The following is a 57,671-nucleotide window of genomic DNA, read 5'->3' as shown; positions in this document are numbered from 1 at the left end:
AATGCGGCGAACCGGATTGCGGTTGCGTTTTCTGCCGTCCTGTCTCCCGGTTACTTCATGAGTCCGTCTTTTCCGAAAGGCGAAGCGTCGTGATTCAGATTCTCTTCGATATTGCCTATGATACCATCCTTGATGTGGATGATTTTGTCTGTCTGATTGGATACGCCGCTTTCGTGGGTCACCACTACGATGGTCATGCCGGCTTTATGCAGGTCTTTCAGAATCTGCATCACTTCCACGGATGTCTTGCTGTCCAGCGCGCCGGTAGGTTCATCGGCCAAGATTATCTGCGGTTGGGTGATGAGGGCACGGGCAATGGCCACACGTTGCTTCTGTCCGCCGGACATTTCGTTCGGCATGTGGTGCGCCCACTCTTTCAGTCCCAAACGGTCCAGATATTCCATTGCCAACGCGTTGCGTTTGCGGCGGCTCACCCCTTGGTAGAAGAGAGGGAGGGCTACGTTTTCCATGGCATTCTTAAAAGAAATCAGGTTGAACGACTGGAAAATGAAACCGATCATTCGGTTCCTGTATTCGGCGGCTTTCGTCTCGCCGAGGTTTTTGATGAGTGTACCATTTAAATAATATTCTCCGGTGTCGTAGTTATCCAGAATGCCCAGAATGTTCAGTAATGTGGATTTTCCCGAACCGGATGCTCCCATGATGGAAACGAATTCTCCCTTTCCGATGTGGAGGTCGATGCCTTTGAGCACATGCAGAGGTGCTCCGTTGTTGTAGGTCTTGTTGATTTCTTTTAGCTGTATCACGGTTTCACTGTTTATTACTTGCTTTGGTTTTCGCTATTTTGACTATTAGACGCAAAGGGGGTGTCAAAAGTTGCAGTAGAGGAACACTTTTTTAAAAAAAGATTTTGCAGTGTCATTTTTCTTTGTGTAATTTGTAACCATAAATAATATTAACTAACCCTTTAAGCAAAGAAATATCATGAATTCAAGCATGGAAAAACCCTATGTGGTGGGTATTGACATAGGCGGTACAAATACTGTCTTTGGTATTGTAGATGCGCGCGGAACCATCATAACCAGTGGCTCTATCAAGACCGGAGCCTATGAGAAGGCCGAAGATTATGTAGATGAAGTATGCAAGAATCTGCTCCCTCTGATTATTGCCAATGGCGGTGTGGATAAAATAAAGGGAATCGGCATCGGTGCTCCCAACGGTAACTATTATAGCGGCACCATTGAATTTGCCCCGAATCTTCCTTGGAAGGGAGTGATTCCTTTGGCTGCCATGTTTGAGGAACGTTTGGGCATCCCTACCGCATTGACCAATGACGCTAATGCCGCCGGTATAGGCGAGATGACCTACGGTGCCGCACGCGGAATGAAAGATTTCATTATGATTACGCTTGGCACAGGTGTGGGTAGCGGTATCGTTATCAACGGCCAGATGGTTTACGGTCACGACGGTTTTGCCGGTGAATTGGGACATACCATTATCCGTCGCGAAAACGGCCGTCTTTGCGGATGCGGACGCCACGGCTGTTTGGAAACCTACTGTTCGGCCACGGGTGTAGCCCGTTCGGCACGCGAGTTTCTTGCCGCGCGTACCGAGCCCAGTTTGCTGCGCTCCATTCCCGCCGAGAACATCACCTCCAAAGATGTGTATGATGCGGCCGTCAAGGGCGATAAGCTGGCTCAAGACATTTTCGAGTTTACGGGAACCATTCTGGGCGAGGCTTTGGCCGACTTCATCGCTTTTTCCAGTCCGGAGGCCATCGTTCTCTTCGGCGGTCTGGCAAAGGCGGGCGATTATATCTTCAAACCTATCCAGAAAGCCATTGACGCCAATATCCTGAGCATCTATAAGGGTAAGACCAAGTTGCTGGCCTCCGAGTTGAAAGACTCTGACGCTGCCGTATTAGGTGCCAGTGCGTTGGGTTGGGAGCTGAAAGAAATCAGATAACATTTTTATCCTGCTAAATTTGATAAATGGAACGTGCGCTGAAAGCTGACGAGCTTGAAGCGCACGTTTTTTTTTCGCTGACATCGTTTGTCTTCTCGCATCTTATTTCGGGCTTGCATAGGATTGACTTCCGCTCGTAACCTTACACTTCGTCACCCGTAACTCCGCACTTCGTCGCCCTCAACCCCACACTTCACCGTCTGCAATCCCATACCTTGCACTCGTTGAGCTCTCACGTTATGGTGCATACGGTGTGGCGTTGAACTAGTCAACGTGTGGGAGGAGCTGTTCCGAAAATTGTCTTTCTCCCTCCTCCACCTTGAAGTGCACCCCAAAAGTTTTATGTCCAACTTTTGGGGTGCACTTCAACTTATATGGAGGAGGTATTTTCTATTCTTCTCTTCTCTATTCTTTTCTTCTCTCGCGCGCGAGGGAAAGTTTGTATGGTAACTCGTTAAGACACTGTCTGTTATTCCTGTTTTCGATGCTTTGCGGACTGCTTGCCGACTCCGAGTCGGCAGGCAGTTGGCTTGAAGCCGGCAAGCAGTTGGATACAGGTTCGTGCGGAGTTGCCGTGCAAACTTCGGACACTTTCAAAACGATGCGTCAGGAGATTTTTTGCCGGCCTCAACCGGCAAAAGCAATTTTAATTATTCTCCGGACGAAGTTTGCGTACAGTAACAGCAGTCTGCCACATTTCGCTTTCGCGCAAGGCTTTCAGCTCGGCATTCAGTTTTTCACGGTAGTCGGGCTTGGAGTTGCTATCGATGGAAATCTGAGCTTCGTTTCCGGACTTCACGCTTTCGTACAGCTTCTGCACGACGGGTTTGATGGCATCGTGGAACGGGGTCATCCAGTCGAGCGCACCCCGCTGAGCCGTAGTGGAGCAGTTGGCATACATCCAATCCATACCGTTCTTGGCAAACAAGGGCATCAAAGATTGGGTCAACTCTTCCACCGTTTCGTTGAAAGCCTCGGAGGGAGTATGCCCGTTTTCACGCAACACCTCGTACTGTGCCAGCAACAATCCCTGAATGGCACCCATCAATGAACCACGCTCACCGGTCAAATCGGAGGTAGCCTCGCGGATGAAAGTCGTCTCGAACAGATAGCCCGAACCAATGCCGATGCCCAATGCGATGGTCTTGTTGAAAGCTTGTCCGGTGGCATCCTGATAGATGGCATAAGACGAGTTCAAACCGCGACCTTCGAGAAACATGGTGCGAAGTGAAGTGCCGGAGCCTTTTGGGGCAACCATAATCACATCAATGTCTTTTGGAGGAACCACTCCCGTGCGGTCGTTCCAAGTGATGGCAAAGCCGTGGGAGAAATAAAGTGCCTTGCCGGGAGTGAGACAGGGCTTGATGACGGGCCATACGGACATTACAGCCGCATCGGATAGCAAACACATCACGACAGTACCCCTTTGGCAGGCTTCTTCGATGCTGAACAGCGTTTCGCCCGGCACCCATCCGTCGGCCACTGCCTTCTCGTAGGTCTTGCCCGGGCGCTGCCCCACAATGACATTGAAACCGTTATCGCGCAAATTGCAAGCCTGACCGGGCCCCTGCACGCCGTAACCGATGACTGCAATGGTTTCGTCTTTCAAAATCTCACGCGCTTTTTCCAAAGGAAACTCTTCGCGGGTCATCACATTCTCGATAACACCGCCAAAATTTAATTGTGCCATATCTGTTTAAGTTTTTATTTGCGGCTTACGCCAACGTTTATGATTCTGTTTATTTCTCCGTAAATATCACTTTGGAGCGGCAAACCACCTCTCCACTGTTCTTCTTCACTTCCACAGTGTAAATGCCGCCACCGTCATCGTCCATAAAGAAGGTAAGTTCATCCCCATAATAACTTTCGGCTACATAGGCCATCTCAAAACGACGGATGCGCTTTGCCCGATACATCTCCATAGGAAACAAGTCGAGGATATGCTCTATATAGCTGACGCTGTTGACGTGTCCGTTAATATCAATGTCGCTGTACTTGGCAACCAGTGCGGTCAGCGGCTCCGTGGAAGTTGTTTTGATGCGCGAAGGCTTCTCGATAGGGCAAGGCTCATCGCAAATATAATCCATAATGCCGCCTCCATGAAGAGCATGCAGATCGGCCGGCTTACGCGTATTCATACTGATCATGGCCCATACAGAGCGCGCATAACCTATTTTTCGTCCTACTTTGTCGATAAGGGCAAAGTTACGATCCGTAAAAAGGCGATAGACATTCTCCACCCACGTCTGAATGGAAAACTCCTCATACTGATAGGGCATCTCATCCAACTCGATGGCCAGACGGGACAACACCCAGGTATAATTATCCTCGTTCAAGGTAGCAATGCCGAAGCCGCGATCGGTGGCATGAAAACCGGCACAATTCAGCAAATGATTGCCCAATACGCCCAAGGTCAGTCTTCCGGTAAAATCAACATGAAACGGTTCGGCAACAAACTTATACGTTCCTATCTTGTTATTCTCACTCATTGCTGTTTTGTTTACTTTGAAGGTATTTTGTTTCACGCTCAGCCAAGTATTCGTTGACTCGCTCAAAACAACTGGTGGTAATGGCAACACGACCCGAACGAACAAACTGAAGCACACAACCTAACGCACTCAACTCTTCATTAAGACCAGTTATGTCTTCGCTCATGCCATTCTTCTCTACAATAGAAAATACTGCATTGACCTCCACAATACGCGCATTGTATTTTCGGATAACTTTAGAAACTTCCGGTTTCTCTTCCAATATGGAAGTGGTTATCTTATAAAGAGCTATTTCATGTTGGTAGATTTCATCGTCCGTAAAGTAATGGGCCTGCAACACATCTATTTTCTTGGTGATTTGCTTGGCCACCTTTTCAATGGTCTCTTTGTCCGTCCAAGCAGTGATGGTATATTTGTGTACCCCTTTGATGGAGGAGGCCGATACATTCAGGCTTTCGATATTGATTTGCCGGCGGGTAAAAACAGCCGTCACCTGATTGAGCAGACCGGCAAAGTTTTCCGAATGGACGATAATGGTATATAATGTTTTGTCACTCATATTTCTTTCGATTTTAAAAGTCAGCATTCCAGTAGCATCTGGTTCACCGAACCACCCGGTGGGGTCATCGGCATCACATTTCCTTCTTCTACCACGCAAGCTTCGAGCAGGAACGGGCCATCCGTGGCAATCATCTCATCAATCGCTGCTGCCAACTCTTCGCGCTTCATGACCCGACGAGCAGGAATGGCATAGGCCGACGCTATTTTCATATAGTCAGGGTTCATCATAGGGGTGAACGAATAACGGCGGTTGAAGAACATCGCCTGCCATTGCCGAACGTTGCCGAGGAAGTTATTGTTCAGCAGAATTATTTTCACCGGTGCCTTTTGCTCCATAACAGTGCCCAGCTCCTGTATGTTCATCTGTAATCCTCCATCGCCCATGAAAACGCATACTGTACGGTCGGGACTGCCAAAAGTGGCGCCTATGGCGGCCGGAAGCCCGAAACCCATAGTGCCCAAACCGCCTGAGGTGACAATGCTACGCTTCTTGCTATATTTGAAATATCGGGCGGCCATCATCTGATTTTGCCCCACGTCGGTGACCAATATAGCCTCATTGCCGGTAGCCTCGCTGACGGCACGCACCACTTCGCCCATGCTCAAAGCTTTGCCTGCCGGATGCAATTCCGGCCGAATGACTTTTTCCTCTTCTACCTTCTCATAAGGCAGAAAAGTTTCGAGCCATTCTTTATGTTCGGCAGGCTTCAGCAATTCGGTCACCGCAGCCAGCGTCTCCTTGCAGTCGCCCAACACGGCAACATCCACTTTAACGTTCTTATCTATCTCGGCCGGGTCTATATCGAAATGAATAATCTTTGCCTGTGTGGCATAAGTGGACAATTTGCCGGTGACACGGTCGTCGAAGCGCATGCCCACGGCAATCAGTACATCGCATTTGCCTGTATTGATATTGGGCCCCAAATTTCCGTGCATCCCCAGCATTCCCTTGTTCAAAGGATGTGCCGTAGGCAAAGCGGAAAGTCCCAGCAGGGTACATCCGGCAGGCATTCCGGCTTTCTCGATAAAAGTACGGAGTTCCTGTTGAGCTTCTCCCAACTCTACCCCTTGTCCCACCAATACCAAAGGACGCACCGCTCCGTTTATCAGCTCGGCTGCTTGTCTGATGGCTTCGGAATTCATTTCGGGAACCGGAAGATAACTGCGAATATAGTCCACTTTCGTGGGAACGTATTCGGTTTTATCTACTTGCGCATTCTTGGCAAAATCAAGCACCACCGGGCCGGGACGTCCGCTCTTTGCCACATAAAATGCACGAGCCACCGCCCACGCCACATCTTCGGCACGACGGATTTGATAACTCCATTTCGTTATTGGCTGTGTGATACCTACCAAATCGACTTCCTGAAAAGCATCTGTACCCAAAAAGTTTGTTCCTACCTGACCGGCTATAACAACAATCGGCGTGCTGTCTATCATGGCATCGGCAATGCCCGTAATCGTATTGGTGGCACCCGGGCCGCTGGTGACTAAACATACGCCGACTTCGCCAGAAACACGCGCAAAGCCTTGTGCGGCATGAGCCGCCCCCTGCTCATGCCGAACCAGAATATGGTTCAAAGTCTTACGATGGTCGTATAAGGCATCGAATACGGGCATGATACTCCCTCCCGGATAACCGAAGATGGTTTTTACTCCCTGATATTCCAAAGAGCGCATCAATGCTTCGGCACCTGTTATCTGAGCTTCACTGCAATCTGTTCCCGAAAAGGAAGAGGAGGCATTGTTTTTTGTATCACTATTTATCATATTCAATAAATCTTCTGATTTCTTTCCGTTAAAATGTTTTCTTAATTCTCCATGTTTCGCGAAGTCTATATCAACCTCACAGCTCCTTTATCCGCCGAACTTACCATGCCGGCATATGCTTTCAGTGCTTTGGATATTTCGCGAGTACGTGTGACCGGTGTCATGGGGCGGGCGTCCAATTCTTCATCCGTCAACCTCACGTTGATGCTACGTTCCGGAATATTGATTTCAATGATATCTCCATCTTGAATCTTGCCGATGTTTCCACCGGCTGCAGCTTCGGGAGAGATATGCCCTATGCTGAGTCCGGAGGTGCCTCCACTGAAACGTCCGTCGGTAATCAGTGCACACTCCTTACCCAAATGGCGTGACTTGATATAAGAGGTGGGATAAAGCATCTCCTGCATGCCCGGCCCTCCTTTAGGACCTTCGTGGGTGATGACAACGACGTCGCCACTGACCACCTTTCCTCCCAATATACCGTTGCAGGCAGCTTCCTGCGAATCGAAAACCTTGGCCGGACCGGTAAACTTCCAGATACTTTCATCCACTCCGGCCGTTTTTACGACACAGCCATCTTGGGCTATATTCCCTTTCAGAACAGCCAAGCCGCCATCCTTGCTGTAGGCATGCTCCAATCCGCGGATACACCCGGCAATGCGGTCTGCATCCAGTTCTTTGTAAAATACCGCTTGCGAACCAAGCACGAGATTGAACTTTCCGGCAGCGGCGCTGGAGAATTTCTCAATGGCTTCCTCGCATACATTAGGAGAAGTGATGCTATAGCGGTCTATTGCTTCCGCCAACGTCATTCCGTCCACACGAAGAACACCGGTGTCTACCAGTCCGCCTTTCGCCAGTTCGTCCATTATGGCAATGATGCCACCGGCACGATTCACATCTTGGATATGATATTTTTGAGTATTAGGAGCCACTTTGCACAAACAAGGGGTTTGACGGGAGAGCATATCGATGTCGTCCATCGTAAAGCGGGTTTCGGCTTCATGGGCTATTGCCAACAAATGAAGCACCGTATTGGTAGAGCCTCCCATTGCAATGTCCAGTGTCATGGCGTTCAGAAAAGCTTCGCGGGTGGCAATGCTGCGCGGGAGTACGCTGTCATCTCCTTCTTCATAGTATCTGAAAGCATTCTTTACGATTAATTTTGCGGCATCTTCAAACAGTTTCCTGCGGTTGGCATGAGTGGCCACAATCGTTCCGTTGCCGGGCAAGGCCAACCCCAGTGCCTCATTCAGACAGTTCATCGAATTGGCCGTAAACATGCCCGAACAACATCCGCATGTGGGACAGGCCCGTTGTTCTATTTGGGCAACTTCATTGTCGCCTACACTTTCATCGGCCGATTGTATCATGGCATCGATCAAGTCCAGATGTCTGCCATTCCATTCACCGGCTTCCATCGGACCACCCGAAACGAACACGGCAGGAATATTCAGCCGCATTGCCGCCATCAGCATGCCCGGAGTAATTTTGTCGCAATTGCTGATGCAAATCATGGCATCTGCTTTATGGGCATTCACCATATATTCCACGCTATCGGCAATGAGGTCTCGCGAGGGTAAGGAATAAAGCATGCCGTCATGTCCCATAGCGATGCCATCGTCAATGGCAATGGTGTTGAACTCTGCTGCAAAGCATCCCATTTTTTCAATCTCACCCTTTACAAACTGACCGATTTCATGCAGGTGGACGTGTCCGGGTACGAACTGTGTAAACGAATTGACTATAGCGATAATGGGCTTTCCCATTTGTTCTTGCTTCATGCCATTGGCCGTCCACAAAGCCCGGGCGCCTGCCATGCGGCGTCCCTGTGTGCTGAACGAACTACGTAACCGATGCTTCATCTTAATACTCCTTTCAATGAAAAAGCCTTTCTCACCGTTATGAGAAAGGCTTTTTAAAATTATCTTCTATCATACGAATACATACACAAACCTTTCTCACGCTCCCAATGTCACCACCACGACGCGAATAATATGCAGGACTGCCAGGTTAATAGATGTATGCAAGTTCATATCTCTTTTTATCTCTGTTAATTTGGTTGCAAAGGTAAGGGCTTTTTTATAATATCCAAACAAATTGAATGAAAAAAAGAGGATTGGGCAAGAAATCGTAAGAAAACCGTCTCCCTAAATACTTATTTTATTACATGAAAGAGGAACAAGTGACTCTTCGGACAAGTTTTAGCAAAGTTCCTAAGACGGATGAAGCTGCTTAATAATCTGAAAATTACTCCATTTGCTCGGTAGCTGAAATAAATTATTCGTATCTTTGCCCGGCGTAAAAGCCGAAGGCTGAAACGGACGATAAAGTTTATTTAATTTTTTACTTAAAGAAAAAAGAATCAATGGAAAAAATAGAAAACAAGTACATTACCGTAGCATACAAGCTGTACTCAATAGAAAACGGAGAAAAGGATTTCACTGAAGAAGCGCCTGCTGAACATCCTTTCCAATTCATATCCGGATTGGGAATGACACTGGAATCGTTTGAAGCCCGGCTTAAGGACTTGAATGCCGGCGACAAATTCGATTTCACCATTGCAGCCGCCGATGCTTATGGTGACTATGACGATGATCACGTGATCGAACTTCCCAAAGAAGTATTCTTCATAGAAGGAGAGTTTGATAATGAGCGTGTGGTAGAAGGTGCCGTACTCCCCTTGATGACTTCGGAGGGACAACGCGTCAACGGAAGCGTGGTAGAAGTGAAAAAAGACGTGGTTGTGATGGATATGAATCATCCGCTTGCCGGTTGTGATTTGAATTTTGTGGGCGAAGTTGTGGTAAGCCGTCAGGCTACAAACGACGAGATTGCAGAAGTGGTACGCATGATAAGCGGCGGTTGCGGATGTGGCGGTGATTGTGGAGACGGATGCGGTGATGGTTGCGGTGACGGATGTGGTGGATGTTGCCACTAAGCTGTCGGTAGGTATATCTTGATTGGGAAAGACTCTCCCTTAATATTGATAAAGGTTGTGCCACGGGCACCTTTATGATTTTCTTTTAGGCGCGGGTTTCGCTAATCTCACGGATTTATCAATAACACTGTGTGTTTCGCGAAATCCGCGCCTAACAAGTATGAGCATAGGCGCTCTTCATGCGCTGCATCAATGCTTGTGCGTCATGATTTCCAATACCAGCTTGTCTGTTTCGTTCATGCCTTTTGAACCTATCTTGGTCAAGTTGCGAATACTTTGGTCTACATTTTCATCGATAATACCTTCCACGGAAGTCACACAACGATTTTCCATGGCCATGATGGCAGAAAGCACTGCGGTTGAGACGCCGGTGGTTACCTTCAGTGCACAACTGGGCTTGGCGCCATCGCAAATCATACCGGTGAGATTGGCAATCATATTCTGCACGGCATAAGCCACCCGGTCATAGTCTCCTCCCATCAGCCATGTGATTCCGCAACTGGAGCCGGTGGCTGCCACGACACAACCGCAAAGAGCGGATAACCTTCCTAAACTCTGCTTGATATAAATCACCGTCAGATGGCTCAACATCAAGGCACGGATGATTTCTTCTTCCGATTTTCCGTTTTCCTCGGCATAGACCAGAACCGGTAAAGTGGCCGATATGCCTTGATTTCCGCTGCCTGAATTGCTCATCACCGGAATCATGGCACCTGCCATACGTGCGTCGCATGCTCCGGAGGTATAAGAAAGAATGTGGGAAAATACGCTGTCGCCCATCACTTGGTGTTTATACGTGCCGCGAAGAATCTTACCCAAACCGTGGCCGTAGTTTCCTTCGAAAGAGCGTTCGGCTGCTGCTTTGTTCAGCCGCGCTGTCTCCAGAATGAAGCGGATTTCATCCAACGGGGCCGTCAGCGCAAAGTCATAGACTTTGCGCAAACTCAAGTTCGGCACACTGTTCTCTTTTTCTTCATCGGCAGTGGCTTGCTTGCTCAGTAGCACCTCTTGGTTGCGTGCCACAGATATAAAAGTTGTGTGTCCGCCGGCAATGACGGCGGTAGACTTATCTTCTCCTGCCTCGCAGCGCACTTCTATATACAGTTTTTCTTCAATGTCTTCTTTCAGTGCTATGTGAATGCGCTTCTCGTCGATAAACCGTTTTCCTTGCTCCACCGCATCGGGTGTACAATCTTTCAATACTTCCAACAGATATTCCGACTTGCCGATTAACACGCCCAACGCCACTGCGATAGGCAATCCGATCATACCGGTTCCGGGTATGCCTACCCCCATTGCGTTTTTCAAGATATTGGCGCTTAAAAGCACGGTAACCTTTTCCGGACATTTGTCTAATATTTCGGCTGCCTTTGCTGCACACAATGCCACAGCAATAGGTTCCGTACACCCTATAGCCGGTATCACTTCCGATTTGACCAGAGCTATAATCTGTTGCCTTTCTGTTTCTGTCATAATGTTTTATAGTATAGATGCCTCGAAGCACAAATGTACATTATTATTTTCATAAACCAAGCAACATTTACGTAAAGCTGAAGAAGATTTTCTCTGGCATGATGCATCCTGCAAAAAGAGAACTGAAAACAAGCACGAAGCCTCCGGCCGGCCATAAATCAAGTCGGTGGAATCTTACTGAAAAGCTGTAGCGTTATTCTGTGAAAACCGGGGAACTCTTTTTTTTGAAAAATCTCATCAAATTCATCGCTTAAAGAGGAGAAAAAAAGAAGAGATGGAGTCTGTTCCATACTGAGGGTACATCAGTCGTATACTGATGTGGCTTCAGTCGTATACTGATGGTACATCAGTCGTATACTGATCTACCCCCTCGTCAGAATGCATTCTGGCAAGGGTCTGCCGATTTCGGAGCTTTCTTTGAGGTTTAAGTGAATAATGTTTACATAAACGGCGTATTTCCAAACTGTTTGCGCAAATCATCCCTTTATACAGAGGCGTAGCCATCCTAAGCATTAAGACGGAGCATCGGGCTGTTGCCCTCGCAAACTGCTTCCTTGGGATTTATTAAAAGGCAGTGGGGAATCCGACATCAAGGTCGGGCTAAATAAGGAAAAATCAAGCGGAAACTAAACGTTATATCGTTTTTTTTGTTATCTTTATATTCTCAAACTTCGTTGGAGAAAGAAAATGAAAGTACATCTACCTCATATATAAACCTTTAAAGCTATTGATATGTTCAACTCATTTGGAAATATTTTTCGCCTTACCAGCTTCGGAGAATCGCACGGTAAAGGCATCGGGGGCGTAATAGATGGATTTCCGTCGGGAATCGCCATCGACATGGATTTTGTACAATCTGAACTCGACCGCCGTCGCCCCGGACAATCGCGCATAACGACCGCAAGAAAAGAAGGAGATAAAGTGGAATTTCTTTCCGGAATCTTCGAAGGTAAATCAACGGGTTGTCCCATAGGTTTTATTGTATGGAATGAAAATCAGCATTCCGACGATTATAACAACTTAAAGGAAGTATACCGCCCTTCGCATGCCGACTATACTTACAATGTGAAATATGGTATTCGCGACCATCGGGGAGGAGGACGTTCTTCGGCACGCGAGACCATTTCGCGTGTTGTGGCCGGAGCGTTGGCCAAATTGGCACTGAAACAATTGGGTATACAGATCACAGCATATACCTCGCAAGTAGGTCCCATCCGGTTGGAAGAAAATTATACTGCCTATGACCTCGACCTGATAGATACCAATCCGGTGCGCTGCCCCGATCCGGAGAAGGCTAAAGAGATGGAAGAACTCATCTTCAAGATAAAAGGAGAAGGAGATACCATCGGGGGTGTCATCACTTGCGTCATCAAAGGCTGTCCTATCGGACTGGGGCAACCGGTGTACGGCAAACTGCATGCTGCCCTTGGCGGTGCCATGCTTAGCATCAATGCCGCCAAAGCCTTTGAATATGGTGATGGCTTCAAAGGTCTGAAGCAGAAAGGTTCGGAGCAGAACGATGTGTTCTACAACAATAACGGACGTATTGAAACACGCACCAATCATTCAGGAGGCATACAAGGCGGTATCAGCAACGGGCAAGACATTTACTTCCGCGTAGCTTTCAAGCCCGTAGCCACTGTATTGATGGAACAACACACGGTAAATATTGACGGCATAGACACCACGTTGAAAGCCCGAGGCCGTCATGACCCGTGCGTGCTGCCACGTGCCGTGCCCATTGTAGAAGCAATGGCTGCCATCACTCTGCTGGACTTCTACCTGATAGATAGGACGACACAGTTATAGAGTTATTAATGGTGAGCGTTAACCCTTATCCCCTAACTTACGTATGGAAATAAAAAAGTATATTGCAGAAAATGAGCCGCGAATGCTCGAAGAGTTATTCAGCCTTATCCGTATTCCGAGTATAAGTGCCAAACCGGAACATCATGACGACATGTTGGCTTGCGCCGAACGTTGGGCGCAACTGTTGTTACAAGCCGGGGCAGACGAAGCCTTGGTGATGCCCTCGAAAGGCAATCCCATCGTCTTCGGACAAAAAATAGCAGACCCGAATGCCAAAACCGTGTTGGTATACGCCCACTATGACGTAATGCCGGCAGAGCCGTTGGAACTTTGGAAAAGCAACCCCTTCGAGCCGGAAGTGCGTGACGGGCACATCTGGGCACGCGGTGCCGACGATGACAAGGGGCAATCTTTCATTCAAGTGAAGGCTTTTGAATATCTCGTTAAGAACGACTTGTTGCGGACCAATGTAAAATTCATTTTCGAGGGTGAAGAAGAAATCGGTTCGCCAAGTCTGGAAAGTTTCTGTCAGGAACATAAAGAGCTATTGAAAGCAGACGTCATATTAGTGTCGGATACCAGCATGCTCGGTGCCGACCTGCCTTCATTGACCACCGGCCTTCGCGGATTGGCCTATTGGGAGATAGAGGTTACAGGTCCTAACCGCGACCTTCATTCGGGACATTTCGGAGGTGCCGTGGCCAATCCGATCAATGTATTATGCCAAATGATCGGCAAAGTGACGGATGCTGACGGGCGCATTACCGTTCCCGGATTCTATGACGATGTAGAGGAAGTTCCGCAAGCAGAACGCAATATGATAGCTCACATCCCCTTCGATGAAGAAAAGTATAAGAAAGCCATCGGCGTGCAGGTACTCTTCGGCGAGAAAGGCTACAGCACACTGGAGCGTAATAGTTGCCGTCCGTCATTCGATGTGTGCGGCATTTGGGGAGGATATACAGGCGAAGGTTCCAAGACCGTACTTCCGTCCAAGGCTTACGCCAAAGTGTCCTGTCGACTTGTTCCACACCAAGACCACCATAAAATCTCCCAACTGTTTGCCGACTATATTCTGAGCATTGCACCCGACACTGTGCAGGTAAAGGTCACTCCTATGCATGGCGGACAAGGCTATGTATGTCCCATCTCATTACCGGCTTATCAGGCTGCCGAGAAAGGCTTTGAAAAAGCATTCGGCAAGAAGCCCCTGGCCGTACGCCGTGGCGGAAGCATTCCTATCATATCTACATTCGAGCAGGTATTGGGACTGAAAACGGTATTGATGGGTTTCGGACTTGAGTCCAATGCCATCCACTCTCCCAACGAAAATATGTCACTTGACATTTTCCGCAAGGGAATAGAAGCCGTGACGGAATTTTATCAGAACTACAAATAATCATCTCAGGGCCTGTTTTCTTCTGTAAACAGGCTCTTCAATATATCCATCAACATGAAAGATTTTCAAATCAGAGCCATCGGACTTATGTCCGGCACTTCCCTCGATGGACTGGACGTTTGCTGTTGCACCTTCCTGAGACAATCAGGAAAATGGAGTTTCCGAATAGATTGCGCTAAAGGCTACGACTATCCGGAAGAAATGAAACAGATACTCGGCACCGGCGCACAGCAGATGAGTGCTTTGGACTTTATCACCTTTCATAGCGCTTACGGCAAGTTCCTCGGTGAACGGGTAAACGACTTCATGCGGGAATTCAACGTGCGTCCGGACATAATAGCCTCTCATGGGCACACCATCTTCCACGAGCCGAAAAAGAAAATCATGTATCAAATAGGAGACGGAGCCGCCATTGCAGCCGAGACCCGGATTCCCACTGTGTCGGATTTTCGTCGGTTGGACATCATGTTGGGCGGTCAAGGCGCTCCGCTTGTACCGATAGGAGACCGCTTGCTTTTCAGCGAATATGATTATTGCCTGAACATAGGCGGCTTCTCCAACATCTCGTTCGAGCAAGAGGGGAAGCGCATCGCTTTCGATATCAGTCCGGTGAATTATGTAATTAACCATTACTGCCGACAAATAGGATTGGAATTTGACCGTGACGGAGACATCGCCCGCCAAGGCACTATCTGCCAAAGTCTATTAGACGAATTGAACGGCATGGATTTCTATCGCCAATCAGGTCCGAAGTCATTGGGGCGCGAGTGGGTAGAAACGCTTGTCTATCCGATGTTGGAACGTTATGAGTTAAGCATGGAGGACAGATTGCGTACGTTTTATGAGCATGCCGCCCATCAAGTGCAACGTGTCATCACGGCGCATCCGCTTTCAGGAGGCAGCGACAAGCTACTGATTACCGGTGGAGGCGCTTTCAACAAATTCCTGATAGAACGGATCGGTGCGCTCTGCCCATGCGAGATTGTTATTCCCGACCGACAGATTATTGAATACAAAGAAGCTTTGATTTTTGCTTTCCTCGGTGCGCTCTACATGGCTGATGAACCCGGCTGCCTTGCTTCCGTAACAGGAGCACCGATAGATAATATAGGAGGGATGTTGTTCAAAATATAAACGAACCGACAAAAACAGGATACAGAACTGGTTATATGATCTATTCGAACGGCTTGCGGAAAGCGCAGCCACTCCTCCACTCGGAACACCCGTAAGCCGTTCTTCCTTTGATAATGGTGCCTTTGCCACAAAGAGGACAAGGAGTGCCGATCAAGAGGTCTGTTGCTTGTTGGGGCGACGTTGTGATGCTTGCCGCATCTTTCTTTTCCCCCCCTCTCTTCTGCGGTGCTCTCTTCTTGGGTTCTTGTTTGGGCCTGTCGCTTTTCCCCGTTTTCTTGGCAGGCGACTGTTCTTTTTTTACCTCCGTAGCCTGTATGGTGATGCGGCGATTGCTATTATCGGAAAGTACATTCATCACCACCTCAGACACCATTTGCTTTAATTCCTCCAGAAATTGCCCGGCATTATAAGTGCGTTTTTCTATCTCACGGAGTTTCTTTTCCCATATGCCGGTCAGCTCTGCCGACTTCAACAGCTCTTCATGGATAATCTGTATCAATTCCACACCTGTGGGGGTTGCTATCAGGTTCTTTTTCTCCTTACGGATATAATTTCGTTTGAATAACGTCTCGATGATTGCCGCACGCGTAGACGGTCGGCCGATGCCGTTTTCCTTCAAAGCATCGCGAAGTTCATCGTTGTCCACCAGTTTCCCGGCAGTCTCCATGGCACGAAGCAGGGTTGCTTCGGTATAAGGGCGGGGCGGCTGTGTCCATTTCTCCATCAATTCAGGTAAGTGAGGGCCGCTTTCGCCTTTCATAAAGGCAGGCAACAACTTGTCGGCCGAAGATTCTTTTTCCTCTTTTTCCTCTTCAACAGCTTCATTAGGCGATTGTTGCGAAGCGGCAAACACGACTCTCCACCCCGGAACCAGTATCTGCCGGCCGGTGGCTTTGAACAATATCTGCTCCACTTCCCCCAGCACAGTGGTGGTGGCAAACTGGCAATCGGGATAAAACGCGGCAATGAATCGGCGGGCGATAAGGTCGTAGACCTGCTTCTCCATGTTGCTCAATGCTTGCGGATATTGCCCGGTAGGAATAATGGCATGGTGGTCGGTCACTTTGGAGTTGTCGAACACTTTTTTCGACTTGGGCAACGGCTTCTCTTCCAATGGGGCAGTGAGGGAAGCATAATCACGCAGCCCTTTCAAGATGCCGGGGCATTTGGGGTAGATATCATCACTGAGAAAAGTGGTGTCTACACGTGGATAAGTTACCACTTTTTTCTCATACAGAGATTGAATGGTCTTCAACGTATCGTCAGCAGAGAAAGCAAACTTCTTGTTACACTCTACCTGAAGCGATGTAAGATCGAAAAGCCGGGGAGGAGCTTCCTTACCGTTCTTCTTTACTACCGAAGTAATCGTGAATGGATCATGCTTTATCTGCTCCAGTAGAGCAACGCCACGGTCATAGTCCGTAATGGGGTCTATGCCGGGGTTATCATCGGTTGTCTTGTTCAAGGCCGAAACAGCATTGTCTTTCTTGCCATCGCTCTGCTTCTCGGCTTCCAGAACCAGTTCCTCCTCGCTTTTACGGATAAGAGCTGTGAACGTGGTTTCGCGATAGATGGTGCTCAGTACCCAATATTGCTTGGGCACAAAATTCTGTATCTCCAACTGACGGTTCACGATCAAAGCCAATGTCGGTGTCTGTACACGTCCTATGGAAAGCACCTGCCTGTTTTGCCCATACTTCATCGTATAAAGACGGGTGGCATTCATGCCAAGCAACCAATCACCGATGGCACGAGACAGTCCTGCCTCATATAAAGGCTGGAAGTCTGAAGCGTCACGTAGTTTGGCGAACCCCTCACGAATGGCTTCTTCCGTCAACGAGGAGATCCATAGACGCTTCACCGGACAATGCGCACCGGCTTTTTGCATCACCCAGCGTTGAATCAATTCTCCTTCCTGTCCGGCATCGCCGCAATTTATAATCATGTCGGCATGCTGCATGAGGTTTTCTATGGTATGAAACTGGCGTTCGTAGGTAGGATTGCTGATGAGTTTGATGCCGAAGCGAGGGGGAATCATGGGTAAGCTTCCCAAACTCCATGATTTCCAGTTGGGCGTATATTCGTGCGGTTCCTTCAGTGTACAAAGGTGGCCGAATGTCCAAGTGACCTGATACCCGTTTCCCTCGATGTATCCGTCTTTCTTGTCTTTCGCTCCCAACACATCGGCTATGTCACGTGCCACAGAGGGCTTTTCGGCAATACAAACTATCATTCGTTATTCTTCATTTTTATTCGTGGAGCAAAGGTACAAAAAGAGGAGGAATGAGAAAAATAATCTCCCAATAAGTCAAAAGATACTATTTTGAGAGGAGGCTGAAAAGAATGTTGCGAAATGGGGAAACGTATAGGCATAAAAAAAGGAGTACCGCTGTACTCCAACCTTTGTTAACCTTAAATCTAATACTATGAAAAACACATTGCAAAGATACGGACTTTGAGATAATCTGCAAACTTTCCAAGAAAAAAAGCATGTTCTATAACACAGATTAAGAAAAAGGAGTGGAAATGCAAAGACTTTCCACCCCTTTTTAACATTTAAAACCAATACTATTCTTTTATCGAAGTGTACTCTTTGTCTATCAGAGAACGATTTCCCAAAGAATAGCCGGTTCTCTTATTCTTCATCCAACAAGATATCGAGAATCTGGCAAGCAGCCTTTGCTACCGGAGTACCGGGGCCGAAGATAGCGGCTACACCTGCTTTGTAAAGGAAATCGTAGTCTTGTGCGGGGATTACACCACCGGCTATTACTATAATATCCTCACGTCCCAACTTCTTAAGCTCTTCGATGATCTGCGGAACCAACGTCTTATGGCCGGCAGCCAGTGAAGAAACACCTACTACATGCACATCGTTTTCCACTGCTTCGCGGGCTGCTTCGGCCGGAGTTTGGAACAACGGCCCCATATCCACATCGAAACCACAGTCGGCATATCCGGTCGCTACCACTTTAGCGCCACGATCGTGACCGTCCTGTCCCATCTTGGCTATCATAATACGGGGCTGACGTCCCTCTTTCTTAGCAAACTTCTCGGCCAATTCGCAGGCACGTTGGAAGTCGCTGTCATTCTTACTTTCTGATGAATACACGCCTGAAATAGTTCTGATTACTGCTTTATAACGTCCTACAATCTTTTCGCAAGCATAAGAGATTTCGCCCAAAGTGGCGCGAACACGAGCTGCTTCTACCGCCAGTTCAAGCAAGTTGCCCTTACCGCTTTCCACGCACTCGGTGATGGCTGCTAATGCTTTATCCACCTCGGCTTGGTTGCGTCCTTCTTTCAGGCGTTTCAGATTTTCAATCTGCTCTTGGCGAACAGCTGTATTGTCAATCTCAAGGATATCAATCGGAGCTTCTTTCTCCAAACGATATTTATTCACACCTACGATGGTCTGTGAACCGCTGTCGATACGCGCCTGCGTGCGTGCGGCCGCTTCTTCGATACGCATCTTAGGAATACCGGTCTCGATGGCCTTTGCCATACCGCCGAGTTTCTCCACTTCCTGCAAAAGTTCCCAAGCCTTATGAGCAAGTTCGTTAGTCAGAGACTCTACATAATAAGAACCGCCCCACGGGTCGACATTCTTGCAGATGTAAGTTTCTTCCTGAATATAAATCTGAGTATTACGTGCAATACGTGCAGAAAAATCGGTAGGCAAGGCTATCGCCTCGTCAAGCGCATTGGTGTGCAGCGATTGCGTATGTCCCAATGCAGCGGCCATAGCCTCGATACAAGTACGCCCCACATTATTGAACGGGTCTTGCTCGGTCAGCGACCAGCCGGAAGTCTGGGAGTGTGTACGCAAAGCCAAAGATTTAGGATTCTTCGGGTTGAATTGCTTCACAATCTTTGCCCATAGCATACGGGCTGCACGCATCTTGGCTATTTCCATGAAGTGGTTGGTACCGATGGCCCAGAAGAAAGAAAGCCGCGGGGCAAATGCATCGATGTCGATACCGGCAGCAGTTCCGGCACGCAAATATTCCAGACCGTCGGCCAGCGTATAAGCCAACTCTATATCTGCCGTAGCACCGGCCTCCTGCATATGATAGCCGGAGATAGAGATAGAATTGAACTTAGGCATCTTCTGCGAAGTATATTCAAAGATGTCGGAAATAATCTTCATGGAGAATGCAGGCGGATAAATATAGGTGTTACGCACCATGAACTCTTTCAGAATATCATTCTGGATTGTACCCGCCATTTCTTCCAGTTTGGCTCCTTGTTCCAGACCGGCATTGATATAGAACGCCATAACGGGAAGCACAGCGCCGTTCATGGTCATGGAAACGGACATTTTGCTCAAGGGAATGCCGTCGAAAAGCACCTTCATGTTCTCTAACGAACAGATGGATACACCGGCTTTACCCACGTCGCCCACCACACGTTCGTGGTCGGGGTCGTAGCCACGGTGGGTAGCCAAGTCGAACGCTACGGACAAACCTTTCTGCCCGGAAGCCAAATTACGACGATAGAAAGCATTGGACTCTTCGGCCGTAGAGAAACCTGCATACTGACGGATAGTCCAGGGACGCAACGTGTACATCACAGAGTATGGTCCGCGTAAATAAGGAGGAAGGCCGGCGGCATAACTCAAATGCTCCATCCCTTCGAGGTCTTCTTTTGTATAAACAGGCTTCACTTCAATATGTTCCGGCGTCTTCCAGTCAGCACGGATATCATTAGCCTTTTGCCACTCGGCTCCATTAACGGGTCGGAAAGCGGCATATATATCTAAGTTCTTAAAATCTTTTCTCATCTTACTTCAAAAGTTTAGCGTTGTATTCCTTTAATGTTTCCAGCACGTTGACACGAACATGGATAAAGTTTTCGATGCCGGCAGCCTTCAGTTCGTCCATGCAGGCGGGGGCACCGGCCACGATGAACATGGCACGGCCATTCAGAGCCTTGAAAGCCGGAACGGCATACTCCACATATTCATCATCGCTTGAACAAAGCACTACGATGTCGGCCTTGGCAGCCATGGCAGCTTCTACACCCTCTTCTACTGTTGGGAAGCCAAGATTGTCAACAACCTCATATCCGGCACAAGCCAGGAAGTTACATGAGAATTGCGCACGCGCCTGACGCATGGCAAGGTTACCGATAGTAAGCATAAATGCTTTCGGACGTTTTCCCGAAGCCTCTGTTTCAAGGCGTAAAGCTTCAAACTCACTGGCTGCACGGTCGAAGTTCAATGTAGGCACATCCTTTTCGCATGTATCATGACCGCCACAGCAACTGGTTGCCTTGAGCGGTTGCTTTTCGCCTGCCTTTTCATTGAAGTTGGGGAACTGATTGGTACCCAGCAACACTTCCTTGCGCTTGGCAATGTCAGCATGACGGGCTTTATTGCTTTCGTTCACCGCAGCCTGCACCTTACCGGCTTTGACTGCGTTGTAGAATCCACCTTCCTCTTCTACGGCGAGGAACAAGTCCCAAGCCTGTTTGGCTATGGAGACGGTCAGATTTTCAATGTAGTAAGAACCGGCAGCAGGGTCGATAACCTTATCGAAGTGGGATTCTTCCTTCAGCAACAATTGCTGGTTGCGAGCCATACGTTCAGAAAACTCATTGGGCGCATCGTAAGCCTTGTCGAACGGAGCAACGGTCATAGAGTCTACGCCGGCAATAGCAGCACTCATGGCCTCGGTCTGCGTACGCAACAAATTCACGTATGCATCGAACAAAGTAAGATTAAAAGTGGAAGTTTCCGCATGGATTCTCATCTTGGCTGCACAACGGCATTCGTTATGTTCACCCTTGTTCTTGCGGTGGTCGCGCAGACATTCAGGTTCATAAGCAGCTACGATATTTGCCCAAAGCATACGTGCCGCACGGAATTTAGCTATCTCAAGAAAATAATTGGAGCTGATACCGAAGTTGAACTTTATCTTTTTGGCCACTACGGCGGCAGGAAGTCCCGCCTCGGTCAATCGGTTCATGTATTCATTTCCCCAAGCCAACGCATAGCCCAATTCTTGATAAATATAGGCACCTGCATTGTTCAAGCTCAGGGCACTCACATTCAGTACACGATATTTGGGAAGTTCGGCAGTGGCTTCGATCAAGGCCTTGGCTGTTGCCTGTACATCTCCCTTTTCCTTGCCTTTGGTCAGCATTTTGTTGAAGAAGTCATAGTTTATGGAACCTTGCAACTTCGACAAATCATAATCTTTCTTCCGGAAGTAAGCCACAAGAAGCTCGGCAAGCTCTACCACATGTCCCTGGCAAGTAGAGAAGTTGAGTTCTACACATTCGGCACAAATGTCTTTCAGCAAAGTTTCAATGTACGCTGCGCTCAGTTCCTTGGCTTTTACATGAAAAGAAAGCGAATCAATACCCTTATTCAAAATATCCAGTGCCTTGGCATTGGCTTCTTGGGGAGATTCTACCCTGATTTCCTGACGAACAAGCCACTCGTTGTTATCTTTCTTGGTACCTCTGAGATAAGGAAATTCACCGGGAAGGGCATCTGTGGTCTTCAATCCCTCAAGATCTTCCATCCGGTAGAAAGGTTTCACCTTAAATCCTTCGTTTGTCTTCCAAACGAGTTTCTTCTCATAATCCGCGCCTTTCAAATCGGCGATAACCTTCTCCATCCACTGTTCGGTGGAAACGGGAGAAAAGTCCGAGAAGAGTTTTTCTTTACTGTCTGCCATAGTTTATTTAAAATTAAAAATAGATGAATACTATTCATTCTGTCGTCTAAGAGACTTGCAAATATACTGAATTACTTAGAAGAACAAAGCGTTTTAGTGAAAAATAGCATGCTTATGCAACCATCTGTCAATCACCGGAAGGGGAAGTTCGCCACCTTCGTTGCAGGTTTTGCAAAGCCCACATGACAAAAAGAACAACAAAGCCTTTGCCACCTCCTCATTATTGACTACTTTTGCGCAAAATTTATAAAACAAGTATATTTTAAGGTAACTATGGATTGGTTAGAAACTTTGCTATGGGATCCCTCATCCGTGGCACACATCGTTTGCTTATATGCATTCGTTATCTCTGTGGGCGTATTATTAGGTAAAATTAAAATCTTCGGCGTATCATTGGGAGTGACATTTGTGCTCTTCGCCGGTATCCTGATGGGGCATTTCGGCTTCACGGGAGAGACCCACATTCTGCACTTCATCCGCGAATTCGGTTTGATTTTATTCGTATTCTGCATCGGTTTGCAAGTAGGACCGGCCTTCTTTTCTTCTTTCAAGAAAGGAGGCATGACGCTGAACATGCTTGCCGTAGGCGTTGTGGCACTGAACATCGCAGTGGCACTGAGCATTTATTTCATTGACGGAAACATAGAATTGCCCATGATTGTGGGTATCCTCTACGGTGCTGTAACAAACACTCCCGGTTTGGGTGCCGCCAACGAAGCGTTGAACCAGCTTCACTATACGGGCGACCCGATTGCCCTGGGATATGCCTGCGCCTATCCGCTCGGTGTGGTGGGTATCATAGGCTCAATCATTGCTGTGCGCTATATCTGCCGCGTCAATCTGAAAAAAGAAGAAGAGGAACTTCATACACAAGAGACGGACTCCAAGCATCAGCCCCACATGTTGCATCTGGAGGTGCGCAATGAGTCTATCAACGGCAAGAAGCTGCTTCAAATCAAGGAATTCTTGGGACGCCCGTTTGTCTGCTCGCGCATTCGGCACGAAGGACATGTCAGCATTCCCAATCAAGACACTGAGTTTCATATCGGCGACCAACTGTTTATTGTCTGCTCTGAAGAAGATGCCGAAGCCGTAACCGCTTTTATCGGCAAGGAGATAGAGATGGATTGGGAAAGACAAGACACTCCGTTGGTTTCACGACGCATTCTGGTCACCAAATCCGAAATCAACGGCAAGAAACTGGGAAGTCTGCACTTCCGCAGCATGTATGGAGTTAATGTAACCCGTGTCAACCGTTCGGGCGTGGATTTATTCGCCGACCCTAATCTGGTACTTCAGGTGGGCGACCGTGTGATGGTTGTGGGACAACAAGATGCCGTAGAACGTGTGGCGGGTGTATTGGGCAACCAATTGAAGCGTCTGGACACTCCGAACATCGTGACCATTTTCGTAGGTATCTTCCTTGGAATTCTGTTGGGAAGCCTTCCTATCGCATTTCCCGGTATGCCGACACCCGTAAAGCTTGGTTTGGCAGGCGGCCCGCTTGTGGTAGCCATTCTTATCGGCCGTTTCGGACACAAGATACGTCTCGTGACCTATACTACCATGAGCGCCAACCTGATGTTGCGTGAAATAGGTATCGTGCTTTTCCTTGCCAGCGTAGGCATAGAGGCGGGAGAACATTTCGTTCAGACAGTGGTGGAAGGTAACGGGTTGTCGTACGTGGGATACGGATTCCTGATAACCGTCGTTCCCCTACTCATTGTCGGCATCGTAGCTCGTCTTTATTTCAAAGTGAACTATTTCACTCTCATGGGGCTTATCGCCGGCAGCAACACCGATCCTCCTGCATTGGCCTATTCTAACCAGACAGCAGGTAACGACGCACCGGCAGTAGGCTATTCAACGGTTTATCCGTTAACCATGTTCCTGCGCATCTTGGCGGGACAGATGATTCTGTTGGCGATGATGTAGATTCTTAGGCAATAAAGCAAGAAAATCCTGATAGGTGGATTAAACTTTCTGTCAAGAATTAGCACCAATCGTTTCTCGATAGGTATCCCTTGCGAGAGATATCTGCAGACCGGCTTTGGTGGGGATATATCTCCACCATGCTGCATCTATATGCCGAGCGTGCTGCATCTATACTTACAGCCGAAGGCATCCATATAGCAAGCCGGAGCGAGAAGGAGAGTTCTCAAAGAGGTAAATGTTTTTCTTTTTCTGAAAGGGGTTCGGGGTTGGAAGTGCGTGGTGTTTCTTTCATCGTAATCGGCTTTAGGGGTAATGAAAGCAAATGGTATGTATGCCGACGGCTCGTTTAAGTTTTAGCATCCTCTCTTTGTGAGTGAGGAGCAGAAGTCCAGCAGCTTTTTATAGAAAACGTGACGGCTCAAGGTTTCCGCGTCTCCCAGTATCACCAGTTTCATTCTGGCACGGGTGATGGCTACGTTCATTCTTCTCAAGTCATTCAGGAATCCTATCTGTCCTTCGTTGTTGGCACGAACCAAGCTGATGAAGATGACATCGCGTTCTTGTCCCTGAAAACCATCTACCGTATGTACGGTGAACAAGCTGCGGTAAGGCTTTAAAGAGGCATCACCTTTTATCTTATTGCGAAGGTATTGCACTTGTGCTTTGTAGGGAGAGATGATACCGAAGTCAATCCTTTCTTCCAGAATACGGTTCCCGCCGATTCGCTCTATATAGGCCTTCAGTTGCGACAGAAGCAAATCGGCTTCCGCCTTATTGATGCGCCCGAAAGTTTCTCCTACAAACTCCTCCTTGAAATCCATTCGGGAGGTGTCTATCCAGCTAATAGGGATGTCCCAGTCAAGAATGCCTCGGTAGCACACTTCGGGAGCAGCTTCCAGTTCATTGTTATAGAACCATTGGGAAGAGAACCTCATGATGTCTTCGTGCATGCGATACTGCACTTTCAATAAAGAGACGACCGATGGCTTATTAGTTACGGTTTTCTCCATCAACGTTTGTTCCAGACCTCGACGGGCAGCCTCGTGGCACTTTATGGTAGGTGGCAGTTGGCAATGGTCGCCGGCCAATATTACGCGGTCTGCTTTGCGGATGGCTATCCAGCAGGCGGCTTCGAGGGCTTGGGCGGCTTCGTCGATAAACAGCGTGCCGAAGCGGCGTCCGTTGAGCAGGCGGTGGTTACTGCTCACCAAGGTGGATGCAATGACGTGTGCGCTGTCGAAAAGTTCGGCATTGATTTGTATTTCGAGTGCCGTGGCACGGTCGCGCAGGCGACTCATGCGGTTGCGCACGCTTTCGCGCTCGTCGTAGCTGCCCCGGCGGGCACGTCCGCCCAGCTCGCGCAGATTCTTTCGGATGCTCCATAATTCGGAATAGAGAGGGTGATTCTCAAAACGTCGTTCGTAGGTGAAGGAGAGCATTTTGTCGTTCACGCGGGTAGGGTTGCCGATGCGCAGCACATTAACGCCCCTGTCCACTAATTTCTCCGATATCCAGTCGACGGCCGTGTTGCTTTGGGCGCACACTAATACCTGAGGTTCGCGGTGCAGTGTCTCGTAGATGGCTTCTACAAGCGTAGTCGTTTTCCCCGTGCCCGGAGGGCCATGCACGATGGATACGTCGCGGGCGCACAACACCTTGTTCACTGCCGTTTCCTGCGTAGCGTTCAGCCACGGGAAGCGCACCGGATAGAGTTCCCTGAATCCGACTTTCGCACTGCCCAGCAAGATGTCTCGCAGTTCGGCCAGCCGGTTGCCTTTGGCACGAAGCGTGTCTTCCAATGCTTCGAACATGGTGCGGTAGGACGTTTCGTCGAAGTAGAGTTGCACGCCGAGGTTATCGGCGGCCTGCACCTCCATGATGGCGCCCGCTCCGGGCATCACTGCCACCATGCGCGTGTCGTCGGCATAGCTGACGGTAGCGGTGAAATTCATATAGATGATTTTCCCATCGGCCGATTGGCGGAAGAAACAGATGGGGCGTCCGAACTCGAAACTGTGTTCTATGTCGGTGTCTTCAGTGCGCGTAATCTCTATTACCAACTGATTCAACGAATTGTAGTAACTCCGTCCCGGAGTGGCGGGATGCCAGCAAAGTCCCCGTTTGACTTTTCGGGCAACACCCATGTTCTCTGTCTGCCTCTTGAATTCTTCCTTTTCGTATTCATACTCCATGCGCAGCAAGTTTTGTTGCCGTTGGAGGTGTATGATGGGGCTGTTCGTTTCTTGTTCTTTCATGCCTGCAAAGGTAGTTATTCTTAGAGCATGTTTTAAATTTTCCTCACAAGTTTTTCTGTCTCTTTTGAGCTTCTTTTCGGTCGGTTCCCTTCTTTTGGCTTGCGGGATAACTCTTTATGCTCCTACCTGGGTTCGGGATAAGAAGCAGGTCGATACCCTCACCGGCGGCTTGTGTTTTAAAGTCGAAGCGCATTGGTTATCAGACGTTTGCCCCTGTCCTGTCAGACACTTGCCTCTGACGGCTCAAACACTTGTGTCTGTCACGTCAAACACAAGTGTCTGTCGGATTGGACACTTGCCTCTGTCACGACAAAGGCTTGCAGCTGTCAAAACAGGGGGGGAGGAGGGCAGGTGGGCGTAAAAGCTCTCTTCTGCCCGGCCGCTGTAAACCGGTGCATTCAAGAAATATCTGCCCGATAGGATGCAGCCCCAATCTTCAGCAAAAGAAACCGTTTCTCCCTCAGGTACACTCCTCTTGCAAACAGAATAATATCCTTTAAAGATTTGCCGAATGATACTGAGCAAAAAACAGAAAGACTTTCCGTTTTTATGTCACAAAACAGCTTTTTTGGTTAAACTCTTTACCTTTTTGCTTTGTTAAACCTTTTAATTGTAATCTTTATAAAATTGGAATATTAAGAAAGTAAGGCTATGGTTTATGATTTAACGATGCTCAAGACGTTCTATGCAAGCTATGTAGGAAAGATTGAACATATCCGGAATATATTGCAACGTCCGATGACTTTAACAGAGAAAATATTATATGCCCATTTATATGATGAGCGTAAGGTAAAAGACTACGGACGGGGGGAAGAGTATGTAAATTTCCGTCCCGACCGCGTGGCCATGCAGGATGCCACGGCACAAATGGCTTTATTGCAATTCATGAATGCCGGTCGTGAACAGGTTGCCGTGCCCTCTACCGTTCATTGCGACCATCTGATTCAAGCCAACAAAGGGGCTGAAGAGGATATCGCTACCGCTACGAAAACGAATGAAGAAGTCTATGATTTTCTTTGCAATGTTTCTTCGCGCTACGGTATCGGCTTTTGGCAGCCCGGGGCAGGCATCATTCATCAGGTGGTGCTTGAAAACTATGCGTTTCCGGGCGGAATGATGGTAGGTACCGATTCTCATACGCCTAATGCCGGAGGCTTGGGCATGGTGGCCATCGGCGTGGGTGGAGCCGATGCCGTGGATGTGATGACCGGCATGGAATGGGAACTGAAGATGCCGCGCCTGATAGGAGTGCGCCTGACCGGGACATTGAGCGGTTGGGTTGCTCCTAAAGACGTTATACTGAAATTGGCAGGTATTCTTACCGTGAAAGGAGGGACGAATGCCATCATTGAATACTTCGGGCCGGGAACAGCGTCGCTGTCGGCCACCGGAAAGGCCACCATCTGCAACATGGGTGCGGAAGTAGGAGCCACTACCTCGCTTTTCCCTTACGATGAACGCATGGATATTTACTTAAAGGCCACCGGGCGTGCGGAAGTGGCGGCAATGGCGGCCGAAGTTGCGGCCGAGCTTCGCGCAGACGAGGAGGTGATGGCAAATCCGGAAAAGTACTACGACCGCATTATCGAAATAGACCTCTCGGCATTGGAGCCTTACGTCAACGGTCCGTTTACCCCCGATGCGGCAACGCCGATATCGAAGTTTGCCGAAGCGGTAGTGGCGAACAATTATCCGCGCAAGATGGAGGTGGGCCTGATTGGCTCGTGCACCAATTCGTCCTATCAGGATTTGAGCCGTGCAGCTTCCGTTGCCCGCCAAGTGAAGGAAAAGAATCTGAAAGTGGCCTCTCCGTTGATTGTCAATCCCGGTTCGGAGCAGATACGCGCAACGGCTGACCGAGACGGGATGATTGCCGCTTTTGAGGGGATTGGCGCAACGATTATGGCCAATGCCTGCGGCCCTTGCATCGGCCAGTGGAAACGCCACACCGATGACCCCGAACGCAAAAACTCCATTGTCACCTCCTTCAACCGTAATTTTGCGAAACGTGCCGACGGCAATCCGAATACGTTTGCCTTTGTGGCTTCTCCTGAGATGACCATGGCGCTGACCATTGCGGGCGATCTCTGCTTTAACCCTCTGCGCGACACATTGGCGAATGCCGACGGAGAACAGGTGAAACTATCCGAACCGGTCGGAGAGGAATTGCCCCGGAATGGCTTTATCGGTGGTCGCGAAGGCTATCTTGCACCCGGTGGAGCGAAGACGGAGATTGCGGTCGATGCCCGTTCGGAGCGTTTGCAGTTGCTTGCTCCGTTTCCGGCGTGGGACGGCGAAGAGTTGCCTGAGATGCCTTTACTGATTAAGGTAAAGGGAAAATGTACCACTGACCATATTTCGATGGCCGGGCCGTGGCTTCGTTTTCGCGGACATCTGGAGAATATCTCGGATAATATGCTGATGGGGGCTGTCAATGCCTTCAACGGAGAGACAAATAGTGTCTGGAACCGTTCCACCCATACGTACGAAACGGTATCGGGCACAGCCAAGATGTATAAGTCCGAAGGTATTCGCACCATTGTCGTGGCCGAAGAAAATTACGGTGAGGGTTCCAGTCGCGAACATGCTGCCATGGAGCCGCGTTTCCTGAACGTGCGTGTCATTCTGGCAAAAAGCTTTGCCCGCATCCACGAGACGAATTTGAAGAAACAAGGCATGTTGGCATTGACATTCATCGATAAGTCGGATTATGACCGGATTCGGGAGCGCGACCTGATTTCAGTCACCGACTTGAAAAAACTTGCTCCGGGAAGCCGGCTGACGGTTGCTCTTCATCACGAAGACGGCAGTAGCGAGAGTTTTGAAGTACAACATACATATAATGAACAGCAGATTGGTTGGTTCCGTGCCGGCTCTGCTCTTAATGCACGATAGATTATGGAAAAAATTACCGTACCGTTTATTACCGGAGATGGAGTGGGGAAGGAAGTGACCCCGTCCATGCAGATTGTTGTGAATGCTTCTGTCAAGAAAGCCTATGGCGACCGCAGAGGCATCGAATGGAAAGAAGTGCCGGCGGGCGAACAGGCTTTCAATGAAACCGGCTCGTGGCTGCCGGAAGAGACGATGGAAGCTTTCCGTACCTACAAAGTGGGTATCAAAGGGCCGTTGACTACGCCCGTCGGAGGCGGAATCCGTTCTTTGAATGTGGCGTTGCGCCAGACGCTCGATTTATACGTTTGTCAGCGTCCCGTGCGTTGGTATAAGGGCATCGTTTCGCCGGTGAAAGAGCCGCAGAAGGTGGATATGTGTGTGTTTCGCGAGAATACCGAAGATATTTATGCCGGCATAGAGTGGGAGGCCGGAACTCCTGAAGCCGAGAAGTTCTGCCGTTTCCTGCACGACGAAATGGGAGTGACGAAAGTCCGTTTCCCCGAATCGTCCTCGTTTGGCGTGAAACCGGTATCGAAAGAAGGCACGGAGCGTCTGGTGCGTGCCGCTTGCCGCTATGCCCTCGACCATCAGTTGCCTTCCGTGACATTGGTGCACAAGGGAAACATCATGAAGTTCACGGAGGGAGGTTTCAAGAAATGGGGCTACGAACTGGCCGAACGGGAATTCGGCAAAGAAATAGCGGAAGGGCGGCTGGTTATCAAGGATTGCATTGCCGATGCTTTCCTGCAAAACACCTTGCTTATTCCCGAAGAGTACTCCGTCATTGCTACGCTGAACCTGAACGGCGACTACATCTCCGACCAATTGGCCGCTATGGTGGGCGGAATAGGCATCGCTCCGGGAGCAAACATCAACTATCGGACAGGGCATGCCATTTTTGAGGCTACGCACGGAACGGCTCCGAACATTGCGGGCAAGGACATCGTGAATCCTTGTTCCATCATCTTGTCGGCAGTGATGATGCTTGATTTTTTAGGTTGGCAGGGAGCCGCCTCGTTGATAGAAAAGGCATTGGAGGACAGTTTCACGGAAGGCCGTGCAACAGCCGATTTGGCCCGTTTCATGCCCGGAGGCGTTTCGCTCGGCACTTCGGCCTTTACAGAAGAAATTGTGCAAAGAATAGCGAAACAGTAATAAAACAAGAATACTCCTCAGCCTCTCTCTTCTATCGGGGGTAGGAGAAAAGTTATAATAATAAGTAGATATCATGAAAAAGGAATATTTGATTTATAAGCTTTCCGAAGATCTGAAGGAAGCTGCCCGTATCGAGAACGAATTGTTCAGGAAGTTTGATGTGAAACGCGGTTTGCGTAATGAAGACGGTACGGGCGTATTGGTGGGCTTGACCAAAATTGGTAATGTGGTAGGTTACGAGCGCATTTCCGGCGGGGGACTGAAACCCATTCCCGGCAAGCTGTTCTACCGCGGTTATGATGTGGAAGATTTGGCGCATGCCGTTATCAAGGAGAAACGATTCGGCTTTGAAGAAGTGGCCTACTTGCTGCTTTCCGGCCGTCTGCCCGACAAGGAGGAGCTGGCTTCTTTCTGCGAACTGATTAATGACAATATGCCGTTGGAGCAGAAAACAAAGATGAATATCATCGAACTCGAAGGGAATAACATCATGAATATCCTCTCGCGCAGCGTGCTCGAGATGTATCGTTTCGACCCGTATGCCGACGATACCTCCCGCGACAACCTGATGCGGCAAAGCATCGAGCTTATCTCTAAGTTCCCAACCATTATTGCCTATGCCTACAATATGCTCCGCCATGCCACTCATGGACGCTCATTGCATATCCGTCATCCGCAGGAGAATCTTTCCATTGCCGAGAACTTCCTATATATGTTGAAAAAAGATTATACGGAACTGGATGCCCGCACGCTCGACCTGTTGCTGGTGCTTCAGGCCGAACATGGCGGTGGTAATAACTCGACCTTCACCGTGCGTGTCACCTCTTCTACCGGAACAGATACTTACTCGGCCATTGCGGCAGGTATCGGTTCTTTGAAAGGCCCGCTTCACGGTGGCGCCAATATTCAGGTGGCCGATATGTTCCACCATTTGCAGGCAAACATCCGGGATTGGACGAGTGTCGATGAGATTGACACCTATTTTACCCGGATGCTCAATAAAGAGGTGTACAATAAGACCGGATTGATTTATGGCATCGGCCATGCCGTCTATACCATTTCCGATCCGCGCGCCATTCTGCTGAAAGAGCTTGCCCGCGACCTTGCCCGCGAAAAAGGCAAAGAACGTGAGTTTGCGTTTCTGGAGCTGTTGGAAGAGCGTGCCATCGACGTCTTCGGTCGTGTGAAGAACAATGGAAAGACCGTTTCAAGCAACGTCGATTTCTATTCAGGATTTGTTTACGAACTGATTGGATTGCCGCAGGAAATCTTTACTCCGCTGTTTGCCATGGCGCGCATTGTGGGTTGGTGCGCCCATCGCAATGAAGAACTGAATTTTGAAGGGAAGCGCATCATTCGTCCTGCTTATAAAAATGTGTTGGACGACGTGACGTATATACCCATCAAGAAACGGTGAGGCATATCTCCCGTTTTTGGGGATAATCCGAAGATACGACAGGCGAACTCCTCCTGTTTGCATTCAACGTAATTCGGCACTTTGCACTTGTGCAATCCTAAGCCCGCACTTGGTCGGGCGTATGCCCACACTTTAATGAGGGTAAGCCCACACTTTAGGAGGCGTATGCCCGCACTTTAAGGGAGGTAAGCCCACACCTTGGGAAAGGTAAGTCCGCGCTTTGGGAAAGGTGATCCGGGCTATGGATAAAGATGACTTGAAAAAATACGGATTATGCAGGGGAGGATTTACGGAAAAATTATCCTTATCCGTGAAAGCTGCATAATCCGTACTGTTTTTATCTGCATACAAGGAAAGTCCGAATCTTCTCTGCATGCGTGTTTGGATTTCTATCAGATGGATAGTTCTCTCAAGACATTGACGAGTTCTTTTTTTATCGGCTTGTCATTCTTGATGGCTTTGGTGAAGGGAACATATACCACCTCGTCGTGCTCGATTCCAATCATGACATTGCGCTGTCCTTCCATGATGGCATCGATGGCTGCCGCACCCAAACGGCTGGCAAGGATACGGTCGTGTGCCGTGGGACTTCCGCCTCGCTGCAAATGTCCGAGAATGGTGACGCGCACGTCATATTGGGGATATTCGTTCTTTACGCGTTCTGCATAGTGCATGGCGCCGCCTGTCAGCTCGCTTTCAGCCACCAATACGATGCTGCTGTTCTTGGACTTCCGGAATCCGTTCTTGATAAATTCTTCCAATTGATCCACTTCCGTACTGAATTCCGGGATGATGGCCGCTTCTGCTCCGGAAGCAATGGCGCCGTTCAAGGCAAGGAAGCCGGCATCGCGCCCCATCACTTCCACAAAGAACAGACGTTCGTGCGAAGTGGCCGTATCGCGAATCTTGTCGACAGCATCCAGAATCGTATTCAATGCCGTGTCATACCCGATGGTGGTATCTGTTCCATACAAATCGTTGTCGATGGTTCCCGGCAATCCGATGCAAGGCACGTCGAACTCTTGAGCAAAGATGCGGGCGCCGGTCAGGGAGCCGTCTCCACCAATGATCACCAAAGCGTCGATACCTTCTTTCTTCATGTTTTCGTATGCAATCTGCCGCCCTTCGGGAGTGGTGAACTCTTTACAGCGTGCCGTCTTTAGGATAGTGCCTCCCAATTGGATGATGTTGCTGACATTCTGGCTTTTGAATTCTTTGATTTCGCCTGTCACCAAGCCTTTGTAACCTCTATATATGCCTTTCACTGATAGTCCGTTGTAAATAGCGGTACGTGTCACGGCCCGTATAGCCGCATTCATTCCCGGAGCATCGCCTCCCGATGTCAAGATGCCAATACACTTAACCATTCCCATAACAATCTTTTGTTTAGTGTTAATAATTGCCGCACATCCGTGTGCATGCCTGTTTTTTTTGATGGCGCAAAGATAATAAAAAGCTGAAGCTGTGGTTGATAATTTACGTTAATTTGCTGTTCCAAACGGATGACAAACAGACCTTAAAGTTTCGACTTTATTGCTTCGGAAATTTCCTCCATCAGCCACTTCGGGGTGGAAGTAGCTCCGCAAAGGCCGATGGAATTTGCGCCTGCAAGCAGAGATTGGTCTATCTCTTCGGCATTATCTACCAGATGCGAATTGGGGTTGACTTTCTTACACTCGCTGAAGAGCATTTTACCGTTGGAACTTTTCTTGCCGCTGACAAAAAAGATTAAGTCGTGCGAAGCTGCAAATCGCCGGATGTTGGGTATTCGGTTGGCCACTTGCCGGCAGATGGTGTCGTATGATTCGAATGTGACATCCGGGGATATATGTCCTTCGATGTATTTCACAATATCTCCGAACCCGTCTAAGGACTTGGTCGTTTGAGAATAGAGGCGGATATCTTTGCTGAAATCCAGTTTTTTTACTTCTGCCGGCTTCTCGATGACGATTGCTTCTCCTGAAGTTTGCCCTACCAGTCCCAAAACTTCGGCGTGTCCGTTCTTCCCATAGATAACAATCTGTTTGTCTTTGTTGTCATCCTTACTATGCTCCTGTCTTATTCTCTTTTGCAGACGGAGTACGACCGGGCAGGTGGCATCAATGATTTCAATATTGTTCTGCCGGGCTGTTTCATACGTCTCAGGTGGTTCTCCGTGGGCACGCAGCAACACTTTGGCATTGTGCAGGCGGTTGAATTCGTCGTGATTGATTGTTATTAAGCCCATTGCTTTCAGGCGCTCCACTTCGCGGCTGTTGTGCACGATGTCTCCCAGACAATACAGGGTTTCCCCTTTTGCCAGTTCCTCTTCGGCTTTATGTATTGCGGTGACAACTCCGAAACAAAAGCCTGACCCTTCGTCTATTTCCACTTTTGCCATAACAGATTCCGTTTTTTCTATGTGTAATGTCGGTGTCTGCTCCGTACCTTATAGATACGGAGTTGACACGGAGCGGATATGTTATCTCGCTTTATTTGCTTTCTGTAACCCGTTTGAACTGTTCGGCCAGCCATTCTTTTTGCTGGAGAATGGTCATGTGGCTGTTATCCAGCAGTAAGGCATCATCGGCCTTACGGAGTGGGCTTACTTCGCGGTTTTGATCGATATAATCCCTTTGTTTTACATTTTCAAGAATCTCGTCGAAGCAGGCTTCTTCTCCTTTGGCTTTCAGCTCATCGTAGCGACGCTGTGCTCGGATTTCGGGAGTAGCCGTTACGAAGATTTTCAGTTCGGCATCCGGAAATACGGTGGTGCCGATGTCTCGCCCATCCATGACAATGCCTTTGGCTTTTCCCATTTCCTGCTGTTGCGCTACCATGGCTTTACGTACAAAGTCCAGTGTGGCAATGGGACTGACACGTGATGAGACTTCCATTGTACGTATCTTATCTTCCACATTTACACCATTCAGATAAGTGTCCGGTCGTCCGGTTTCCGGATTCAAACGGAAAGAAATATGGATATCATCGATTAGCTTTTTCAGCTTTTCCGTATCTATACGGTCGTCCTGAAAAATGCCATTCTTTATGCTATATAGTGTAACTGCACGGTACATGGCGCCACTGTCTATATATATATAACCAATTTCATGGGCAAGGTCTTTGGCCATGGTGCTTTTCCCACAAGAGGAAAAACCATCGATTGCTATTGTTATCTTTTTCATAATTCTTTGTGCACTAAGTAATATAATAGGGTGATACCTACAAAAAGAAAATCTCAATGTTGCATTAAAAATCCTGCCAAAGATACGGCATTTTTAAAATATCTCGCTACATTTGTGCCACAAAAGCATGTGTAGGCTTTTGAAGGATTAAAAAAATGAAAATGAAAAGTCCTTTGTGTGAAAAAAGGCAACGGGATATGTGCATTTATAGGAAAAGTGCTATATTTGCCCCAAATGGGAAACACTAATTATATAACAATAGATTATGGAAATTAAGAAATCACCTAAGGCAGACTTGGAGAACAAAAAGTCGACTTGGCTGTTGGTCGGTTATGTAATTGTGCTCGCTTTCATGTTTGTAGCGTTTGAATGGACAAAACGCGATATCAAGATTGATACGAGCCAGGCTCTTACCGACTTAGTATTTGAAGAGGAAATCGTTCCTATTACGGAGCAACCGGAACAGGTTACTCCTCCACCTCCCGAAGCTCCTTCCATTGCGGAAACGTTGACCATTGTGGAGAATGAAGCTGACGTTCAGGAAACAGCAATTGTATCTTCCGAAGAATTGAACCAAGCTGTAACAATCAAATATGTTCCTGTGACTGTGGCAGAAGAAGAACCGGAAGAACAGACAATCTTCGAGGTTGTAGAGAATATGCCGGAATTCCCACAGGGTGGTATGGCAGGTTTGATGCAGTATTTGAGCAAAAACATTAAGTATCCCACTATTGCACAAGAAAACGGAACTCAAGGTCGTGTGACCGTACAGTTTGTGGTTAACAAAGACGGTGGTATCGTCGACGCTAAAGTGCTGAGAGGTGTTGACCCGTATTTGGACAAAGAGGCTGTCCGTGTGATTATGGGTATGCCGAAGTGGAAACCGGGTATGCAACGTGGTAAACCGGTACGTGTGAAATATACGGTACCTGTAACCTTTAGATTGCAGTAAAAGATATCTGAAATGGAAAGAGGCTGCCGGAATGCAGCCTTTTTTCTTTACCTCTGTTCCTTAAATTTTGAAAAGAAGAGAATGTTTGCAGCTTCTACGCTTTTAGAAAGAATCAATGCTCATATTTCGGCATTGCAGTTCACCCGTACCCCTCAGGGATTGTACACCCCTATTGCTTATGTCCTGTCAATGGGTGGAAAAAGAATTCGTCCGGTGCTGATGCTGATGGCCTACAATCTGTATCGCGAAGACATAACCCGTATATTTGCTCCGGCTACGGGCATCGAGGTATATCATAACTATACGCTTTTGCACGACGACTTGATGGATCGTGCTGACCGCCGTCGCGGAAAGGATACGGTACATCGAGTGTGGGGCGACAATACGGCTATCCTTTCGGGTGATGCAATGCTTGTGATGGCCTATCAATTCATGGCTCAATGTCCGGAAGAAAATCTGAAGGAGGTGATGGAGCTTTTCAGTCGGACAGCATTGGAGATCTGTGAAGGACAACAATTGGATATGGAGTTTGAACGACGGAAAGACGTGACAGAGGAGGAGTATCTGGAGATGATACGCCTGAAGACGTCAGTGTTGCTGGCTGCAAGTTTAAAGATCGGTGCTCTTTTAGGTGGTGCTTCTGTCGAAGATGCAGAATATTTGTATGATTTCGGTATGAATCTGGGTGTTGCTTTTCAATTGAAAGATGATTTTCTGGATGTTTATGGTGATGCAGCTGTTTTCGGAAAAAATATTGGAGGCGATATCTTGTGCAACAAGAAGACCTATATGTTGATAAAGGCGTTTGAACATGCGGATGATGAGCAATGTCGGCAACTGAATGCATGGGTGGATGCCATTTCGTTCTCTCCGGCGGAAAAAATAGCAGCGGTCACTGATTTGTACAATAAGATCGGTGTCAGAGAACTCTGTGAACAAAAAATGAAGGAGTATTCTGAATGTGCGATGAAGAGCCTTGCGGCTGTTAAAGTGACGGACGAAAAGAAAAAGGAACTCGAACTGTTGATGACTGAACTGATGCATAGAGAAGTATAATAATAAACCGGGATAAGCATGCCATATAGAAGATTGCCGAATACAGACCAAGCAAGGATACGGGCACTGAAAGCAGTGGTCGTCAAGGGAGAGGTGTGTAACGTCTATGATTTGGCCGTGTCTTTGAAAAGCCTGACCGAGGCCCGTAATTTTCTTACCAAGTTTGAGGCGGCGCAAGCTTATTACATGGAATGTTTTGAACGTCAGGCGCAAGCCGGACGTAAGCATCTGATGAATGTGAAGACAGCTCGTCTGTATCTTTCCCATTTTATTCAGGTCTTGCATTTGGCTGTCATACGCTCGGAAGTGCGCACGGCGCATTTGGCATATTATGGCTTGGAAGATAGTAAGAATAATGTGCCGGATTTGTCCACAGAGTCGGCATTGGTGGAATGGGGGCGCAAAATAGTGGATGGGGAGACACGGCGTATTTCTCAAGGGGGCATACCGATCTACAATCCCACAATAGCGAAAGTCAGGGTGCATTATGATATTTTCATGGATAGTTATGAGAAGCAACGGAATTATCAGTCTTTAACGGCACGTAGTCTGGAAACTTTAGCATCAATGCGCGCAGAGGCGGATGGGTTGATTCTGGATATTTGGAATCAGGTTGAAGAAAAGTATATAGAGGTTTCCCCCAATGAAGTACGGTTGGATTTGTGCCGCGATTACGGACTTGTGTATTATTACCGTTCCGGAGAGAAACGTTAGGAGCAAACTGAAAAATGAGATTAGTTGATTCACATTCCCATCTTTTTTTAGAAGAATTCAAGGAGGATTTACCGCAAGTGATGGCTCGTGCCCGTGCTGCGGGGGTCACGCATATCTTTATGCCTAATATTGACAGTACCACTATCGAACCGATGCTTCGAGTGTGCAGAGCGTATAAGGGATACTGTTATCCGATGATAGGCTTACATCCCACCTCTGTGAATGCAGATTATGTGCAGGAATTGGAAGTGATGGCCCGGGAACTGGACTCATCGAAGGAATATGTAGCGATTGGAGAGATCGGCATGGATTTATATTGGGACAAAACCTTTCTGAAAGAGCAGGAAATGGCGCTGAACAGGCAGATTGAATGGGCTTTGGAATATGACTTGCCGGTGGTGATTCATTGTCGGGAGGCGTTTGACTATATATATAATGTATTGAAACCTTATCAGGATACTACCCTCAGAGGTATTTTCCATAGTTTCACGGGAACATTGGAGGAAGCTTGCCGAATTATGGAGTTCCCTGATTTTGTGATTGGTATCAATGGGGTGGTTACTTTTAAAAAAACTACTTTACCCGAAGTTTTGAAAGAAATTCCGCTGGAACGCATTGTGTTAGAGACAGATTCGCCCTATCTGACGCCGGCTCCCAATCGAGGCAAGAGGAATGAGAGTGCATACCTCAAAGATACACTGCTGAAGGTGGCTCAAGTGTACGATTGCTCTCCGGAATACGTGGCACAGCTTACTTCTGACGCTGTATTTAAGGTGTTCAGAGTGCTTGAATAACCTCACGAAGATTTTAAAGTTTATTAATTTTGATATTTTATTCAATATAAAACGAAGAGAATAGGCTGGAACAACAAAAAAAAGAATACATTTGTAGCTGAAATCACTTGTGGTTCGCATTTTTTTTGTAATTTGCACCCGTTTTCAGAGAAGGCGTACGAGGAGAGATGCTCGAGTGGTTGAAGAGGCACGCCTGGAAAGCGTGTATACCCCTAAAGGGTATCCGGGGTTCGAATCCCCGTCTCTCCGCAATTGAAAAAAAGAATATAAGAGATAAATAAATTATAATAAACAAATCAATTAATTAATCTTAAAAATTAGACACACAATGAAAAAGTTATTTGCAATTGTTGCTGTGATGGGAGTCTTAACATTTGGCTCAACTCAACTTGCTCAGGCTCAAGAAGCTCCTGCTGCTGAACAAACGGAACAAGCTGAAGCTGCTGCTGTAGCATCCGCTGCTGACGAAGCTGCTGCTCCTGCTGTTGTTGAAGGTGAAGAAGGTGGTATTCATAAAGAACTCAAAACAAAGTTTATTGAAGGTACTGCTTCTTTCATGAGCTTGGTTGCCATCGCATTGGTTATCGGTCTTGCTTTCTGTATTGAACGTATTATTTACTTGAGCTTGGCTGAAATTAATACTAAGAAGTTTATGGCTGCTGTTGAGGCTGCTTTGGAAAAAGGTGACGTTGAAGCCGCTAAAGACATTGCACGCAACACAAGAGGTCCTATCGCTTCTATCTACTATCAGGGTCTGATGAGAATCGATCAAGGTATTGATGTAGTAGAAAAATCTGTAGTATCTTACGGTGGTGTACAAGCCGGTTATTTGGAAAAAGGTTGCTCTTGGATCACATTGTTCATTGCAATGGCTCCGTCTTTGGGATTCTTGGGTACTGTAATCGGTATGGTTCAGGCATTTGATAAAATCCAACAAGTAGGTGATATCTCTCCGACGGTTGTAGCAGGTGGTATGAAGGTTGCTTTGATCACTACTATCTTCGGTTTGATCGTTGCTTTGATTCTGCAGGTGTTCTATAACTACATCCTGTCTAAGATTGAAGCTCTGACAAGTGAAATGGAAGACTCTTCTATCTCTCTGTTGGATATGGTTATCAAATATGACTTGAAATACAAAAAATAATTAAGATGGCTAAGTTATCATATAAAGTATCATATTACATACTCTACGCCATGTTTGCTGTCATTTTGGCAGTGTTGGGCTTGTTCTATTTCGGTGGAGATGCTCAGGGCGATGCAGTATTGGCGAGCGTTGACGCAGAAATGTGGCAACCGGCTCAAACAGACAGTTTGATCTTCTTGATGTACGGTTTGCTCTTTTTGGCAGTGGTTGCTACGGTGGTTGCTTTCTTGTTCCAATTTGGTTCGGCCTTGAAAGATAACCCGGGAAAAGCATTGAAGTCTTTAGTCGGTGTAATAATATTAGCTGCAGTGGTTATTGTAGCTTGGGTTATGGGTAGTGAGCAACCGCTCAATATTCCGGGTTATGATGGTGCAGATAATGTTCCTTTCTGGTTGAAGATTACTGATATGTTCCTTTACTCTATCTACATATTGTTTGGTGCAACAGTGCTTGCTATCATCTTTAGTAGTGTTAAGAAGAGATTATCATAACTAATTGGGGCAATCCCGATCTAAAAGTAATTACAATGGCAAAAGGAAAAAGAAAAGTACCTGATATTAACTCCAGTTCTACAGCGGATATTGCGTTCCTGTTGCTGATCTTTTTCTTGATTACAACATCTATGGATACTGACCGTGGTTTGGCAAGACGTTTGCCACCTCCGCCAGAAAAAGAACAGAAAATGGATGATGTGAAGAAGAAAGAACGTAACGTATTGCAAGTCTTCCTGAATATGAACGACCAGTTAATGTGTGGTAATGAATATATCAGTGTAGACCAATTGCGTGCAAAAACGAAAGAGTTTATTGCTAACCCGTATAATGATGAAACAAAACCGGAAAAGATCTCTAAGAATGTTGCTTTCTTCGGTACTGTTCAAGTTACGGATGGGCATGTGATTTCTTTGCGTTGTGACCGTGGCTCTTCATATAAGGCGTATTTGGCCGTACAGAACGAGTTAGTGGCAGCTTATAATGAGTTGCGCGATGAACTGGCTCAGGAAAAATGGCAGAAGAAATATGCAGATTTGGATGCAGAGCAACAAGATGCAATTCGTGAAATATATTCTCAGAAGATTTCTGAGGCAGAACCTAAAAAGTACGGAGAAAAGAAGTAATGGGAAAATTTAATAAGACTGGTAAACGTGAGATGCCGGCGTTGAACACTTCTTCTCTGCCTGACCTTATCTTCACCTTGTTGTTCTTCTTCATGATTGTAACAACGATGCGTGAGGTAACATTAAAGGTTGAGTTTAAGGTTCCGCAAGCCACAGAATTGGAAAAACTTGAAAAGAAATCTTTGGTTACGTTTATCTACGTAGGAAAACCTACTGCTGAGTTTCGTAAGAAATTAGGTAATGAGAGCCGTATCCAATTGAACGACAGCTATGCTGAAGTTGCTGAAATTCAGGATTACATTATTGGTGAACGTGCCAGTATGAAAGAGGAAGATCAGCCGCAAATGACTGTTTCTTTAAAAGTAGACCAAGATACGAAGATGGGTATCGTGACAGATATCAAAGAAGCTCTTCGTAAAGCTTATGCATTGAAACTTAACTACTCTGCGCAACCGCGTCAGTAAGTAGTCTCGGTTTAATTATAATAAAGGTCGTTTGGAATGCCAAGCGACCTTTATTTTTTATGCACACTAATTATTGGAGTATCCTGGAAAGTCTGTTATGGGAGTGAGATTCCTCCCCTCCAAGTTATTTTTTGCAGTATGCCCCCCTTTCTCCAATTGTGGACAGGTGCTTCGTCAAGTGCCTGTTATTGCTTTATATTGTAGACTTCGCGGTAGATGCGTTCCTTTACGATATCAAAAGAATCGCTGCATCGCATGTCTCCATGTACCATGAGCCGCATGGGGAGATAGCTGTCGCCTGCCTTGTAGGGTGGCTGCTGATAAGGTTTCTCCCATAAGGAGAAGCCATTGCGTTGGTAAAACAGAATGCGACGTTGTGCTATTTCTTCCTTTGGCATTTCTGCTTCCAACACGATGGGGCGTTCTAACTGTCGGCATAAGTGCTTCAACACATTCTTACCATGCCCTTCGTTGCGATGTTCGGGGGAGATGGCAAAATGCTCTATGTAATAAAACTGTTCAAAGTCCCAATAGGTAATGAAACCTATCGGTTCGTTATCTTGGAAAATGATGTTGCTATGAAACGCAGTTTGAGTGTCTGTGTTCTTGCGCTGCTCCTCAGGTTCCCGATACTCTTCCAGAGGGAAGGAAGCAATCATAAGTCTTTCCATGTAGTGATACAAGGTTGTGTCGGCTGTTGTTATGCGTTGCAGTCTTATCATTGTCGATTTAAATCCTTTCTTGAACTTATTCGGTATAGAACCGGATGATACGACGAATGGTTCGCTGGCAAACCGGACAGAACTCCGGACATTCGTTGGTACGCATGCGGCAGTTGTCTGCCGGTCGATAAATACCCTTGGAAGAGTATCCACCTCCTTCATATACACCTACGGGAAATTTCTTACTATCAGCAACGGGAGTAGGAATAGGAGTTCCTTTCACCAGCATGTCTTGCCATTTGGATGCAAAGTTTGTCTGTGTAGTGATATTCTGTTCCCACGGCTCTATGTCCAATGGATAGGTGTCTGTCATCACATCGTTGTCGTAGTAATATTCATCTGCCAGTCCGCCGAAGCTGTGTCCGAACTCGTGTACTACAACAGGGCGGAACATGGAGTGATGGGCTGTTGTCAATGTATAGGAGTTGTAGATGCCGCCTCCGCCATATTCTTTTGTATTGGCCAGGATAATGATATGTTCGTATGGAATACCCGCCAGGGCATCGTGTATGGATTTGACGCGTGAGGTTGTCAGGTATCTGTCAGAGTAGAATGTACTGAAATGTGAACTGAATGCCGTTCTTTTCCACTCTCCGAGACGGGGTACACTCACTCCACTGTCTTCCGATGGGCTGTTCACCACCACAACATTGAAATGCTTTTTCATGGATTGAAAAGGCTCGTGCGAGAACAGGGCTTCGAAGGCTATGGTTGCGTCTTGATGGAATAGCGGCATTTCATCAAGGGTATATCCTTCTGCAAGAATGGCAATGTCTATACATTTATCCGGGCTGCCATTTTGCAGCAAATAGGAATGTGGCGTGACATGGGCTGTTCCTTTCTGATGTATCAGGACATCGTCGGGGTTGACCAAATGCTTCAGGCTGGTACGGGTGTTTTTGCGTGGGTCGAGGATTTTGATTTCTATCTCAGCCAGACGCAGCGGGTAAGGGAGGAGAAATGTATTTTCAAACCCTTTACTTACGCTTTGTGCTTCGTCTGTCTCCAACCACTCCTGAAAGAGCGAAGAAAACGAGGTTTTATAGATTATGCTGTCACTCATCACATCGCGCATTACGATTTGTCCGTTTCCTTGTAGCGGAAGTTCGGCTAAGTGGTGCTTTCTTCCTGCCCAGCCGGGGAGAGAAGACAATTCATCCACGCATATTTCCTGTTTGTTGGCATTTCCGGTGAAGATATAATCTACACGCAGAGACTTATCCGCAAAATAGTGGGCAAAACTTTGGGCACGCATAGCTGACGCTGCAACTATACATAATAAAAATAAGGTATATTTTTTCATGGCATCTGTAATTGGTGTTGCCACAAAGATATGTTTTTTTAAGTTTATCTGCAATTTTTCGTTCGTAAGAGATAGGGGCTGCGTCTATTTGGGCATTTGGGATGGAAATATTATTCTTTTTTTGCAAGATAAAGTAATAAACCGTATCTTTATTGGCGAAAAAATAGTTACTTTGCATGTCTCTGTATGGATATACGGAGATTATCGGATTATTAATCATTTAAAACTTAAAATGGGACATCATCAATTGGATACTTTAGACGAGCAGATATTGAAGCTTATTGCCGATAATGCACGTATTCCTTTTCTTGAAGTGGCCAGAGCCTGCAATGTGTCGGGAGCAGCCATTCATCAGCGCATTCAGAAGCTTACTAACATGGGTATATTGAAAGGCTCTGAATATGTCATCGATCCTGAAAAGATAGGTTATGAAACGTGTGCTTATATTGGCATTTTCTTGCAGGATCCCGCCTCTTTCGATGCAGTGACGAAGGCCTTGGAAGCTATTCCGGAAGTTGTGGAATGTCATTTCACGACGGGCAAATACGATATGTTTATAAAACTCTATGCCCGCAACAACCACCATTTGCTGAGCATCATACACGATAAGTTGCAGCCGTTGGGACTGGCACGTACTGAAACCTTGATTTCATTCCACGAAGCCATCAAGCGTCAGATGCCGATAGAGATAGAAGAAGGGAAAGATTGATTTTATCGGCGGATATAGTCGACAAAGGCATAAGGGTAGGGATGTTTCTCATCTGCAAAGTGAGACTCCCTGCTTTTTTCTTGCCATATTTCCGAATCCACTGCCGGAAAGTAAGCATCGGCCTGAGGAGCTTCTGCATCTACTTCTGTCAGGCAGAGGGCATCGGCAATGGGGAGCGCCTGACGATAAACACTTGCACCGCCAATGATGTAAATATGTTCGTCGGGTCTACATTTGTTCAATGCATCTTCCAGTGAAGAAAAAACTTCCGCTCCGGGGTAAACCGCATCTTTGCGGGAAGTGAGAATTATGTTGCGCCGATTGGGTAAAGCTCCTTTCGGCAAAGATTCGAATGTTTTTCTGCCCATGATGATTGTGTTTCCGGTGGTTAGGGCCTTGAAGCGTTTCAAATCGTTCGGAAGCCAAAACAGCAGTTTGTTCTGATAACCGATGCCCATGTGGCGGTCGATGGCGGCGATGATACTTACCATAATTCTTTCAATCTGTTTTATATTGATACTTTTCCTGCAATATGCGGGTGTGGGTTGTAATTGACCAGCTCGAAGTCTTCGAATTTGAAATCGAAAATGCTTTTTACATCCGGATTGATTTTCATTTGCGGCAGTTTCCGTGGTTCGCGCGTCAGTTGTAGCCTTACCTGTTCCAAATGGTTGAGATAGATATGAGCATCTCCCAGCGTGTGGATGAAGTCGCCGGCTTCCAATCCGGTTACTTGTGCCATCATCTGCAAGAGCAAGGCGTAGGATGCGATGTTGAAAGGTACTCCTAAGAAAATGTCTGCACTGCGCTGGTACAATTGCAGGCTCAATTTCCCGTTGGCAACGTAGAATTGGAAGAAGGCATGGCATGGAGGCAGGTTCATATTGTTCAAATCGCCTACGTTCCATGCGCTGACTATAATCCGGCGTGAGTCGGGATTGCGTTTGATGGATTCCACTGCTTCGCTGATTTGGTCGATGCTCCCTCCCTTATAGTCCGGCCACGACCGCCATTGATAACCGTAAATATGCCCCAAGTCACCGTTCTCGTCCGCCCACTCGTTCCAGATGCGTACGCCGTTATCTTGCAGATATTTCACGTTGGTATCTCCTTGAAGAAACCATAACAGTTCGTGTATGATGGATTTCAGATGCAGTTTTTTGGTTGTCAGACAAGGAAAGCCTTCATCCAGATTGAAGCGCATCTGATGCCCGAATATGCTGATAGTACCGGTGCCGGTGCGATCGCTTTTTTCCGTTCCTTCGGCCAGTACACGGTTGAGCAGGTCTAAATATTGTTTCATTGAGAGATTACCATTGAGTTTATTGAGGCAAAGTTAGTGCTTTTAAAGAATTTACCAAAGAAAAGAGAGGACACTTATGCTACCGGCGTTTTACGTTTGACTTCAGCCGAAGTTACAGTGGGGCTTCGGTCGAACTTACAGTGGGGCTTCGGTCGAAGTTACAGTACGGCAACAGTCGAACTTACAGTACGACTTCGGTCGAACTTACAGTACGACAACAGTCGAACTTACAGTCCCTCACTTGTACAAGTGTAAGATGCTTATTATCAGTAGTGTATTATAAGAAAGGGGTCAACAGATTACCCACCCAGCCCACGAACTTCTTCCATGTCGGGCGTTTCTTCCAATATTCGGGTGTCATCAGCGTGCTGTTTAGTTTGTCTCGCTCAAACATTTTGTCCAGTTGGCAGGTGGTTGCAGGGTCGAAGATGAATGCATTTGTCTCATAATCGTAGCGCAGGCTGCGGCTGTTGAGGTTGGCAGTGCCCACGGTGCAGAAGCTGCCGTCCACCATCATGATTTTGGAATGGTGGAAACCGCCGTTGAAGAGATAAATTTTGGCTCCTTTCTTCATTAGCTTGTGCGCGATATGGAATGAGGCTTCGGGGGTAAAGTAAATATCCGACACGGCGGGTATCATGATTTCTACTTCAACACCTTTCTTCAGGGCGTTTTTTATGGCTTGGCGGATTGACTTGGTCGGCACGAAGTAGGGGTTCACGATTCGGATGCTTTTTTGTGCGGCTTGGATAGAAGCTGCATAAGCATGGCTGATGGAGCGGGGCGTTTCTCGTGGAGTACGGTCCACGACGGCTATTTCTTCGGCGATGCTGTCGGGGAATTGAGGGGTGTCGGGAAAGTATGCCGGACCTCCGACGTGTTGCCCTGTTTCCCGGTTCCACATCGTCAGGAAGATGCCTTGCAGATAACGCACGGCATCCCCTTCGAGGTGCAGGTGCATATCATGCCAGTTACCGATTTTGGGTAAGCCGTTGATGTAATAATCGGCGATGTTCATGCCGCCGGTATAGCCTATTTGCCCATCGATTACTGCTATCTTTCGATGGTCCCGGTGCGCGGCATGGTTTATCCAAGGAAAAGTGATGGGGTCGAACTTCACTATTTCAATGCCTCGTGCTCTGATAGACCGAAGGTGGCGCTTTTTCAGAGGACGGTTGTTGGACCAATTGCCGAAAGCATCGAACATGGCACGCACCTCCACACCCTCGCCGGCTTTTTGGGCCAGAAGTTCGAACAATACGTTGGCTATGGAGTCGTTTCGGAAGTTGAAGTATTCCAGATGAATATGATGCCGGGCATGGTGAATGCTTTCGAAGAGATCGGTAAACTTTTCGCGGCCGCTCATCAGAAGTTTTACCTCATTGTTGCGTGTGACAGGAGCTTCCATCCCTTTCAGATAGTTCATCACAATGGTGTCGCTCGCTGTTTGCGCCTGAATATTACAAGCAGAGAGAATAAATAATATAATAAGTAGAAGATGCTTCAAATCCGGATTTCCTTATTTCATTTTAGAGTGGGCAAAGGTACATAAAAACCTTGAAATCCATATCTGTTGAATAGGAAAATCGGCTTTCCCTGCCTGTGCCATGGGGTTGGAAAGCTTGTGCTGTAGAAACCATGCGGTGTCCTCTATGCCAATGAGGAAACCTTGTGGTAAACCAAATAAAGTAATACTATTCCGGCTATTGCCAAAGATTTAGGATCAGGTTCTGCTGCCCCGCATTGCACTATTGCTTGGAAAGTCTCGCGTAGCGTGTTGAGTATTGCTTGCAGTCCGTCAAGAGTGATGAGCAACACAAGGGCAAGCGTGAAACAGAAGATGCTCCAAACCCGAGACAGGCGTTGGCTGCGGTTGGGCAAGCGGCGTAGCACACGGCGGCTGAACCCGTTGTCGGCTATTTCTTGCCGATGTTCGGCGAAGAACGAGGTCAGGAGTTTGTCATTATCATTTTCCATCATAACCATTTTGTTTTAAATAGGAAGCCATTTTTTCTTTCGCCCGCGAGAGGTGGCTTTTTACCGTTCCCGTGGGGCATCCGGTGATACCCGCAATCTTCTCGATGCTTTGGTCTTCCATGTAAAAGAGCGTGATGCAGGTGCGTTCCATTTCTTTCAGCGAAGCCAATGCGCGATAGATGTCCATTTCTTGTCCGATGTCTTTCTGCAGTGTGCTGCATTGGGCATCCACTTGGTATGTCTCCAAATCATCCGTTTCTTTTCGACTGCGAATATAGTCATAAAAAACATTATAGGCAATACGATAGAGCCAAGTGGAGAAACTGGACAGATTTTTGAATGAAGCGATGTTCGTATAAGCTTTGATAAAGGTGTCTTGCGCCAAGTCGTCGCTCAATTCTCCGTCGCCGCAGGTCTGGTGCAGGAAGAACCGCCGCACGGGCGATTGGTATTTCTTCACCAGCTGGTCGAAAGCTTTGGTGTTGTGAAATACCACGACCTGTGCGACTAACGATATGTCATTGAGCTGGCTCATTTCTCCCCATTCTTCTTTTCGCGGTTGCTGATTTCGATGCCTTCTGTCTTGATGTCGCTTTTCCCGCTATTCTCGTCATTCTTTATGCGCATGGAGGGGTTTCCATCGCTGCCCGATTGTGTGTAATAGATGACTAATTGCCCGAAACCGGTAAACATGATCAGCAGTCCGATGCACCCGATGGCAAACCTACCGGTGATGGCCCAGAGGAAGATGAACAGGCCGATGCCGGTGAATATGTTGCTGATGCCTTTGGTGCGCGTATCCGTTGCCGCCGTTTCTTTAAAGAAGTTCTCCGGCAGTTGTTGCCCGCTTGTCAAGGCTTGTTCCGCCAGCCGGTATTTGGCTTTCCGGTTTTTATAGCGGAAAAAGAAGATGGTGAATATGATGAGCAGGGGCAGGCCGAATATGAAAACGATGGCTGTTATGGCAATCAATGTTTCAGAAGCATTGCCGTTAAGATCAAATTCATCCCAACCCCAATCGCTCTGATGCTCTCTTCTTTCTTTCCGGCTGTCGTCCGGATAGGAATCGTTTTCACCTGCTTTGCTGCTGTTCTCATAAGTCATGATGCTGAGCGTGTCTGTTTGGGTTTCCCCATTGACGATGGTGTCTCTCAGTTCGATGACTCTTTTGATGTTTCCCTCACTGTCATTCTCTTTCACGGTTCTGTTTTTCCCTTGTGCCAAGCTGCAAAATGTCATGGCAAGCATTAAGCCTAAAATGATGCGTTTCATAAATCTATGTTTTTTTATTTGTTTCTTTGTCCGTTAGACGTATTGTTTCCCCTGTAAAGTTGCAAAGAACAGATGTTTTTTGCAAAAATAATTCGCAGATACGAAAAAGACAATAAAAAACTTGTCTTCTACTGATGTAGGTAGACAGAGAATTACCTGAGTGCGGGATAAGAAGTAGGTAGATAACCTCATCCGGGGGCTTGTGCTTTAAAGTCAGATCTTATTGGCTATAAGGTATTTATATCTGCCTTGTCAGACGCTTGTGTCTGACGACTCAAACACTTGTGTCTGTCACGTCAAACACAAGTGTCTGTCGGCTTGAACACTTGCATCTGTCACGGCAAAGGATTGCATCTGTCAAAACAGGAGGAGGGCGGTCGGTCTGAAAGGCTCGCTTCTCTTCTGCCTGATCTCGCTGTAAACCGGTGCTTTCAAGGAATATCTTTCCGACAGGATGCAGCCTCTCATCTTCAGCAAAAGCAACCGCCTATACCGAAATCAGGTAGAGAATTCTCTGAGAGGTAAATGTTTTCCTTTACTGAAAGGTTTCGGGGATTGGAAGTGTTGCCCGTATCCCGTCCGGAATCAATGACAAAAAGTAGGTATTTTGCAACTGCTGTTTACGGAAACAGCGCCATTTATTTGTGTTTTTTTGTAAATTCCACTACCTTCGCACTTCAATTTTATAGAGGGTACGTTGAAGAAGTCCGGAAATATAATCAAATGGTTCCTGCCTCTGTTGTTCATTGTTTATTGGGGAGGAATTACGCTGTTTACCCACTCGCATGTGGTGAATGGTGTGATTATTGTGCATTCCCATCCGTTCCAGGGCGAACATGAACATACCGAGGTACAGCTGGAGACTATTCTTTATTTGGCTTCTTTTGTTTCCCCCTCCCTTACTTTATGCCCTGCAGCCGCATCTGTCTTCTTCGTTTTGTTGTGCGTACTTGTTGTGCTTGCCACAGAACGCATCAAATGTCGCAGGTCTTGCGACGGCATCAGTCTGCGCGCTCCTCCTTGTCTTCTTTGAAACCGAAAGCCCTGAATGCGGTGTGGCGGAAGTAAAAAACTGCTTGTCCTGCTGTGAACTGTACCCCGGAAGTTTTATGTCCGACTTTTGAGGAGCACTTCATTGTACCGGAATTCGTGGGGTCTTTTCATTCGTATTTAAGAAGTAGAAAACAAAAACTTTTTTATAGATTTATTTAATTCAGAAAATAATGAAAAAATATATATGTTTTGTGATGGGAGTGCTGTGTCTGTTACTCTCACCCACCGTTTATGCCGAAGATTTGAAAAGCACCGATGCCAATATCGTCGGTCACGTGATTGAAAAAAACACTGGCGAGCATTTGCCTTACATGTCTGTTTCGTTGAAAGGAACCACCATCGGAACCATGACCGATGCCACCGGGCATTATTTCTTGAAGAATCTGCCCGAAGGAGAATTTACCTTGCAGGTCAGTGCGGTGGGCTATAAATCGCAAGAACGTAAGGTCATCCTGAAACGTGGCAAAACCCTGGAAGAGAATTTTGAATTGGAGGAGGATATGGTGACACTGGACGGGGTGGTTGTTTCCGCTAACCGCAATGAGACCGCCCGCCGCCTGGCGCCTACGTTGGTCAAGGTCGTTACGCCGAAGTTGTTTGAAATGACAAACTCGCATACGCTGTCGCAAGGACTGGTGTTTCAGCCCGGCGTACGTGTGGAGACCGACTGTCAGAATTGCGGCTATTCGCAAGTGCGCATCAACGGCTTGAATGGTAAATACACACAGATATTGATAGACTCCCGTCCTATCTTCTCTGCTTTGGCAGGCGTTTACGGGCTGGAACAGATTCCCGCCAATATGATAGAGCGTGTGGAGGTGGTGCGCGGGGGAGGTTCCGCCTTGTTCGGCTCTTCAGCCATTGCGGGAACGGTGAACATCCTCACGAAAGAGCCTGTACGCAATTCCGGCACGTTCTCTCACACCATTTCCAATTTCAACGGCTCCGGTTCGTTCGACAACAATACGGCGTTGAACCTCTCTCTTGTCTCCTCGGACAATAAAATGGGAGCTTATGTATATGGACAGAACAGGCACCGTTCGGCATGGGATTCCAACGGCGACGGATTCTCCGAACTGCCCAAACTGAAAAATCAGACCATCGGCCTGAATGCTTATTATAGAACAAGCGCCTACTCCAAATTAAGTCTGGAATATCACCACATGGAAGAATTCCGTCGCGGAGGAAGCGGTTTCGACCTGCCTCCCCATATCGCCGAAGATGCCGACTTGAACGGTACGGGTGAAGAAGGACTCGTAGAGCAGTTGAGGCACTCTATCAACACCGGTGGACTGAAGTTTACCGCCTTCTCCAAAGATCAAAGGCATACGTTCAGCGCATATGCTTCTGCCCAGCACATTGCACGCGACAGTTATTACAGCGCGTATGGAAGGACGACCGATTTTACCGGCGTATTGGGTGCGCAATACATCTATCGCTTCGACAAGTGTCTGTTTATGCCTTCCGACCTGACCGGCGGTATAGAGTTCAACCACGACAACCTGCACGACAAGGCAACGGACAGGCAGAAATACCGCGATGCCGCTTTGAAGGAAGACCCCAATGCGACGGGCGACCGCCTGAAGCAACTCATTGCCAAATATACGCCCGCCCCGTTGAACCAGATTGTGAACGTCGCAAGCGCTTATGTGCAGAACGAATGGAAAAACGAGCAGTGGAGCTTTTTGATTGGCGGCCGCATGGATAAGAACAGCATCATGGACAAAGCTGTATTCAGTCCTCGCGCCAACATCCGCTACAACCCCAATCAGGATGTGAACATCCGCTTAAGCTATGCCGAAGGCTTCCGTGCGCCACAAGCATTCGACGAAGATTTGCATATCAGCAACGTGGGCGGTGAGCTGGTGTCCATCGTACGTGCCAAAGGACTGAAGGAAGAGCGCTCGCGCAGCGTCAATGCCTCGGTGGATTGGTATCATTATTTCGGAAATTTTCAGGTAAACCTCTTGGTGGAGGGATTCTATACGAAGCTCATCGACCCGTTTGTACTGACTCCCCCCATGAAAGACCCCAAAGGCAGCAACTACCTGATACAGACGCGTGTTAACGGACCGGGTGCCAAAGTATATGGCGGTACGATGGAGGGCAAGATTGCCTATCGCGACAAGGTGCAGTTGCAGGCAGGCCTGACCTTGCAGCGCAGCACCTACGATTCGCCCGTGAAGTGGAGCGAGGATGAAGACCATTTGTCGGAGGCAGAGCGTCACAGCGACAAGATACTCCGCACTCCCGATGTGTATGGGTACTTTACCGCCGCATACACCCCTGTGAAGGCTTTCTCTGTTGCTCTGAACGGCAACTATACCGGACGGATGTATGTACCCCACTTGCTGTCGGAGGTTAACAAAACGGCGGATGTACTGGTGAAGAGCCCGGATTTCTTCGAGTTGGGAACTAAACTGACATACGATATCGACTTCTCCGGCATCTGCTTGCAGCTTAACGTGGGTGTACAGAACATTTTCAACTCCTATCAGAAGGATTTTGATAAAGGCGCCGGTCGTGATTCGGGTTACATTTATGGCCCCGGCACTCCGCGCACTTACTTTGCGGGATTGAAGCTGAGCTTCTGACACCAACTCTTGGAAAAAGCGTCGGGCAGATTGCCGTGAAACATTTTTGCATTATCTTTGCTGTCCTAAAACAGTTCTGATCATGGAGTTACCTTCGGCTTTCACCAACTATATGCGTACCCTTTGGGGAAGTGAGGAATATGATAAACTGGCTGCTACTCTGGAAGAGGAGCAGCCGGTCAGCATACGGCTGAATGAAGATAAGTTGCCCGAATCTTCGTTCAGCCTTTTCCGTACCTCCTTGCGGCCGGTGGCTTGGTCGGCCACCGGATGTTATCTGGACAATCGCCTGACTTTTACTTTCGACCCGTTGTTTCATGCCGGTTGCTACTATGTGCAGGAGGCTTCGTCCATGTTTGTGGAGCAGGCCTTGAAACAGTATGTTGCAGAAGAGCCGGTGATGATGCTCGACCTTTGTGCTGCTCCCGGAGGTAAATCGACGCTTATCCGTAGTTTGTTGCCGAAAGGCAGTCTGCTGGTCGCCAATGAGGTAATCCGCAGCCGTTCGCAGATTCTGGCGGAGAACCTTACGAAATGGGGACATCCCGACGTAGTGGTGACCAATAATGACCCGGCGGATTTCTCGCCGTTGGAAGATTTCTTCGATGTGATATTGGCCGATGTCCCTTGTTCCGGCGAGGGGATGTTCCGTAAAGACACGGTTGCCGTGAGCGAATGGAGCCCGGAGAATGTGGAGATATGCCGGCAGCGTCAGCGCCGCATCCTTGCGGATATATGGCCATGCCTGAAACCCGGCGGCATCCTTATATATAGTACCTGTACTTATAATACGAAAGAGAATGAAGAGAATGTCCGTTTGATGCAGAACGATTTCGGGGCTGAAGTGCTGCCATTGGAGACTTCTGCCGGCTGGCATATCACCGGAAATCTGTTGGGTGCGGAAGATTTCCCGGTTTATCGTTTCCTGCCTCATAAGACGGAAGGAGAGGGCTTTTTTCTGGCCGTTCTCCGCAAACCCGGGCAATACATCGGAAACGCGTGGGCAGAGCAGCCAAAAGCCCGGGGCAGAGCATTCGTAATCCCCGGGCAGAGAGACGACAAACTGCGGGAAAAGGGACGGAATTCTGTGGGGAAAGGAACGAAAAACTGTGGGGTTTCCAAAGAGCAGCTTGCCGCACTGCACGAATGGCTCATCGCTCCGGATGAATATGAGTTCCTGACGGCCGGCGGTAGCGTCAGTGTTTTCTCTAAAAAACTTCTCGTGGAGTTATCGGCTTTGCGTTCATCGCTTCGCATCGTACAAGCGGGGATAAGCGTTGCCGAACTGAAAGGTAAGGACTGGTTGCCCGCCCATGCGCTCGCCATGAGTTCCGTGTTGAATCAGACGGCTTTTGTCTGCGAAGAAATCGGCTATGAGCAAGCCATTGCCTATTTGCGCAAGGAGGTGGTGATGCTTCCCGAAACCGCTCCCCGTGGCATCGTGTTGCTTACATATAAGCAGATTCCTCTTGGATTTGTCAAGAACATCGGCAATCGCGCCAACAACCTCTATCCTCAGGAATGGCGCATCCGCAGCGGCTACATGCCTGAGGAGATCTCGGAGTTGATGGAATTGTTGTCGTAGGTTGCCCGTTATAATATAGAGAGGTGGAGAATATTTTCTTATTCCGCTCACCATTGCATGCAGTATTTTGTCGGTTTGTGTATTTCTCTATATAGATAATCTTTTAAAAACTAATACCATCTGCTTATGCTTAAGAAAACATTTGCTGCATTAAGTTTGCTTTGCATCTTTGCAGCTTGCCAAAATGAAGAGAATTCTACTCCGCAACCTCAACCCCGTAAAGACATCACCCTTACTCGAGCCGAGCAAGAGATGCTGGATAAAGGGAATGATTTCGCTTTCCGCTTTTTCAATCAAGTATGCAAGACCGAGAATGAGAAGCCCAACTTGTTCATCTCTCCCTTGAGTGCAAGTCTCTGCCTCTCCATGGTTGCCAACGGGGCGAGCGATAACACGTTGAAGGAGATGCTGGCCACACTTGGATTTTCCGACTATCTGCCGGCCGAGATGAATGCCTATAACCAAAAGCTGACATCGGCCCTGCTCAATCTGGACAATACCACTCAGCTGGGCATTGCCAATTCCATCTGGATAAAACAGGGGTTCGGAGTGTATGACGACTTCGTAGACGTGAACAAGAAGATGTATGACGCACAGGTGAAGGAGCTGGATTTCGCCTCTCCCAAAGCGGTAGACGTGATAAACGGCTGGTGTGCCGAGAAAACGAAAAACTGCATCAAGGAGGTGCTGAAGGAAATTCCCGGCGACGCACGCCTCTATTTATTGAATGCACTTTATTTTAAGGGAAACTGGACGACTCGGTTCAATAACTCGAATACCGCACAAGAGCAGTTCACCAACCAAGATGGAAGCAAGTCTACGGTGCAGATGATGAATCTGGATAATAAAAGCTTCAACTATACCGAGAACGAGTGGTTCGGCATGGCGGAATTTCCTTATGGGAACGAGGCTTTCAGCATGGTGGTGGCTCTGCCTGCAGAAGGTAAGTCGCTGGAAGAGTGCCTGCCTCAACTGACGAAAGAGCATTGGCAGGAGTGGAACAGCCGTTTGTCGGGTACATCACTGAATGTCAAGCTTCCCCGGTTTGAGTTGAAATACGACAAAGACCTGAAAGAGGATATGAAGGCATTGGGAATGATAGATGCCTTCGATGGGAATGTTGCCAATTTCTCCAAGATGTCTGCCACTGACTTATTTATCGGCCTGCTGCAGCAGTTCACCTATGTGAAGGTGAACGAGGAGGGCACCGAGGCAGCAGCAGTGACTATTGCAGGCATGGCCAATTCTGCCGGACCGAGTATCCAAGCCAGACCGTTCCACGTCAATCGTCCTTTTGTCTTCCTGATAAAAGAAAAGAGCACGGGAGTCATCCTTTTCATGGGGAAGGTCACTAAGCTGTAAATCCTTCTTCTCTCTTCCATTAAAGAGACCATGAGAGTTGATTGCAGAATAATAAATATGTAATAATGGTTTACTCCTTGAAAGTGTTTTTCGGCAACGAATCCGGATGCTGATATACCCTTGCGAGAAGTACTTCTGAGAGGGGGTAGGATCAGTATACGACTGATGTGCCTTCAGTATACGACTGATCCTACATCAGTATAGGACTGATGTACCCTCGATACGGAAGTGGTTATGCCTTGCCTTTCTACTCGGTTCTTTAAGAGAAGGAAATGATGAGATTTTTCAAAATAGAAAGGCGTCTGCCGAAAACCGGCAGGACAATCTGCTTTTAAGATTCTATCCCATGCTTAAATCCGGAATTGCACTTTTTGTTAGTTGAATGATAGATTTGATAGTACCTGAATGGAGAAATGTGAGCAGGCTTTTACAGCCTGCTCTTGTAGATTTGTGCCATCGCTTTCTGATAGCGGTTCTCCAATTGCAGCAGGTTCGTCTTGCTTTGGTAGACTACGGATACCTCCACGAAATACTCAATCATGCTGATTTGTCCTCCCACAAGTGCTTGCTTCAGCAGGGCGAGGTCTTGCTGTTGGCCGAAGGTGCGTTCGTATTCCTCCATCGAGGCGTGCAGATTGCGTGCCTCTTCGTAAAGCTGCCATAGCGCGGAACCGGCCTGAAAAGTCGCATTCTCCCTCTGGGCATCAATGTTGAGGACTTGTGCCTTGGCCATTTTCACCTTGCTGCGATTTTCGAATATCGGGAAAGAGAAGCCTACTACCACGCCGTTCAGTGGGCGTCCCGATTCAGTGTTCCGACGATAGCCTAATTCCAGTTTCGGCAACCACCCTTGCCTGCTTGCCAAGGCACGTTGCCGGGCAGCAGAACTTTCGCCTTGCAAAGCTTGCAGCGTGGGGTCGGAAGCCAGCAATTCGGCAACAACCGGACGGAAATCTGCGGGCAGGGGAACGGCCGGGTATTCCGTCAGATGGAGGGTTCGGGCAGTGGGATAGCTGTCGGGCATGGTACGTCCGGGCACGAACGACCGATTCCCGTTGAGTGCGACCAACTCTTTTATCTTATTGTCTAAGGCGATCTTGTTCAAACGGACTTCCGTTCGCACATTCAGTAGCTCCAGGTTTATCTTGTTGGTTTCCAGGATATTGGCATCGCCTGTTTTAAGCCGTCGGGCATACAAGGCAGATAGTTCTTCTGCATTCTTCAACCGTTCGTCGAGCAGGCTTTGCAGGCGTTGCAGCATGATGATGTCCAGGCATACCTCTTTTGCTTGGAGCAATATCTGCTGACGGAAAGCGGTGGCTTGCGCGTCGAGCGCATTTGTCTTGAGGCGGTTCATTTTTCCCCTCGTCACATAAAGGGTGGGGAAGTCGAAACTTTGAGAGACGACCAGTTCACTGGCCGTTTCATTGCTACTGCCCGAATCCCATAGGTGGGCATAAGACAGTGTAGGGTCGGGCAGGTTGTTGTCGGTCTTGTTCTCCAGCTTCTGCGAAGCGATGAGGTACGCATTGGCTTGCAACTCTTTATTGTTGGCTTCTATCTGCCGAAGAACGTCATCCATGCCGGATGTTTGTGCGCGCATCCCTGCAAATGAGAGGATGGCTGCACTGAGTAGGAAAATCTGTTTCATAACGGAAGCCTCTCTCCTGTCCTCTCCTGTAGAGGGGGCAGGATGAGAGTTTTTTTTAATTTGTATTTACTTAGTCGGATATCTCTTTCCTCTCTCTATGGAGGAGAGGCTGTAAACTATCGGTACAATAAACCCGTTCAGGAACGTAGAGGTCAGCAGTCCGCCCAAAATCACTTTGGCCATCGGGCTTTGTATCTCGTTGCCCGGCAGGTCGCCGCCGAGTGCCAGCGGGATGAGTGCCAAAGCGGACGACAAGGCTGTCATCAGAATCGGGTTCAGACGATCCAGCGAACCGCGTACAATACTGTCGTGCAGACTGTAACCTTCTCCTTGAAGATGCTTGTAGTGGCTGATGAGCAACATCCCGTTCCGGGTGGCGATGCCAAACAAGGATATGAACCCGATGATGGCAGGAATGCTGACCTCGCCCGTTGTGACAAGCAGGGCAAATACACCGCCAATCAAGGCCAATGGCAGATTGATGAGGATGATGGCACTCTCTTTCACGCTGCGGAACTCATGATAAAGCAGCAGGAAGATGACCACGATGGATATGAACGAGGTCAGTGCCAGTGTGCGGCTTGCAGCTTGTTCGCTTTCAAACTGGCCTCCATATTCAAGGTGGTAGCCTTCCGGCAGGTTTATCTGGTTGTCCACCCGTTGCTGTATGTCATTCACCACACTTCGCAGGTCGCGGTCCGACACATTGGCGGAGATGACGATTTTACGTTTCACGTTCTCTCGGCTGATAGTGTTCGGCCCCATGGCAGAACGGATTTCCGCCACATAGTTCAACGGGATTTTCTGTCCGTCGCCCGTATCGATCATCAGGTTGCCTATTCGCTCCATCCCGTTGCGAAAGTCCTCTTTGATGCGGACGGTAATATCGA

The 57,671-nt window shown here is 47.8% G+C and carries 46 protein-coding genes and 1 tRNA gene (1 of these 47 only partly in view); 23 read left to right on the top strand and 24 right to left on the bottom strand.

The annotated features are described in order from the left end of the window. Window positions 1–50: 50 nt before the first annotated feature. Complete coding sequence (locus C3V43_RS05940; protein ID WP_106069017.1) at window positions 51–767, bottom strand: ABC transporter ATP-binding protein; 717 nt, start codon at window positions 765–767, stop codon at window positions 51–53. 178 nt (window positions 768–945) lie between these two features. Here C3V43_RS05940 and C3V43_RS05935 point away from each other — a divergent pair, with 178 nt between their 5' ends. After that, the gene (locus C3V43_RS05935; RefSeq protein WP_106069016.1) at window positions 946–1,926 is read left to right on the top strand and encodes an ROK family protein; all 981 of its coding nucleotides are present in this window, start codon (window positions 946–948) and stop codon (window positions 1,924–1,926) included. 646 nt (window positions 1,927–2,572) lie between these two features. Here C3V43_RS05935 and ilvC read toward each other — a convergent pair. From ilvC to ilvD, 5 genes are all read right to left on the bottom strand, one after another. Further along, on the bottom strand, window positions 2,573–3,616 hold the full coding sequence (gene ilvC, locus C3V43_RS05930; protein WP_106069015.1) for a ketol-acid reductoisomerase: 1,044 nt from the start codon (window positions 3,614–3,616) through the stop codon (window positions 2,573–2,575). A gap of 49 nt (window positions 3,617–3,665) precedes the next feature. Next, window positions 3,666–4,415, bottom strand: coding sequence for an acyl-[acyl-carrier-protein] thioesterase (locus C3V43_RS05925; RefSeq protein ID WP_106070483.1), 750 nt, complete (start codon window positions 4,413–4,415; stop codon window positions 3,666–3,668). Then, window positions 4,408–4,974 (bottom strand): acetolactate synthase small subunit, encoded by a 567-nt coding sequence (ilvN, locus tag C3V43_RS05920; RefSeq protein ID WP_106069014.1) that lies wholly within the window; start codon window positions 4,972–4,974, stop codon window positions 4,408–4,410. Before ilvN ends, C3V43_RS05925 begins: the two co-directional genes overlap by 8 nt. A gap of 20 nt (window positions 4,975–4,994) precedes the next feature. Then, window positions 4,995–6,656, bottom strand: coding sequence for a biosynthetic-type acetolactate synthase large subunit (gene ilvB / locus C3V43_RS05915; protein WP_235655899.1), 1,662 nt, complete (start codon window positions 6,654–6,656; stop codon window positions 4,995–4,997). A gap of 155 nt (window positions 6,657–6,811) precedes the next feature. Next, window positions 6,812–8,611: a dihydroxy-acid dehydratase gene (gene ilvD, locus C3V43_RS05910; RefSeq protein WP_106069012.1), complete on the bottom strand. Its 1,800-nt coding sequence runs from the start codon at window positions 8,609–8,611 to the stop codon at window positions 6,812–6,814. A gap of 503 nt (window positions 8,612–9,114) precedes the next feature. Between ilvD and C3V43_RS05905 the strand changes: the two genes are divergently transcribed. Next, entirely contained in the window at window positions 9,115–9,687 is a 573-nt protein-coding gene (locus tag C3V43_RS05905) for an FKBP-type peptidyl-prolyl cis-trans isomerase (protein ID WP_106069011.1), read from the top strand. 189 nt (window positions 9,688–9,876) lie between these two features. On the opposite strand, the gene C3V43_RS05900 is transcribed toward C3V43_RS05905, so the two are convergent. Beyond that, window positions 9,877–11,160 (bottom strand): L-cysteine desulfidase family protein, encoded by a 1,284-nt coding sequence (locus tag C3V43_RS05900; protein ID WP_106069010.1) that lies wholly within the window; start codon window positions 11,158–11,160, stop codon window positions 9,877–9,879. A 732-nt stretch (window positions 11,161–11,892) separates the two neighbouring features. Here C3V43_RS05900 and aroC point away from each other — a divergent pair. The 3 genes from aroC to C3V43_RS05885 are packed head-to-tail and all read left to right on the top strand — an operon-like array spanning window position 11,893 to window position 15,502. Further along, window positions 11,893–12,969: a chorismate synthase gene (aroC, locus tag C3V43_RS05895; protein ID WP_106069009.1), complete on the top strand. Its 1,077-nt coding sequence runs from the start codon at window positions 11,893–11,895 to the stop codon at window positions 12,967–12,969. A 43-nt stretch (window positions 12,970–13,012) separates the two neighbouring features. Then, on the top strand, window positions 13,013–14,368 hold the full coding sequence (locus tag C3V43_RS05890) for a dipeptidase (RefSeq protein WP_106069008.1): 1,356 nt from the start codon (window positions 13,013–13,015) through the stop codon (window positions 14,366–14,368). A gap of 54 nt (window positions 14,369–14,422) precedes the next feature. After that, window positions 14,423–15,502 carry an anhydro-N-acetylmuramic acid kinase gene (locus C3V43_RS05885; protein ID WP_106069007.1) on the top strand — a complete coding sequence of 360 codons (1,080 nt, stop codon included), beginning with the start codon at window positions 14,423–14,425 and terminating at the stop codon, window positions 15,500–15,502. Between the two features lie 40 nt (window positions 15,503–15,542). Here C3V43_RS05885 and C3V43_RS05880 read toward each other — a convergent pair whose 3' ends face one another. From C3V43_RS05880 to mutA, 3 genes are all read right to left on the bottom strand, one after another. Further along, the gene (locus C3V43_RS05880; protein ID WP_106069006.1) at window positions 15,543–17,735 is read right to left on the bottom strand and encodes a DNA topoisomerase 3; all 2,193 of its coding nucleotides are present in this window, start codon (window positions 17,733–17,735) and stop codon (window positions 15,543–15,545) included. Window positions 17,736–18,137: 402 nt separating this feature from the next. Further along, complete coding sequence (scpA, locus tag C3V43_RS05875; RefSeq protein ID WP_106069005.1) at window positions 18,138–20,285, bottom strand: methylmalonyl-CoA mutase; 2,148 nt, start codon at window positions 20,283–20,285, stop codon at window positions 18,138–18,140. A 1-nt stretch (window position 20,286) separates the two neighbouring features. Next, window positions 20,287–22,188, bottom strand: a complete 1,902-nt coding sequence (gene mutA, locus C3V43_RS05870; RefSeq protein WP_106069004.1) for a methylmalonyl-CoA mutase small subunit — start codon at window positions 22,186–22,188, stop codon at window positions 20,287–20,289. 273 nt (window positions 22,189–22,461) lie between these two features. On the opposite strand from mutA, the gene C3V43_RS05865 reads away from it, so the two are divergent. Next, a complete protein-coding gene (locus C3V43_RS05865) occupies window positions 22,462–24,123 on the top strand; it encodes a putative transporter (protein ID WP_106069003.1) in 1,662 nt (553 codons plus the stop codon). Window positions 24,124–24,476: 353 nt separating this feature from the next. Here C3V43_RS05865 and C3V43_RS05860 read toward each other — a convergent pair whose 3' ends face one another. Beyond that, window positions 24,477–26,378, bottom strand: a complete 1,902-nt coding sequence (locus C3V43_RS05860; protein ID WP_106069002.1) for an AAA domain-containing protein — start codon at window positions 26,376–26,378, stop codon at window positions 24,477–24,479. Between the two features lie 651 nt (window positions 26,379–27,029). Here C3V43_RS05860 and C3V43_RS05855 point away from each other — a divergent pair. From C3V43_RS05855 to C3V43_RS05845, 3 genes are all read left to right on the top strand, one after another. Next, complete coding sequence (locus tag C3V43_RS05855; RefSeq protein ID WP_106069001.1) at window positions 27,030–29,273, top strand: aconitate hydratase; 2,244 nt, start codon at window positions 27,030–27,032, stop codon at window positions 29,271–29,273. A gap of 3 nt (window positions 29,274–29,276) precedes the next feature. Next, a complete protein-coding gene (icd, locus tag C3V43_RS05850) occupies window positions 29,277–30,428 on the top strand; it encodes an NADP-dependent isocitrate dehydrogenase (protein WP_106069000.1) in 1,152 nt (383 codons plus the stop codon). 73 nt (window positions 30,429–30,501) lie between these two features. Then, entirely contained in the window at window positions 30,502–31,845 is a 1,344-nt protein-coding gene (locus C3V43_RS05845) for a citrate/2-methylcitrate synthase (protein WP_106068999.1), read from the top strand. 392 nt (window positions 31,846–32,237) lie between these two features. Here C3V43_RS05845 and pfkA read toward each other — a convergent pair whose 3' ends face one another. The 3 genes from pfkA to cmk all read right to left on the bottom strand — a co-directional run bounded on the left by pfkA (window position 32,238) and on the right by cmk (window position 35,009). After that, window positions 32,238–33,218: a 6-phosphofructokinase gene (gene pfkA, locus C3V43_RS05840; protein WP_106068998.1), complete on the bottom strand. Its 981-nt coding sequence runs from the start codon at window positions 33,216–33,218 to the stop codon at window positions 32,238–32,240. A gap of 143 nt (window positions 33,219–33,361) precedes the next feature. After that, window positions 33,362–34,225 (bottom strand): 4-hydroxy-3-methylbut-2-enyl diphosphate reductase, encoded by an 864-nt coding sequence (locus C3V43_RS05835; RefSeq protein ID WP_106068997.1) that lies wholly within the window; start codon window positions 34,223–34,225, stop codon window positions 33,362–33,364. A 91-nt stretch (window positions 34,226–34,316) separates the two neighbouring features. Further along, complete coding sequence (gene cmk / locus C3V43_RS05830) at window positions 34,317–35,009, bottom strand: (d)CMP kinase (protein ID WP_106068996.1); 693 nt, start codon at window positions 35,007–35,009, stop codon at window positions 34,317–34,319. Window positions 35,010–35,274: 265 nt separating this feature from the next. On the opposite strand from cmk, the gene C3V43_RS05825 reads away from it, so the two are divergent. From C3V43_RS05825 to C3V43_RS05785, 9 genes are all read left to right on the top strand, one after another. Then, entirely contained in the window at window positions 35,275–35,961 is a 687-nt protein-coding gene (locus C3V43_RS05825) for an energy transducer TonB (protein ID WP_106068995.1), read from the top strand. Between the two features lie 81 nt (window positions 35,962–36,042). Beyond that, complete coding sequence (locus C3V43_RS05820) at window positions 36,043–37,017, top strand: polyprenyl synthetase family protein (RefSeq protein WP_106068994.1); 975 nt, start codon at window positions 36,043–36,045, stop codon at window positions 37,015–37,017. Between the two features lie 18 nt (window positions 37,018–37,035). After that, on the top strand, window positions 37,036–37,731 hold the full coding sequence (locus tag C3V43_RS05815) for a hypothetical protein (protein ID WP_106068993.1): 696 nt from the start codon (window positions 37,036–37,038) through the stop codon (window positions 37,729–37,731). A 14-nt stretch (window positions 37,732–37,745) separates the two neighbouring features. Beyond that, window positions 37,746–38,525 (top strand): TatD family hydrolase, encoded by a 780-nt coding sequence (locus C3V43_RS05810; RefSeq protein ID WP_106068992.1) that lies wholly within the window; start codon window positions 37,746–37,748, stop codon window positions 38,523–38,525. A gap of 161 nt (window positions 38,526–38,686) precedes the next feature. Beyond that, window positions 38,687–38,774: transfer RNA gene (locus C3V43_RS05805), tRNA-Ser, on the top strand. 79 nt (window positions 38,775–38,853) lie between these two features. Beyond that, window positions 38,854–39,669, top strand: coding sequence for a MotA/TolQ/ExbB proton channel family protein (locus C3V43_RS05800; protein ID WP_106068991.1), 816 nt, complete (start codon window positions 38,854–38,856; stop codon window positions 39,667–39,669). A gap of 5 nt (window positions 39,670–39,674) precedes the next feature. Next, window positions 39,675–40,160 (top strand): hypothetical protein, encoded by a 486-nt coding sequence (locus tag C3V43_RS05795; RefSeq protein ID WP_106068990.1) that lies wholly within the window; start codon window positions 39,675–39,677, stop codon window positions 40,158–40,160. A gap of 35 nt (window positions 40,161–40,195) precedes the next feature. After that, window positions 40,196–40,786: an ExbD/TolR family protein gene (locus tag C3V43_RS05790; RefSeq protein WP_106068989.1), complete on the top strand. Its 591-nt coding sequence runs from the start codon at window positions 40,196–40,198 to the stop codon at window positions 40,784–40,786. Continuing rightward, window positions 40,786–41,250: an ExbD/TolR family protein gene (locus tag C3V43_RS05785; protein ID WP_007210400.1), complete on the top strand. Its 465-nt coding sequence runs from the start codon at window positions 40,786–40,788 to the stop codon at window positions 41,248–41,250. Before C3V43_RS05790 ends, C3V43_RS05785 begins: the two co-directional genes overlap by 1 nt. A 185-nt stretch (window positions 41,251–41,435) precedes the next feature. Here the strand turns inward: C3V43_RS05785 and C3V43_RS05780 are convergent, their stop codons facing one another. Continuing rightward, window positions 41,436–41,972, bottom strand: coding sequence for a GNAT family N-acetyltransferase (locus tag C3V43_RS05780; protein WP_106068988.1), 537 nt, complete (start codon window positions 41,970–41,972; stop codon window positions 41,436–41,438). 25 nt (window positions 41,973–41,997) lie between these two features. After that, window positions 41,998–43,275: an IgA Peptidase M64 gene (locus C3V43_RS05775; RefSeq protein WP_106068987.1), complete on the bottom strand. Its 1,278-nt coding sequence runs from the start codon at window positions 43,273–43,275 to the stop codon at window positions 41,998–42,000. A gap of 232 nt (window positions 43,276–43,507) precedes the next feature. Here C3V43_RS05775 and C3V43_RS05770 point away from each other — a divergent pair, with 232 nt between their 5' ends. After that, complete coding sequence (locus C3V43_RS05770) at window positions 43,508–43,984, top strand: Lrp/AsnC family transcriptional regulator (RefSeq protein WP_106070482.1); 477 nt, start codon at window positions 43,508–43,510, stop codon at window positions 43,982–43,984. Between the two features lie 2 nt (window positions 43,985–43,986). On the opposite strand, the gene C3V43_RS05765 is transcribed toward C3V43_RS05770, so the two are convergent. From C3V43_RS05765 to C3V43_RS05740, 6 genes are all read right to left on the bottom strand, one after another. Next, window positions 43,987–44,475 (bottom strand): dihydrofolate reductase, encoded by a 489-nt coding sequence (locus C3V43_RS05765; RefSeq protein ID WP_106068986.1) that lies wholly within the window; start codon window positions 44,473–44,475, stop codon window positions 43,987–43,989. A 17-nt stretch (window positions 44,476–44,492) separates the two neighbouring features. Further along, window positions 44,493–45,287: a thymidylate synthase gene (locus tag C3V43_RS05760; RefSeq protein ID WP_106068985.1), complete on the bottom strand. Its 795-nt coding sequence runs from the start codon at window positions 45,285–45,287 to the stop codon at window positions 44,493–44,495. 277 nt (window positions 45,288–45,564) lie between these two features. After that, window positions 45,565–46,713, bottom strand: a complete 1,149-nt coding sequence (gene cls, locus C3V43_RS05755; protein WP_106068984.1) for a cardiolipin synthase — start codon at window positions 46,711–46,713, stop codon at window positions 45,565–45,567. A gap of 224 nt (window positions 46,714–46,937) precedes the next feature. Next, window positions 46,938–47,267 carry a DUF5056 domain-containing protein gene (locus C3V43_RS05750; protein ID WP_106068983.1) on the bottom strand — a complete coding sequence of 110 codons (330 nt, stop codon included), beginning with the start codon at window positions 47,265–47,267 and terminating at the stop codon, window positions 46,938–46,940. Further along, a complete protein-coding gene (locus C3V43_RS05745) occupies window positions 47,254–47,799 on the bottom strand; it encodes an RNA polymerase sigma factor (protein WP_106068982.1) in 546 nt (181 codons plus the stop codon). The genes C3V43_RS05750 and C3V43_RS05745 overlap by 14 nt, the downstream gene beginning before the upstream one ends. Then, complete coding sequence (locus tag C3V43_RS05740; protein WP_106068981.1) at window positions 47,796–48,536, bottom strand: DUF6249 domain-containing protein; 741 nt, start codon at window positions 48,534–48,536, stop codon at window positions 47,796–47,798. Before C3V43_RS05740 ends, C3V43_RS05745 begins: the two co-directional genes overlap by 4 nt. 697 nt (window positions 48,537–49,233) lie before the next feature. Between C3V43_RS05740 and C3V43_RS05735 the strand changes: the two genes are divergently transcribed. From C3V43_RS05735 to C3V43_RS05720, 4 genes are all read left to right on the top strand, one after another. Next, on the top strand, window positions 49,234–49,569 hold the full coding sequence (locus tag C3V43_RS05735; protein WP_106068980.1) for a DUF8478 family putative metalloprotein: 336 nt from the start codon (window positions 49,234–49,236) through the stop codon (window positions 49,567–49,569). Between the two features lie 190 nt (window positions 49,570–49,759). Beyond that, a complete protein-coding gene (locus C3V43_RS05730) occupies window positions 49,760–52,183 on the top strand; it encodes a TonB-dependent receptor (protein WP_106068979.1) in 2,424 nt (807 codons plus the stop codon). Window positions 52,184–52,265: 82 nt separating this feature from the next. Beyond that, a complete protein-coding gene (locus tag C3V43_RS05725) occupies window positions 52,266–53,768 on the top strand; it encodes a methyltransferase RsmF C-terminal domain-like protein (protein WP_106068978.1) in 1,503 nt (500 codons plus the stop codon). A gap of 126 nt (window positions 53,769–53,894) precedes the next feature. Continuing rightward, entirely contained in the window at window positions 53,895–55,130 is a 1,236-nt protein-coding gene (locus C3V43_RS05720; protein WP_106068977.1) for a serpin family protein, read from the top strand. Window positions 55,131–55,557: 427 nt separating this feature from the next. Here C3V43_RS05720 and C3V43_RS05715 read toward each other — a convergent pair whose 3' ends face one another. Both C3V43_RS05715 and C3V43_RS05710 read right to left on the bottom strand, forming a co-directional pair. After that, window positions 55,558–56,781: a TolC family protein gene (locus C3V43_RS05715; RefSeq protein WP_106068976.1), complete on the bottom strand. Its 1,224-nt coding sequence runs from the start codon at window positions 56,779–56,781 to the stop codon at window positions 55,558–55,560. A 66-nt stretch (window positions 56,782–56,847) separates the two neighbouring features. Continuing rightward, window positions 56,848–57,671, bottom strand: the end of a protein-coding gene (locus C3V43_RS05710) for an efflux RND transporter permease subunit (RefSeq protein ID WP_106068975.1). It continues 2,293 nt past the right edge of the window; the window shows 824 of its 3,117 coding nt (coding positions 2,294–3,117); the start codon falls outside the window, past its right edge; its stop codon occupies window positions 56,848–56,850.

Origin of the sequence: Prevotella heparinolytica (assembly GCF_002998535.1) — a bacterium.
GTDB lineage: Bacteria > Bacteroidota > Bacteroidia > Bacteroidales > Bacteroidaceae > Bacteroides > Bacteroides heparinolyticus.
This window is presented reverse-complemented; position numbering and strand designations above follow the sequence as displayed.

What these genes read in the sequence shown, in the direction of transcription:
- C3V43_RS05855 (WP_106069001.1), top strand. Translation starts at nt 27,030, where the DNA reads ATGGTTTATGATTTAACGATGCTCAAGACGTTCTATGCAAGCTATGTA.
- C3V43_RS05880 (WP_106069006.1), bottom strand. Translation starts at nt 17,735, where the DNA reads ATGATAGTTTGTATTGCCGAAAAGCCCTCTGTGGCACGTGACATAGCC.
- C3V43_RS05790 (WP_106068989.1), top strand. Translation starts at nt 40,196, where the DNA reads ATGGCAAAAGGAAAAAGAAAAGTACCTGATATTAACTCCAGTTCTACA.
- mutA (WP_106069004.1), bottom strand. Translation starts at nt 22,188, where the DNA reads ATGGCAGACAGTAAAGAAAAACTCTTCTCGGACTTTTCTCCCGTTTCC.
- C3V43_RS05900 (WP_106069010.1), bottom strand. Translation starts at nt 11,160, where the DNA reads ATGACAGAAACAGAAAGGCAACAGATTATAGCTCTGGTCAAATCGGAA.
- aroC (WP_106069009.1), top strand. Translation starts at nt 11,893, where the DNA reads ATGTTCAACTCATTTGGAAATATTTTTCGCCTTACCAGCTTCGGAGAA.
- C3V43_RS05785 (WP_007210400.1), top strand. Translation starts at nt 40,786, where the DNA reads ATGGGAAAATTTAATAAGACTGGTAAACGTGAGATGCCGGCGTTGAAC.
- C3V43_RS05835 (WP_106068997.1), bottom strand. Translation starts at nt 34,225, where the DNA reads ATGGCAAAAGTGGAAATAGACGAAGGGTCAGGCTTTTGTTTCGGAGTT.
- C3V43_RS05765 (WP_106068986.1), bottom strand. Translation starts at nt 44,475, where the DNA reads ATGGTAAGTATCATCGCCGCCATCGACCGCCACATGGGCATCGGTTAT.
- C3V43_RS05925 (WP_106070483.1), bottom strand. Translation starts at nt 4,415, where the DNA reads ATGAGTGAGAATAACAAGATAGGAACGTATAAGTTTGTTGCCGAACCG.
- pfkA (WP_106068998.1), bottom strand. Translation starts at nt 33,218, where the DNA reads ATGGGAATGGTTAAGTGTATTGGCATCTTGACATCGGGAGGCGATGCT.
- C3V43_RS05795 (WP_106068990.1), top strand. Translation starts at nt 39,675, where the DNA reads ATGGCTAAGTTATCATATAAAGTATCATATTACATACTCTACGCCATG.
- ilvC (WP_106069015.1), bottom strand. Translation starts at nt 3,616, where the DNA reads ATGGCACAATTAAATTTTGGCGGTGTTATCGAGAATGTGATGACCCGC.
- C3V43_RS05865 (WP_106069003.1), top strand. Translation starts at nt 22,462, where the DNA reads ATGGATTGGTTAGAAACTTTGCTATGGGATCCCTCATCCGTGGCACAC.
- C3V43_RS05725 (WP_106068978.1), top strand. Translation starts at nt 52,266, where the DNA reads ATGGAGTTACCTTCGGCTTTCACCAACTATATGCGTACCCTTTGGGGA.
- C3V43_RS05860 (WP_106069002.1), bottom strand. Translation starts at nt 26,378, where the DNA reads ATGAAAGAACAAGAAACGAACAGCCCCATCATACACCTCCAACGGCAA.
- cmk (WP_106068996.1), bottom strand. Translation starts at nt 35,009, where the DNA reads ATGAAAAAGATAACAATAGCAATCGATGGTTTTTCCTCTTGTGGGAAA.
- C3V43_RS05740 (WP_106068981.1), bottom strand. Translation starts at nt 48,536, where the DNA reads ATGAAACGCATCATTTTAGGCTTAATGCTTGCCATGACATTTTGCAGC.
- C3V43_RS05845 (WP_106068999.1), top strand. Translation starts at nt 30,502, where the DNA reads ATGAAAAAGGAATATTTGATTTATAAGCTTTCCGAAGATCTGAAGGAA.
- C3V43_RS05715 (WP_106068976.1), bottom strand. Translation starts at nt 56,781, where the DNA reads ATGAAACAGATTTTCCTACTCAGTGCAGCCATCCTCTCATTTGCAGGG.
- ilvN (WP_106069014.1), bottom strand. Translation starts at nt 4,974, where the DNA reads ATGAGTGACAAAACATTATATACCATTATCGTCCATTCGGAAAACTTT.
- C3V43_RS05720 (WP_106068977.1), top strand. Translation starts at nt 53,895, where the DNA reads ATGCTTAAGAAAACATTTGCTGCATTAAGTTTGCTTTGCATCTTTGCA.
- C3V43_RS05935 (WP_106069016.1), top strand. Translation starts at nt 946, where the DNA reads ATGAATTCAAGCATGGAAAAACCCTATGTGGTGGGTATTGACATAGGC.
- C3V43_RS05745 (WP_106068982.1), bottom strand. Translation starts at nt 47,799, where the DNA reads ATGAGCCAGCTCAATGACATATCGTTAGTCGCACAGGTCGTGGTATTT.
- icd (WP_106069000.1), top strand. Translation starts at nt 29,277, where the DNA reads ATGGAAAAAATTACCGTACCGTTTATTACCGGAGATGGAGTGGGGAAG.
- C3V43_RS05905 (WP_106069011.1), top strand. Translation starts at nt 9,115, where the DNA reads ATGGAAAAAATAGAAAACAAGTACATTACCGTAGCATACAAGCTGTAC.
- C3V43_RS05750 (WP_106068983.1), bottom strand. Translation starts at nt 47,267, where the DNA reads ATGATGGAAAATGATAATGACAAACTCCTGACCTCGTTCTTCGCCGAA.
- C3V43_RS05800 (WP_106068991.1), top strand. Translation starts at nt 38,854, where the DNA reads ATGAAAAAGTTATTTGCAATTGTTGCTGTGATGGGAGTCTTAACATTT.
- C3V43_RS05825 (WP_106068995.1), top strand. Translation starts at nt 35,275, where the DNA reads ATGGAAATTAAGAAATCACCTAAGGCAGACTTGGAGAACAAAAAGTCG.
- C3V43_RS05730 (WP_106068979.1), top strand. Translation starts at nt 49,760, where the DNA reads ATGAAAAAATATATATGTTTTGTGATGGGAGTGCTGTGTCTGTTACTC.
- scpA (WP_106069005.1), bottom strand. Translation starts at nt 20,285, where the DNA reads ATGAGAAAAGATTTTAAGAACTTAGATATATATGCCGCTTTCCGACCC.
- C3V43_RS05775 (WP_106068987.1), bottom strand. Translation starts at nt 43,275, where the DNA reads ATGAAAAAATATACCTTATTTTTATTATGTATAGTTGCAGCGTCAGCT.
- C3V43_RS05815 (WP_106068993.1), top strand. Translation starts at nt 37,036, where the DNA reads ATGCCATATAGAAGATTGCCGAATACAGACCAAGCAAGGATACGGGCA.
- C3V43_RS05780 (WP_106068988.1), bottom strand. Translation starts at nt 41,972, where the DNA reads ATGATAAGACTGCAACGCATAACAACAGCCGACACAACCTTGTATCAC.
- cls (WP_106068984.1), bottom strand. Translation starts at nt 46,713, where the DNA reads ATGAACTATCTGAAAGGGATGGAAGCTCCTGTCACACGCAACAATGAG.
- C3V43_RS05820 (WP_106068994.1), top strand. Translation starts at nt 36,043, where the DNA reads ATGTTTGCAGCTTCTACGCTTTTAGAAAGAATCAATGCTCATATTTCG.
- C3V43_RS05760 (WP_106068985.1), bottom strand. Translation starts at nt 45,287, where the DNA reads ATGAAACAATATTTAGACCTGCTCAACCGTGTACTGGCCGAAGGAACG.
- ilvB (WP_235655899.1), bottom strand. Translation starts at nt 6,656, where the DNA reads ATGCGCTCTTTGGAATATCAGGGAGTAAAAACCATCTTCGGTTATCCG.
- C3V43_RS05810 (WP_106068992.1), top strand. Translation starts at nt 37,746, where the DNA reads ATGAGATTAGTTGATTCACATTCCCATCTTTTTTTAGAAGAATTCAAG.
- C3V43_RS05770 (WP_106070482.1), top strand. Translation starts at nt 43,508, where the DNA reads ATGGGACATCATCAATTGGATACTTTAGACGAGCAGATATTGAAGCTT.
- C3V43_RS05885 (WP_106069007.1), top strand. Translation starts at nt 14,423, where the DNA reads ATGAAAGATTTTCAAATCAGAGCCATCGGACTTATGTCCGGCACTTCC.
- C3V43_RS05890 (WP_106069008.1), top strand. Translation starts at nt 13,013, where the DNA reads ATGGAAATAAAAAAGTATATTGCAGAAAATGAGCCGCGAATGCTCGAA.
- ilvD (WP_106069012.1), bottom strand. Translation starts at nt 8,611, where the DNA reads ATGAAGCATCGGTTACGTAGTTCGTTCAGCACACAGGGACGCCGCATG.